The sequence below is a fragment of the Microbacterium sp. GXF0217 genome (assembly GCF_054798195.1).
This window is the reverse complement of the sequence record NZ_JBSJZG010000001.1, coordinates 1-56206: the sequence shown is the minus strand read 5'-3', so window position 1 is coordinate 56206 and position 56206 is coordinate 1. Positions and strand designations below refer to the sequence as shown.

Sequence of the window (56206 nt, the reverse complement as noted above, 5' to 3'; positions counted from 1 at the left end):
TTGACGCCGGAGAAGAACAGACAGGCGAGCAGGACGAGCACGAGCACCATCGCCGTGCCGAGGTCCTCACCGGCCATAACCGATCCGATCACGAGCACCGACACCGGGACCACTGGGATGAACACGTGATGCCACACCGCGAGCCTGGTCTGCTTGCGCAGCAGAACGTACGCGATCCACAGCGCGAGCGCGAGCTTGAGGAACTCCGACGGCTGCAGCGTGAAGCCGGCGATCTTGATCCAGTTGCGGTTACCGCCCGAGTCCACACCCAGCGGAGTGAACACGAGCAGCTGCATGAGGGTCGCTGCGATCAGGGCAGGCCAGGCGAGCTTCTTGATCCAGTCGACCGGCATCCTGCTCACCAGGAACATCATCGGTATGCCGACGAGCGCGAACAGCCCCTGCTTGATGGCGGTGTCCATCGTGCCGCTCTCCGTGGCAGCCGTCGCCGAGACGACCATCACGATTCCGAAGGCGGTCAACAGCAATGCTGCCGAGACGATCAGGACGAACTCGGTCGACGGTGGAGTGAGCAGGCGCCCCAGTGAGACGCGGGCGGCGAGACCGGATCCGGACTCAGTGCGCTTCGGGCGAGCCACCTGCGTCATCGGCGCTCCCCCTGTCGATCCATCCCTGCACTGCTTCGGCGAAGCGGTGGCCGCGATCCGCATAGCTGGAGAATTGATCGAAGGATGCCGCGGCGGGGGCCAGCAGGACCGTACCCTCCCCATCGACGATCCCGGTCGCGATCTCCACGACACGGTTCATGACCTCTCCAGTGTCGCCAGTGACGACCTCGAACACCGGCACCGTCGGCGCGTGTCGTGCGAATGCCGCGACGACCTCGCTCCTGTCGACGCCGATGACCACCGCGGCGCCGGCCGTCGGTCCGACATCCGCGATGAGATCCGCGATGTCCACGCCCTTCAGATCGCCGCCGAGCACCCAGACGGCTCCGGGATAGGCCCGCATCGAGGACGCGGCCGCGTGCGGGTTGGTGGCCTTGGAATCGTCGATCCAGGTGATGCCGCGGTGACGCGCGATGACCTGGATGCGGTGCGCATCCAGGCGGAACGAGCTCAGTGCCCGCGTGATCGCCTCCGGCTCGACGCCGAGCGATCGGGCGAGGGCACTGGCGGCGAGAATGTTCTGCACCACGTGGGGCGCCGAGAGCCCCGCGAGCGCGAGGTCGTCGAGCGTCGTCAGCTCCAGCGCGCTGTTCGCGCGATCGTCGAGGAAGGCACGATCCGCGAGGATCCCGTCGACGACGCCGAAGTCGCTGGGCCCCGGCACGCCGAGATCGAACCCGATCGCGCGGGCGCCCTCCGTGACCTCGGCCTCTTCGACCATGAGGCGCGTCGCGGCATCCGCCTTGTTGTACACGCACGCGATGCGGGTGTTGCGGTAGACGATCGCCTTGGCATCCCGATAGGCCTGAGCGCTGCCGTGCCAGACCAGATGGTCGTCGGCGAGATTGAGGCAGACCGCCGAGTACGGGTGCAGCTCGGCGACCGCCGAGCTCTGCCCCAGATACCAGAGCTGGTGGCTGGAGAGTTCGATGACGAGCACGTCGAAGCCGGCAGGGTCGCGGACCGCATCCAGCACGGGGATGCCGATGTTGCCGCACGGCGCCGCGCGAAGGCCGCCCTCGACGAGGAGCGTCGCGGTCAGCTGCGTCGTAGTCGTCTTGCCGTTCGTTCCTGTGATGAGGACCCAGTCGGCCGGTGAGCCATCGGGGCGGACGACCTTGTCGCGCACGCGCCACGCGAGCTCGACGTCGCCCCAGAGGGCGATGCCGGTCTCCTGCGTCCACCGGATCACGGGGTGGAACGGCGAGAACCCCGGGGAAGCGATGACGACCTCGGGGTCGAACGCACGCAGCGCCTCGGGAACGTCGGAGAGCGGTCCGATCTCCAGCGCTGCACCGATGACCGGCACGAGACGCTCGTACTCCTCGCTCGCGCTCTCGGAGAGCACCAGGACGTCGGCGCCGAGCTCGGTGAGCGTGTCTGCGACGGAGAACCCGGTGACCGACAGCCCGAGCACCGCGACGCGCAGGCCCTTCCAGTCGGCATGCCAGCTGGTCAGCGCGTCCAGGCGGGCGTCAGTCATGGACCTGGCTCAGCCACTCGACGTAGAACAGACCGACGGCCGAGACCGCGAGGAGTCCGGCGATGATCCAGAGCCGCACGACGATCGTGACCTCGGGCCAGCCGCGCATCTCGAGGTGGTGGTGGAACGGGCTCATCAGGAACAGGCGCTTGCCGCGGGTGATCTTGAAGTAGGCGCGCTGCAGGATCACGGACCCGGACGACAGCACGAAGACGCCGGCGATCACGAACAGCAGCAGCTCGGTGCGGCTGAGGATCGCCATGGCGGTGATGACGCCGCCGATGGCCATGGATCCGACGTCGCCCATGAAGACCTTGGCCTTCGGCGCGTTCCACCAGAGGAAGCCGATGAGTCCGGCGGCGAAGGACGCGCCGACGATCGCGAGGCTGAACGGGTCGCGCACCTCGTAGCAGGCGGACACCACGGACGGATCGACACCCTCGCCGCAGACCTGCTTGAACTGCCAGAAGGCGATCAGGCTGTAGGCGCCGACGACGAACACGCCGGCACCGGCGGCGAGGCCGTCCAGTCCGTCGGTGAGGTTGACGCTGTTGGAGGTGGCGACGCCGATCACCGAGATCCAGATCAGGTAGAGCGCCCAGCCGAGGACCAGGCCTCCAGCCATGAGGTTCAGCCACGGGATATCGCGGAACAGGGAGACGTATCCGCTGGCGGGGGTGTTGCCGAGCTCGTTCGGGAAGTTCAGCGCGAGGATGCCGAACGGGATCATCACCAGCAGCTGGCCGACCACCTTGCGCCAGCCGGAGAGGCCGAGGCTGCGCTGAGAGCGCACCTTCATGAAGTCGTCGATGAAGCCGACGGCGCCGAAGCCGACCATGAGCCAGAGCACGAGCATCGCCGAGAGCGTCGGCTCGCTGCCGCCGGCGTAGATGCCGGTGAAATAGCCCACGATCGTGCCGACAATGAAGATCACGCCGCCCATCGTCGGGGTGCCGCGCTTGGCCTCGTGGCTCGGGTTCTCGATCGCGTCGGGGGTGCGGATCACCTGCCCCCAGCCCCACTTGCGGAACAGACGCAGAAAGACCGGAGTCAGAAAGAGTGTGAAGGCGAGCGATATCGCCGCCGCCATAAGCAGGGACCTCACGAGAACAATTCTCCCAGACGATCACCGAGGTGCCGGAGCCCTACGGAATTGGATGACTTCACGAGCACGCGGTCCCCCGTGCGCAACTCGTTCTTCAGGTACTCGAAGGCGGCGTCCTGGTCGGGGAGGTGCACGGCCTCGCTGTCCCAGGACCCCTCGCCGATGGCCGAGATGTAGAGCCGCCGCGCCTCCGGACCCACCACGACGATGCGCTGGATGTTGAGGCGCACGGCGAGCAGCCCGACCCGGTCGTGCTCCTCCCCCGCGTCCTCGCCCAGTTCCGTCATGGCGCCGAGGACGGCGACCGTGCGCTCGTCGGGGCCGGTGATCTGCGCCAGTGTGCGCAGGGCAGCGGCCATCGAGTCCGGGCTGGCGTTGTACGCGTCGTTGATGATGCGGACGTCGTCGTTGCCCATCGGCTGCATGCGCCAGCGCTCCGCGATCTCGAGCGTCTGCAGACGCTCGATCGCGGTTGCGGTCGGCACCCCGAGCGCTCTGGCTGCGGCGATCGCAGCGAGGGCGTTAGAAACGTGATGCGCACCGAGGACCTGAAGAGCCAGCGGGTGGGCCTGCTCGCCGTCGACCTCGATGACGCAGCGTGTGCCGGATGCCGAGACCTCGACGCCACTCGCGCGCACGTCGGCGGAGGGCGACTGCCCGAACCCGATCACGGAGATCCCGCGTTCCTCGGCCGCAGACCGCATGGCCGCGACGCGCGGGTCGTCGAGGTTGAGCACGGTGGTTCCGCCCTGGCGGGTCGCCGTGACGAGCTCTGCCTTGGCCTTGGCCGTCTCTTCGATGCCACCGAAGCCGCCGGCGTGCGCCATGCCGACCATCAGGACGATCGACAGATCGGGCTCGACGAGGCCAGCGAGATGAGCGATGCGGCCGGGTGCGCTGGCACCGAACTCGCTGACGAGGAAGCGGGTCGCGGTCGTGACGCGGAGCATCGTGACGGGGGCGCCGACCTCGTTGTTGTACGAGTTGATCGGCGCAACGGTCTCGCCCTCGGCCTCGAGGATGCGCGCGAGCATGTTCTTCGTCGTGGTCTTGCCGTTGGACCCCGTGATCCCGACGATCCGCAGACCGCCGAGTGCCCGGACCCGTGCGACGACCTCCCGAGCCAGGTCAGCGAGAGCGCCAACGGCGTCCGGCACCACGATCTGGCTGATCGGAGCATCGACGGGATGCTCGACGATCGCCAGGGCGGCGCCGCGGTCGGCCGCTTGACCGACGAAGGCGTGCCCGTCCGTCGTGGCGCCCGGCTTGGCGACGAAGATCGTGCCCGACCCCATCTGACGGGAGTCGGTGTCGACGATGCCGTCCACGACGGTGTCGGCCGTGTGGTCGCCGAACAGGCGCAGCTCCCCCTTCAGGACAGCGGCGATCTCGGTGAGCGACAGGGCGATCATGACTTCTCCACGCGCGGCGGTGAGCCGGCTTAGTTGAACTTGGGGAGAAGCTCGTCCATCGGTTCCGTGGACGGCTTCACCCGGTAGGTCTTGAGCACCTGCGTCATCGCCTTCTGGAAGGCTGTGGCGGTGGCAGCAGACGTCCTCAGCTTAGTCGGCTCGTCCATCGTGACCACGACGACGTACTCAGGGTCCTCGGCCGGCGCGTATCCCACGATGCTCACGTCGTAGAGCCCGCTCTTGTATCCGCCGTGACCGTCCGGGGTCTGCGCGGTACCGGTCTTGGTCGCGATCCGGTAGCCGGGAACCTCGATGCGCTCGGCCAGTCCGCCCTGAACGGCGACGTTCTCCAGCATGCGCTGCACCTGTGCCGCGGTGCTCGCCTCGATGACCTGCTCGTGCTCGGGCGCGTCCGCTTCGACGACGGTGCCGTCGGCCTGCGTGCACGATTCGATGAGCGACAGGTCGATCCGCTCGCCGTCGTTCGCGAAGGTCTGGTATGTGCTCGCGAGCTGCGCCGCGGTGATCGTGAAGTGCTGGCCGAATGTCGTCGTGTACAGCGACTGGTTGTCCCATTCGCTCGCGGGGTGGAGGGTACCCGGCTCCTCGCCGTACAGGCCGATGCTCGTCTTCTGCCCCACGCCGAACTTCGCCAGATAGTCGTGCCGCACTTCCGCCGAGACCATCTCGCCGTACTTCGACAGCGCGACGTTCGAGGAGTCGATGAGGGCGCCGGCCAGCGTGTAGTTGTACTTCGGGTGCGAGAACGGATCGTTGATCTCGGCGCCGTTCGGGAAGTACTCACGGCTCTCCGCCGTGACCCCCGTCGACCAGTCCGCCACGCCCTGATCGATGATCGTAGCCGCCGTCACTGCCTTGAACGTGGACCCGGGCTCGAAGGTCTTCGAGAAGATCTGCGACGTCCAGTAGCCGCTGGGAGTGCCGTCGACGTTGTTGGGGTCGACCGACGGCCACTCAGCGGCCGCGCGGATCTTGCCGGTCTTCACCTCGACGACCGTGACGGTCGCGCTCTGAGCACCCTGGCGCTGCGCCTCTTCGGCGACCATCTGCTGCAGATACCAGTTCAGGTCGCTGTTGAGCGTGAGCTGAACCGTTCCGCCGTCGATGGCATCCGTCGTGGTCTCACTGCCGGGGATGACGACGCCGTCCTTGCCCTTGCGGTAGGTCTGCGATCCGTCGGTCGGCGCCAGGCACTCGCCGGCCATCCGCTCGACGCCGTACTGACCTTCGCCGTCGCCGTTGAGGAAGCCGACCATCGTGCCCGCGACCGCGCCGTTCGGGTAGACGCGGACGCTGCGCGGCGCCATGTACAGGTATGTCGACACGCCGATTTCACGCAGCTGAAGGTACTGCTCCGTGTTCAGGCCGCGCTTGAGCTGCGCATAGCGGCTCTCCGGATCCTTCGCCAGAGCATCCGAGACCAGCGCGCGCACGTCATCGACGTTCTGCCCGGTGATCGCGGCGATCTTCTCGGATGCTTCGGCCCACGGGACCTCCGGCGGGTTCTTCTCGTCGTTCTCGAGCTTGTCGATGAGGAAGGGATCTAGCTGGGCGTCGTACACGAGCGTGCTCGCGGCGAGGACGGTGCCGTCCGCATCGACGATGCTGCCGCGATTGCCCGCGATGGCGGTCGTTGAGCCGAGGTTTCCGACTTCGAGCGAATCCGAGACGTGATCATCGGCCGAGACCACCTGGATGTCGACCAGGCGGATGACGAACGCGGTGAGGACGATGAGGACCACGGCGAGTGCGACGACGGTACGTCGCCGGGGACCACGGGTTGCGCGCGTCGTCATCATGTCTCCGGTCTCAGTGTGTGCTCGGTGTCGGCAGCCCGTCGGTCAGGGCGGGCGGCGTGTCGGATTCCGCCTCGACGACGGCGTTCTCCGTGGGGGCCGTCTCGGCAGTCTCGGCCGCCTCCTCGGATGCGGCGGCTGTCGCTGCGACGGCGGCGCGCTCCTCGAGCAGCGAGTTGGCGACGGAGCCCGATCCGTTCGGATTGACGGTCGACGACCAGTCCGCCGCGGATCCGGCGCCGACGACCATGCCGTCGCTGAGGCGCAGGTACGACGCGGTCCCGGCGACGACCATGCCCAGCTCACTCGCCTTGCTTGCGAGCGCCTGCGGCGAGTTCGATCCGGCGAGCTGCTCCTCGAGCGCCTGGGTCTCGAGGCCGAGCGCGCGCTGCTGGCTCTTCAGATCGGCCACGACGAACGAGTCATGCGTCGTCGCCAGCGTGAGGCCCATCTGCGCGGCGCCGATCACGAGCGCGCCGGCCAGCGCCGTCAGGGCGTACACGAGCTTCGGACGGCGACGCGGCACCGCGTGTTCGACGGGGCGGAGGCTGCGTCCTCGCTCCTCACGCACCGGAGCCTGCGGAGTCGGCCGCAGGCGGGCGGTTGCTTCGGCACTCATGACCGCTCCCTCAGCTTCTCGGCGGCGCGCAGCCGCACCGGGATCGCACGCGGATTGCGCGCTCGTTCTTCGTCTCCCGCGAGCTCGGCGCCCTTGGTGAGCATCCGGAAGCGCGGGGCGTGCTCCGGAAGCTCGACCGGCAGACCGGCCGGGGCCGTCGATGCGGATGCCGCGGCGAACGCCTGCTTGATCAGGCGGTCCTCCAGCGACTGGTACGACATGACGACGATGCGTCCGCCGATGTTCAGCGCGTCCATGGCCGAAGGAATCGCGTCGGCGAGGACGCTGAGCTCGGAGTTGACCTCGATCCGCAGTGCCTGGAAGACCCGCTTGGCCGGGTGGCCGGCGCGCTGCGCGGCGGCCGGGGTGGCCTCGATGAGCAGATCGACGAGTTGACCGGACCGCTCGAGCGGCGTCTGCTGACGCGCCTGAACGATGAAACGGGCGTAGCGGCCGGCCAGTTTCTCCTCCCCGTAGCGTTCGAAGATGCGCCGCAGGTTCCCTTCGCTGTAGGTCGCCAGGACGTCTGCCGCCGTGGTGCCCTTGGTCTGGTCCATCCGCATGTCCAGCGGAGCGTCCTTGGAGTAGGCGAAGCCGCGCTCCGCCTCGTCGAGCTGGAGCGAGGAGACACCGAGATCGAACAGGATGCCGTCAGCACCCTGCGCGTGCAGTCCGATCTCGTCGTACACCGAGTGCACGAACGTGACGCGTCCGCCGAAGCGGGCGAGCCGCTCCGAAGCGATGCGCAGCGCATCGGTGTCGCGGTCGAGGCCGATCAGGCGGATGTTCTCGAACCGCTCGAGGAAGGCCTCGGCGTGCCCGCCCATGCCGAGGGTGGCGTCCACCAGGACGGCGCCGTCGTGCTGCAGCGCCGGAGCGAGCAACTCGATGCAGCGCTCGAGGAGGACCGGGGTGTGAATGTCTCGGATGCTCATGATGTCTTCGGGAGACCTGCGACCCTGATCCCCCTCCGCTTCACGACCCGGCACCGGGGAAGTGTGTCGGGGCGGGAGCGGCGGGGCATCACAGTCGAGGTCAGAACAATCCCGGAATCACCTCCTGTTCCAGTTCTGCGTACGATTCCTCGTTTCCTTCGAGGTAGGTGTTCCAGGCCGCGGCATCCCAGATCTCGGCATGTGCGCCGACACCCGTCACGACGAGCTCCTTCTCGAGCCCTGCGTACTGACGCAGGTGCGCCGGGATGGTGATGCGGTTCTGGCTGTCCGGCATCTCCGCGCTCGCTCCGGACAGGAACATGCGCAGGAAGTCGCGGGCCTGCTTGTTGCTGAGCGGTGCCTGACGGATCCGCTCGTGCAGCTCCTCGAACTCGGCCGTGCTGAAGACGTAGAGGCAGCGCTCCTGCCCGCGGGTGACGACGATGCCGCCGGCGAGATCCTCGCGGAACTTGGCGGGCAGGATGACTCGGCCCTTGTCGTCGAGCTTCGGTGAGTGCGTCCCCAGCAACATCGGCCTTCACCCCCCTCTTCGCCCGGCCAACTCGAGGTATACCCCACTTTACTCCACTTTGCTCCACTTTCCTACGATGAATCCCGTCGATAAGGGCATGGCGAGGCCCATTGCCCCAGCGAACGCCGAAGAGATCCGCGGAAAGACGCGGGTCTCAGTGCGTGGAGTGAAGTGGAGCGTCAGTGGAGGGCAAGTGGGGCCACGGGGAGGCCGCCCACCCGGAAACGAGAAGAACCCGGATGCTCAGGGCATCCGGGTTCTCGAAGTGGAGAGAAGTGGGGTCAGCGGGTCAGCGACCTTCTTGGCGGCGATCCCATCGATCGTTCATGCGGTCCATGAAACCCGCCGACGACGTGGGCGCACCCTTGTCGCGGGGGGGCTTGGGAAGGGAGCCGCCGGCGCGGCGGATCGGAGTCACGGCGAGCATCACCCCGCCGAGCATCGCGATGAAGCCCACCACGCCGATGGCGATCGCGAACCCGCCGAGGTCGCTGGCGAGAGCCACGCCGACCACGAGTGCGCCGATGCCCACGAGCAGTAGAACCGCCCCGTAGACGAGGTTCCGATAGCTCAGAACGCGATCGCCCGATGGCGCGCTGACGACATCGGCGTCGTTCTGGAGGAGATGGCGTTCCATCTCGTCGAGCAGACGCTGCTCCTGTTCGGACAGTGGCATTCCGTCCCCCTCGGGTTTCGTGTGCTTCAGTCTACTCGTGCACGGGCCTCCGAGGCTAGATATCGGCTGAGAGGAGTCGCGTCTCAGCGCCGTAGGCTGGACCAGTGCCCTCCCCTTCTCCGGTTGCCGACGCCATCGCCAGTGCACTCGACCAGTTCCTGGATCGCATGCGCGCGGAATCCGTTGCCTACGGCCACGACGGACGACGGTTCATCGACGCCGCCGCTGCGACGCTGTCTGGCGGCAAACGCCTCAGAGCACGGTTCTGCCACGCCGGATGGACGGCGGTCGCACGCGCATCGGATCGCACCGCCGCCGAGCCCGAATCGCTGTGGCTGCTGTGCGCCGCGCTCGAGGTGTTCCAGGCCGCGGCGCTCGTCCACGACGATCTGATCGACAACTCGGACACCAGACGCGGGCGCCCTGCCGCCCACCGCTCCCTCGAGGCGGAGCACCGCGGGGCCGGCTGGAGCGGGGACGCCGAGGGCTTCGGACGCTCCGGCGCCGTGCTGCTGGGCGACCTGCTGGTCGCGTGGAGCGACGATCTGCTCGAGGACGCCCTGCGGGACCTGCCGAACGCGCCGGCCGTCCGGGCCGAGTACGCGCGCATGCGCCGCGACGTGACGACCGGCCAGTTCCTCGACATCGCCGAGGAGTCGGCCTGGAGCGTCAACCCGCTCGAGGAGCATGCGGAGCGCGCGCTCCGGGTCATCTCGTTCAAGTCAGCGCGGTACAGCGTCGCGCAGCCGCTGCGACTCGGCGCTCTGCTCGCCGGAGCGGATGCCCAGCAGCTGAATGCCCTGGACGGCTTCGGGATGCCGGTCGGCATGGCTTTCCAGCTGCGCGACGATGTCCTCGGCGTGTTCGGCGACGCAGCCGTGACTGGCAAACCCAGCGGCGATGACCTGCGCGAGGGCAAGCGCACGGTGCTCATCGCGTTCACCCGTGAGCGCCTCGCGGCGCCGGCGCGCACCGTACTGGACGAGATGTTGGGCGACGACGGACTGGACGAGGCGCAGATCGCGGCACTGCAGGCCACCGTGCGTGAGAGCGGAGCGCTCGATCGGGTCGAGGAGCTCATCACGGACTATGCGAAGACCGCCGACCGCGCGCTCACCGGAGCCCGGCTCGACAACGCGGCCGTCGGTCAGCTGCGCGATCTCGCCAGGGCGGCGACGGCACGCGTCGCCTGACCTGCCCGACCGGGCTGGTCAGGCCAGGGTGCGCGCGACGCGCCTGACCTCGCTCTTGTGACCGGCGAGCAGCGCCGCGATCGGCGCGCGGCCCAGCGTGTCATCCTCCGCGAGCATCCAGTCGATGGCCTCGTCGTCCGTGAGCCCAGCATCCTGCAGAGCGATGATGGTGCCGCGCAGCGACGAAAGCGGGTGCCCGTCGACGATGAAGACCGCCGGCACGGCGAGTACGCCGCTGCGCTTCGATGCGATCAGGTAGTGGTCGTCGATCAGGCGGCGCACACGGCTCTGCGATTCGTCGAGCACCTCGACGAGATCGGGCAGGGTCAGCCAGTCGGTGGGGGTCGATGCGGGGACAGTCTCAGACACGTTGTTCACTATCTCACCTCCGGCTGACAGGCGCATGTCGTCACAGCAGTCACATGTGTCCCATTCGTCACTTCTGTTGACTTCCGTATACATCCGTGTCAGCGTGGATGGGCGATCAAAGGGGTCCCACCGTGAGCCAGCAGACCATGCGCCGACGCATCCGCCACCTCCAGGTGGGGATTCCGGCTGCCATTCTCAGCACGTTGTCTGGCGCCTTCGCGGCCGCGCCGGCCTCGGCATCCGACGTCGACACCGGAGCGGTCGAGCGTGTCCACGCGTTCAGCACGCGCACGCTGCCCGCCGCGGCTTCCACGCCCTCGACGCACACTGTGCAGAGCGGCGACACGGTCTGGGCGATCACCCGGACCTACGGGTTGCGCTCCGCCGACCTCGTGGCCTGGAACGGTCTGGGTGCGGACGCGATGATCCGCCCCGGGCAGGTGCTGCGCCTCGTGCCCGCTTCCTCCTCGGCCCGCACCGCACCGGCCGCTCCCACGCCAGCAGCACCTTCTGCGCAGACGCACACTGTGGTCGCGGGCGACACGATCTCGCGCATCGCGGCGAAGTACGGCTCGACGATCGACGCCGTGCTGGCGGCCAACGGACTGTCACGCGCCTCGATCATCTACCCCGGGCAGCAGATCCGGGTCGCCGGCGCTGCCGCATCGACTCCGGCGCCTGCGCCGGCAGCGACTCCTGCGCCGGCATCGAACACCGCCACGACGCACACCGTCGCCGCGGGCGACACCATCACGAGCATCGCGACCACGTACGCGACGACCATCAGCGCGATCTTCGCGGCGAACGGACTCTCAGGGTCGTCGATCATCTACCCCGGTCAGAAGATCGCGATCCCCGGCAAGCAGGAGACCGCGGCCACCGATGTCGGCCCCAAGTCCGCGGTGCTCAACGCTCCGCAGACGGAGAACGCGCTCATGATCATCGGCATCGGGCGCGAGCTCGGCGTCTCGGATCGCGGCATCGCCATCGCCCTCGCGACGAGCATGGTGGAATCCGGCATGCGCAACCTCGACTGGGGCGACCGCGACTCGATCGGCCTTTTCCAGCAGCGGCCGAGCACCGGGTGGGGAACGCCGGAGCAGATCGGCCACCGCGACTATGCGATCCGGGCGTTCTACACCGGGACGACCAATCCGGACGGCACCATGACGCACGGGCTCCTCGACGTCGGCGGGTGGGAATCCATGCGCTTCACGGACGCAGCGCAGACCGTCCAGAAGTCCGCCTTCCCCGAGCGCTACGGCCAGTGGGAGCAGGCGGCTCACGGGTGGCTCGCCCAGCTCGGGTGACGGCGGAATCCCGCGCCGAGATGGTCGCAGGGGTGAGCCGTTGCCGGGGCTTTCAGCCTGTTCTCCGTAGACTTTCTTCGTGACGACGAATCAGCAGGCCGACCCTCTCATCGGGCGGCTTGTCGACGGTCGCTATCGCGTGCGGGCTCGGATCGCCCGCGGCGGCATGGCGACCGTGTACGTCGCTACCGATCTGCGGCTCGAGCGACGCGTCGCGCTCAAGGTCATGCACGCGCACCTCAGCGACGACTCGAACTTCCAGAGCCGTTTCATCCAGGAGGCCAGGTCGGCAGCGCGTCTCGCCGATCCGCACGTGGTCAACGTGTTCGATCAGGGCCAGGACGGCGAACTCGCCTACCTCGTCATGGAGTACCTGCCCGGTATCACGCTGCGCGAGCTCATGCGCGAGCAGAGACGACTGACCATCCCGCAGACGATCACGATCATGGATGCTGTGCTGTCCGGCCTCTCTGCCGCGCACCGCGGCGGAATCGTGCACCGCGACGTGAAACCGGAGAACGTCCTGCTCGCCGAGGACGGCCGGATCAAGATCGGCGACTTCGGACTGGCCCGCGCCACGACGGCGAACACCGCCACGGGTGCGCAGCTGCTGGGAACGATCGCCTACCTCGCCCCCGAACTCGTCACCCGCGGCACGGCCGACGCCCGCAGCGACATCTACGCGCTCGGCATCATGCTCTACGAGATGCTCACGGGAGAGCAGCCGTACAAGGGCGAGCAGCCGATGCAGATCGCGTTCCAGCACGCGACCGAGTCGGTGCCCCGCCCGAGCGTGCGCAACCCTTCTGTCCCCGAGCCCCTCGACGAGCTGGTGCTGTGGGCGACCGAGCGCTCCCCGCAGGAGCGTCCTGACGACGCGCAGGCGATGCTCAACCGCCTCCGCGAGATCGAGAAGCAGCTCGGCATCGCCCCTCAGGTGGCAGCCGCGACCTCTCCCCCGGCGCGCTCGCAGCTCGAATCCGGCGAGGTCACGAAGGTCCTACCGGGAACGGCCGTGATCGCGGACCCCACCGGCCCGGTAGATCAGCCCGTCGACAATGCGACGCTGCTGCGCCGCCGCACATCGCGCCGCCGTGCGCGCGGCGCGTTCCTGCTCGCCCTCGTGCTCCTGCTCGCGACCGTCGCAGGCGGCGTGGGCTGGTGGTTCGGCTCCGGGCCTGGCTCGCTCGTCGCCGTCCCCGACGTGGCCGAACAGACCTTTGCCGAGGCCCAGGCGACCCTCGCCGAGAACGACCTGATCGCGGTCGAAGCGCACGAGAACGCGATCGACGTCGATGCGGGGCTCGCGATCCGCACGCATCCGACACCGGGCGAGCGGCTGGAGAAGAACGCGGAGGTGACGGTGTACATCTCGGATGGCCCCGCCTCGCACACTCTGGAGCCGCTGAACGGGCGGACGGAGCAGGAGGCCAGGGACTACCTCGCCTCCGTGAACGTCAATGCGCAGGAAGAGACACTCGAGCTGTACTCGTCCGCCGACGCCGAGGTCGTCATCAACGCGTACGTCACGCCGCGCGCCGGAGGTGACACCTATCAGTGCGGCGATGGCTGCGAGATCCTCGAGGACGACACCGTCGAGCTCTACGTGTCTTTGGGGGCGCTTCCGGACGTCGTGGGCATGTCCGCGGACGATGCCGTCGCCGCTCTCGATGAGAAGGGGATCTCGGTCACCGAGCAGACCGAGGAGTACAGCGAGACCGTCGAGGCGGGCATCGTCCTGTCGATGGCCGAACGCGATCCCAGCGGCAACTGGCGCCCTGGGGATTCCACGTCGCTCGTGGTCTCCAAGGGGCCGCAGCTGTTCGAGGTGCCGGATGTCGTCGGCATGACCCGCGACGAGGCATCGCAGACGCTCCAGGATGCCGGGTTCGACGTCGCCGGAATCGTCTTCCCCTGGAACATCGCGCAGGACGGTCTCACCGAGGTGCAGACGCAGGACCCCGAGGCGGGTTCCATGGAGCGCTCCGGTACGACGGTGACGATCTCGATCGACGTCCGCCAGTGAGCGCGGAGCGCGCCCGCCGCGCGTTCCCTCGCTCTTCCGCCGCCTCGCGCGCACGCTACGCGAAGCGACGAAAAGGACGTCTCGCCCGCGTGGACAACGATCTGACCGCGCAGCAGTGGGGCGATCTCCGCGCCGCCTGGGGAGGATGCGCCTACTGTCAGGCGACCGGGCTCGCCCTGCAGCGCGACTGCGTTCAGCCCGTCTCGCGCGGCGGTCGCTACACCGTCGAGAACGTCGTCCCCGCGTGCGCCTCCTGCAACGCGAGCAAGCACAACAGCGAGGTCACTGGCTGGCTGCGACGCAAGAAGCTCGACGAGCGCGCGTTCCTGCTCCGGCACGCCACGATCCTCGCGGAGCTGCGCTCCGCGGAGTGAGCCAGGACTCCGGCCCGGCTCAGCGCTTCTCGAGCTCCTCGGCCACGAGGAACGCCAGCTCGAGGCTCTGCATGTGGTTCAGCCGCGGGTCGCACAGCGACTCGTAGCGCGTCGCGAGGTCGGCCTCGTCGATGTGCTCCGACCCGCCGAGGCACTCGGTGACGTCGTCACCGGTCAGCTCGACATGGATGCCGCCGGGGAACGTGCCGACCGCACGATGCGCCTCGAAGAAGCCGCGGACCTCGTCGACGACGTCGTCGAACCGACGCGTCTTGTACCCGGTCGGCGTCGTGATGCCGTTGCCGTGCATGGGGTCGGTGACCCAGAGCGGCGTGGCCCCGGCATCCTTCACGGCCTGCAGCAGCGGCGGAAGCGCGTCGCGGATCTTGCCTGCGCCCATGCGCGTGATGAACGTGAGCCGGCCGGGCTCGCGCTCCGGATCGAGCTTGTCGATCAGCGCAAGCGCTGTCTCCGGCGTCGTGGTCGGGCCGAGCTTCACTCCGATGGGGTTGCGGATCTTCGAGAAGTAGTCGATGTGCGCGCCGTCGAGCTCGCGCGTGCGCTCCCCCACCCAGAGGAAGTGTGCCGAGGTGTTGTACGGGGTGTCGGTACGCGAATCGATCCGGGTCATCGGGCGCTCGTAGTCCATGAGCAGGCCCTCGTGGCCGGTGAAGAACTCGACGCGCTTGAGCTCGTCGAAGTCCGCGCCGGCCGCCTCCATGAACTTGATGGCGCGATCGATCTCGCCCGCCATCCGCTCGTAGCGCTGGTTGGCGGGGTTCTGCGCGAAGCCCTTGTTCCAGGAGTGCACTTCGCGCAGATCGGCGAAACCTCCCTGCGTGAACGCGCGGATGAGATTCAGAGTGGATGCCGCGGTGTGGTACCCCTGCAGCAGACGACCGGGGTCGGCCGTTCGGGATGCCTCGGTGAAGTCGTACCCGTTGACGATGTCGCCCCGGTACGCGGGAAGCGTGACGTCGCCGCGGGTCTCGGAGTCGCTGGAGCGCGGCTTGGCGAACTGCCCAGCCATGCGGCCCATCTTCACGACCGGCATGGAGGCGCCGTAGGTGAGCACGACTGCCATCTGCAGCACCGTCTTGATGCGATTGCGGATCTGCTCGGCCGTCGCTCCGGCGAACGTCTCGGCGCAGTCGCCGCCCTGCAGCAGGAAGGCCTGCCCTGAGGCCGCGCGTGCCAGCCGATCACGCAGGTTGTCCACCTCGCCGGCGAAGACCAGCGGCGGAAGCGCCGCGATCTGGCGGGAGACCTCGGCCACCCGGTCGGCATCCGGCCACTGCGGCTGCTGCTTGATCGGGAGTGCTCGCCAGGCGTCGAGTGCGGCGTCATGCGGGTTCGACATGGCTCCCAGCTTACTGGGGCGCGAACACCCTGAGATGCCTCAGGAGCGCCGTGTGACGCCGGGCGGCATCCGGTCCTTGACGGTGGACGCGTACACGTCGTCGTAGTGCTGTTCGCCGAGGCGCTGCAGCGCGATCATGATCTCGTCCGTGACGGAGCGCAGGATGTAGCGATCGTTCTCCATGCCCGCATATCGGGAGAAATCCAGAGGTTCGCCGATGACGATCCCGATGCGCACGATGTTCGGCAGCCGCTGCCCGATCGGCATCGCCGTGTCGGTGTCGACCATGACCACCGGGATCACCGGGACCTTGGCCTCCAGCGCCATGCGCGCGATGCCCGTGCGTCCGCGATAGAGCGTGCCATCAGGGCTGCGCGTCCCCTCCGGATAGATGCCGAGCAGGTCGCCGCGCCCGAGGACCTGCAGGCCGGTGTTGAGCGAAGCCTCCGACGCCTTGCCGCCGGAGCGATCGATCGGGATCTGACCCGTGGCCTTCATGAAGAACCGGGTCGACCAGCCCTTGATCCCCCGCCCGGTGAAGTAGTCGCTCTTGGCGAGGAACGACATCTTCCTGTCGATCATCAGCGGCAGAAAGATGGAATCGGCGAACGAGAGATGGTTGCTGGCGAGGATCGCCGCACCCGTCGTCGGCACGTTGCGTCGGCCCACGATCCAGGGGCGGAAGATCGCCTTGACGATGGGGCCGATCGCGACATACTTCATCAGCCAGTAGAACATCGAGGTGAAGTCTAGCGCCCACCGAATCGATGCGACGCAGTACCAGAATCCCTGCGACTGAATCCCATGCCTTAGACTCGTTGCACGCCCGTGCCCGACCGGTACCGAAGGAGCTGCCGTGGTCCAGTTCGATGTTCCCGCAATCGTCCCCGCCGATCCCGATGCCAACATCGCCGACCTGCTCGTCGAGCGGGTGAAGTCGACGCCGAATCTTGCCCTGTTCTCGGTCCCGCAGGGCGACGGATGGCGCGACATCAGTGCCGCGGACTTCCAGACGGCCGTGGTCGCGCTGGCCAAGGGCTTCGCCGCCGGCGGCGTCCAGCCGGGCGACAAGGTGGGCTTCATCGCCCGCACCACGTACGAGTGGACGCTGGTCGATTTCGCGCTTTTCTACGCCGGTGCCGTCATGGTTCCGGTGTACGAGACCAGCTCCCCCGCGCAGATCCAGTGGATCCTCGAAGACTCCGGCGCCGTCGCGCTCATCGTGGAGTCGACGGATCACTTCCAGCGCTTCGACGAGGTTCGCGGCGACCTGCCGCTGATCCGCGATGTCTGGCAGCTGCATCTGGGCGCCATCGACACGCTCACGGCGCAGGGCGCATCGATCGAGGATGCGGAGATCGAGCGCCGTCGCCAGCTCGCCGTCGGCAGCGACATCGCGACCCTCATCTACACATCAGGATCGACCGGCCGCCCGAAGGGATGCGTGCTGACGCACAGCAACTTCGTCGAGCTGACGCGCAACTCGTCCACCTCGCTGGATGCTGTTCTCTCGATGCCCGGTGCCTCGACCGTGCTGTTCATCACGACGGCGCACGTGTTCGCCCGATTCATCTCGATCCTCAACATCCACGCCGGTGTGCGCACCGGTCACCAGCCGGACACGAAGCAGCTGCTGCCGGCGCTGGGCTCCTTCAAACCGACCTTCCTGCTCGCCGTTCCCCGTGTGTTCGAGAAGGTCTACAACTCCGCCGAGCAGAAGGCCGAGGCCGGCGGCAAGGGGAAGATCTTCCACGCCGCAGCGGCAGCCGCGATCGAGCACTCCCGGCTCGTGGAGGAGGGGCGCAAGATCCCACTCGGCCTGAAGATCAAGTTCGCCCTGTTCGACAAGCTCGTCTACTCGAAGCTGCGCGCGGCCATGGGCGGCAACATCGCCTACGCGATCTCCGGCTCCGCGCCCCTCGGCGCGCGCCTCGGACACTTCTTCCACAGCCTCGGCGTCGTGATCCTCGAGGGCTACGGTCTGACCGAGACGACCGCGCCCGCGACCGTCAACCAGGCCGACAAGTCTAAGATCGGCACAGTCGGTCCTGCACTGCCGGGAGTCAGCGTGCGCCTCGCCGAGGACGGCGAGATCGAGGTCAAGGGCGTCAACGTCTTCAAGGAGTACTGGAACAACCCGGAGGCCACCGCCGCCGCGTTCCACGACGGCTGGTTCCGCACCGGCGACATCGGCTCGTTCGACAGCGACGGGTTCCTCACGATCACCGGCCGCAAGAAGGAGATCATCGTCACCGCCGGCGGCAAGAACGTCGCCCCGGCCGCCCTGGAGGACCCGATCCGCGCCAACCCGGTCGTGGGACAGGTCGTCGTGGTCGGCGACCAGAAGCCGTTCATCTCGGCCCTCATCACCCTCGACCCGGAGATGCTGCCCACCTGGCTCGCCAACAACGGCCTGAGCGGATCCATGTCGCTCGCCGAAGCATCCAAGAACGACGCAGTGCGCGCCGAGGTCCAGCGTGCGGTCGACGTGGCGAACGCCAGCGTCTCGCGTGCCGAGTCCATCCGCAAGTTCACGATCCTCGAGTCCGAATGGACCGAGGCATCCGGGCATCTGACGCCCAAGATGTCGATCAAGCGGAACGTGATCATGTCCGACTTCGCCGACGAGATCACGGCGATCTACGACGAGCCGGTGCAGACCACGAACGTCGCCATCGGCGGCTGAGGGCGTGCCCGCTCGCCGAGCGGGCCCCCTCAGAACCAGTCGCTCTCGCGGACCTCGCGCATCGCGATCTTGCGGGTTTCGGGAGCGAGCCTGGACAGGTACACCATGCCGTCGAGATGGTCGGTCTCGTGCTGCAGCGCCTGGGCGAGCAGCCCATCGCCCTCGAGCACGACCGGGTTGCCATCGAGATCGGTGCCCTCGACGCGCGCCCACGGATGCCGCAGCGCATCATGCCAGAGGCCGGGAACGGACAGGCAGCCCTCCCCCGTCGGCACGGGTTCGCCGCGCACCTCGACGAGCACGGGGTTGAGCACGTAGCCGATGTCGCCGTCGATGTTGTAGCTGAACGCGCGAAGCGCGACGCCGATCTGGTTCGCTGCGACGCCGGCCCTGCCCGGCAGCTCGACGGTGTCGACGAGGTCGGCCACCAGCGCGCGGATGCCGTCGTCGACGGCCTCGATCGGAGCGCTCACCGTGCGCAGCACGGGGTCGCCGAACAGACGGATCTCGCGGACGGACATCAGGCGGCGCTCGCCCGCAGATCCTCGACGACGAGGGCGGCGAGCTCTCTGGCCGCCTGTCGCGTCTCGCGCTGCAGCGACGTGTACACGATGGGTCCGCCGCCGGCGATCTGAGGGTCGTACGGCATCCGAACCACGTGACGAGCGCGCGTGCCGAAGTGCGATTCGAGCTCGTTCAGCCGGACCAGCGGGCTGCCGGGGGTGGACTGGTTGAGCACGACGATCGCGTCGCGCGCCTGCGCGGCGTAGCCGTTCGTCTCGAGCCAGGTGAGTGTCTCGGAGGCGAGACGCGCCTCATCGACGCTCAGACCGGACACGATCACGAGCTGGTCGGCGAGTTCGAGAGTCGCCCCCATGACGGAGTGCACGATGCCCGTTCCCGTGTCGGTGAGCACCAGCGAGTAGTAGTGCGCGGCGACGTCGGCGACATCGCGGTAGTCGGCATCGCCGAACGCGTCCGCGATGCGCGGATCGGCGTCGGACGCCAGTACATCGAGGCGTGTGGTGTCACGGGCGACGATCGCCGAGATGTCGTGGTAGCCGCGTACCTCGTCGTGGATGCGCACCAGATCGCGCACGGACTTGGTGTGCGAACGCACGATGCGCTCGGCGAGAGTGCCCCGATCCGGGTTCGCGTCCACGGCGATCACGCGGTCGTCCCTGGCATCGGCGAGAGCCATGCCGAGCAGCGCGGTGATCGTGGTCTTGCCGACGCCGCCCTTGCGCGAGAGCACGGGCACGAAGCGCGCGCCCCCGCTCAGGGGTGCCGCGATCCTCGAGGACAGCGCCTTGCGGGCCTTGGCCTTCTTGCCGTCGCCGATGTTGATGCGTCGACCGGAGACGGTGTACAGGAAGTGGCTCCAGGCGCCCTCAGGCTCGGGCTTGCTGACCTGATGCGGGTCGAGCAGCCGGTCGGCGGTGAGCAGATCGGCCGACTCGCGTGACGCCTGTCCGAGCTGGTCCCCCAGCCGCTTCGAGGTCAGTTCGACCTCGGCCTTCGCCGGAGCCGCAGCGGTGCGCGGCGCGAGCGATGTCTCGGCGGGGGCCTCTCGGGAATCCTTCTCGGTGCTCACGGTCTCGTCCTGTTCCTCGATGGGATCGGATGCGTCACCCGCTGCCGCACGCTCGACCGTGGCGACCCAGGCGGACGTGGAACGCGCGACGGGTGCCGGCGCCGGCGTCGGCGGGGCGGGGTCCTCGGGCGCGACGGGCGCCGGCGCGGGCTGCGCGGACTGCTCGTGCGAGTCGTCCGCCGGTGTCGGCGCCGCCGCGACGGGTGCCGAGTCGGGCTCGATCCGGGGAGCAGCGGGGGCGCTCTTGGCCTTGGCGGTCTTCACCGGCTTCGGCTTCTTGACGGGCTTCGCCGGCACTGCAGGCAAGACCTGCTCCGGCTCCGGCTCCAGCGCGGGGGCTTCTGCGGGTGCTGCGTCCGCAGTCTCCGCGTCGGCCTCCGCCTGAGCCTCTGTCTCCTGGGCGTCGTCGACGTCCTCGGCCGACAGCTCGGCATCCTGCTCGACGAGGACGTCATCCGGGACGGCGGCCGACTCGGCCTCGTGTGCGGCGACCTGGCCCGCCAGCTCGTCTTCGTCGAGCACGACCTCTGCGGTCACGGCATCCTCGTCATCGGCAGCCACGACCGGCGGCAACTCATCGGCCGGGATCTCGATGACGATGTCGATGCCGCCGTCCAAGATGCGTCCGACCGTGTCGGCAGCGGACGCGGGCTCCAGCTCGGGAGCGGGATCGATGATCAGCTCGGAAGCGACCTCGCCGTCGACGACCGCGTCGTCATCGAGAAGGTCGTCGTCGTCGCCCCTCGGGATCGTCAGACTCACCTGTGCGGTGCTGCCACCGAGGATGCCGATACCGGCCGTGTCCAGTGACGCGGCGTCGTCCAGCACCCCGAGCGAATCATCGTCGTCGGGTCGGTCGGTGTTCTTCGCGGTCATGTCTCACTCCCCAGACGTGCAGCATGCACGCCCGGTCAAGGTTACTGGGACGGGCGGATGACGACCAAAAGGTCGCCGGCATCCACCTGCGCGGTCTGGGCGATCGCGAGGCGGTCCACCACCCCGTCGACGGGAGCGGTGATCGCCGCCTCCATCTTCATCGCCTCGATCGAAGCGACCGGTTCACCGGCCCTGACGGTCGCGCCCTGTTCGGTCTTCAGCGTCACGACACCCGAGAACGGAGCCGCCACCTGACCGGGCTTGGACGTATCGGCCTTCTCGACCTCGTGGATCTCGACCGTGATCGACCGATCCCTCACGAACACCGGCCGCAGCTGCCCGTTCAGGGTGGTCATGACGGTCCGCATGCCCCGCTCGTCCGCATCGCCGATCGCTTCGAGGCCCACGTACAGCTGCACGCCCCGATCGATCTCGACGAGGTGCTCCTGCCCCTGCACGAGACCGAACAGGTAGTCGCTGGTGTCCAGCACGGAGACGTCGCCGAACAGTTCGCGCTTCTGGGTGAACTCGCGCGTCGGCGCCGGGAAGAGCAGCTGGTTCAGACGTGCGCGCCGCTGCGCGCGGGAGCCCGCGAGCTCCTGCTCGTCCTCCGGAGTGATCTCGGCGACGGCAGGGCGGACGGTGCGTCCGGCGAGGACCTTGGACCGGAACGGCTCCGGCCAGCCGCCGGGCAGGTCGCCCAGCTCGCCGGCCATGAATCCGACGACCGAGTCCGGAACGTCGTACTTCTCCGGGTGAGCTTCGAAATCGGCAGGGTCGGCCTTCACGGCGGCGAGGTGCAGCGCCAGGTCGCCGACCACCTTCGACGACGGCGTGACCTTCGGCACACGTCCGAGGATGCGGTCGGCGGCGGCGTACATGTCCTCGATGAGTTCGAAGTCATCGGCGAGCCCCAGCGCCTTGGCCTGCTGGCGCAGGTTGGACAGCTGTCCGCCGGGGATCTCGTGGTGGTACACGCGTCCCGTCGGGCCCGGGAGCCCGGACTCGAACGGCGCGTACGTCCGACGGACCGCCTCCCAGTAGGGCTCGAGGTCACTGACGCCGGCGAGATCGATGCCGCTGTCGCGCTCGGTGTGCACGAGCGCGGCCACGAGCGACGACAGCGACGGCTGGCTCGTCGTCCCGGACAGGGGTGCGGATGCCGCATCCACCGCATCCACTCCGGCGGCGCTGGCCGCGAGCAGCGTCGCCAGCTGGCCGCCAGGGGTGTCGTGCGTGTGGAGGTGGACCGGGAGATCGAAGCGCTCACGCAGCGCCGAGACGAGGGTCGCCGCTGCGGCCGGCCGCAGCAGTCCGGCCATGTCCTTGATCGCGAGGATGTGGGCACCGGATTCGACGATCTGCTCGGCGAGGCGCAGGTAGTAGTCGAGCGTGTACAGGTCCTCGGCCGGGTTCAGCAGATCACCGGTGTAGCAGAGCGCGACTTCCGCGACCGTCGTGCCCGTCGCGCGCACGGCGTCGATCGCCGGGCGCATCTGCGCGACGTCGTTGAGCGCATCGAAGATGCGGAAGACGTCGACGCCGCTGGTCGCGGCCTCCTGCACGAAGGCATCCGTGACCGGGGTCGGGTACGGGGTGTAGCCGACAGTGTTGCGCCCGCGCAACAGCATCTGGATCGCGACGTTGGGCAGGGCCTCCCTCAGCTTGTCCAGTCGCTCCCACGGGTCCTCGCCGAGGAAGCGCAGCGCGACGTCGTAGGTCGCTCCACCCCACGCCTCCACCGACAGCAGGCCAGGAGTGAGACGCGCCAGGTAGGGTGCTGCGGCGACGAGATCGCGCGTGCGGACGCGCGTCGCGAGCAGCGACTGATGGGCATCCCGGAACGTCGTGTCGGTGATCGCGAGCGCCTTCTGCTGACGCAGCGCGGCGGCGAAGGCATCCGGACCGAGCTCGAGCAGGCGCTGCCGCGAGCCGGCGACGGGCGTCGTGGAGAGATCCAGCGTCGGAAGCTTGGTCCGCGGGTCCGCCGTGCCGGGGTGCGACCCGTGGGGCTTGTTGACGGTGACGTCGACGAGCCAGTTGAGGATCTTGGTGCCGCGGTCCTTCGAGACGCGTCCCTTGAGCAGCTCGGGGCGCTCGTCGATGAAGGAGGTGCTCACGTCGCCCGCGATGAACGCCTCGTCCTCGAGCAGCGCCTGCAGGAACGGGATATTGGTCGACACTCCGCGGATGCGGAACTCGGCCAACGCGCGGCGCGCACGGGCGACGGCGGCCGGGAAGTCCCGCCCGCGGCAGGTGAGCTTGGACAGCATCGAATCGAAATGCGGGCTGATCTGCGCACCCTGGTGCACCGTGCCGCCGTCCAGGCGGATGCCGGCGCCTCCGGGCGAGCGGTACGTCGTGATCTTGCCGGTGTCAGGGCGGAAGCCCTGCGTGGGGTCCTCGGTCGTGATGCGGCACTGCAGTGCGGCACCGCGCAGCTGGATGCGGTCCTGCACGAGCCCCAGTTGCGCCAGCGTCTGACCGGACGCGATCCGCATCTGCGTCTGCACGAGGTCGACATCCGTGACCTCCTCGGTCACGGTGTGCTCGACCTGGATGCGCGGGTTCATCTCGATGAAGACGACCTCTCCGGTACGCTCTCCCGCCGTCTCCAGCAGGAATTCCACCGTCCCGGCGTTCTCGTAGCCGATCGACCGGGCGAATGCCGTCGCATAGGCGTGCAGGTCCCGCCGGATCGCCTCGTCCAGATTCGGAGCCGGAGCGATCTCGACGACCTTCTGGTGACGACGCTGCACCGAGCAGTCGCGCTCGAACAGGTGCACGGTCTCCCCGGTCTTGTCGGCGAGCACCTGGACCTCGATGTGACGCGGACGCACGACCGCCTGCTCGAGGAACATGCGTGCGTCGCCGAACGCGCTGGCGGCCTCTCTCATCGCCTCCGCGAGAGCGGGCGCCAGTTCTGCCTTGGTCTCGACGCGGCGCATTCCGCGTCCGCCACCGCCGGCGACGGCCTTGGCGAAAAGCGGAAAGCCGATCCCGTCGGCCTGCGCGAGGAGCGCGTCGACGTCGTCGGATGCCTCGGTGGACCGCAGCACCGGAACGCCTGCCTCGACGGCGTGACGCTTGGCCTCGACCTTGTTGCCTGCCATCTCGAGGACCGCAGCCGGCGGCCCGATGAAGACGATGCCGTTCGCCGCCGCCTTCTCTGCCAGCTCGGGGTTCTCGGAGAGGAATCCGTAGCCGGGGTAGATCGCATCGGCGCCGGACTCGCGCGCCACACGGATGATCTCGTCCACGTCGAGGTAGGCGCGGACCGGATGGCCCCGTTCTCCGATCTCGTACGCCTCATCGGCTTTGAGCCGATGCACGGAACCGCGATCCTCGTGCGGGAAGACGGCGACCGTCCTCGCCCCCACTTCGAACGCCGCACGGAAGGCACGGATCGCGATCTCGCCGCGATTGGCCACAAGGATCTTCTGGAACATGCACACCTCTGAGGGCTCGATGCACGCGCGGATCCGCGTGCAAGGGCGGGGCTGAGTGTCCCCCCAGACTAGGGCAAGGTAACGTGGAGTCCGTGCACGTACTCAGCGTCAGCTCTCTCAAGGGAGGCGTCGGCAAGACGACCGTGACCCTCGGCTTGGCCTCAGCGGCCTTCGCCCGTGGTGTCCGGACCCTCGTCGTCGACCTCGACCCGCAATCCGATGTCTCCACGGGGATGGACATCCAGGTGGCCGGACGGCTCAACGTCGCCGATGTCCTGGCGAACCCGAAGGAGAAGGTCGTCCGTCAGGCGATCACCTCCAGCGGCTGGGCGAAGGTGCACCCCGGGACCATCGATGTGCTCATCGGCAGCCCATCCGCCATCAACTTCGACGGTCCGCACCCCAGCGTGCGCGATGTGTGGAAGCTCGAAGAGGCGCTGGCCGCTGTCGAGGCGGACTACGACCTCGTTCTCATCGACTGCGCGCCGTCGCTGAACGCCCTCACCCGCACGGCGTGGGCCGCGAGCGACCGGGTCATGGTCGTCACCGAGCCCGGCCTGTTCTCCGTCGCAGCCGCTGACCGCGCGCTTCGCGCGATCGAGGAGATCCGACGCGGACTCTCCCCCCGTCTGCAGCCGCTCGGCATCGTCGTGAACCGCGTGCGCCCGCAGTCGATCGAGCACCAGTTCCGCATCAAGGAGCTGCGCGACATGTTCGGTCCGCTCGTCCTTTCCCCTCAGCTGCCAGAGCGCACGTCGCTCCAGCAGGCTCAGGGTGCCGCCAAGCCGCTGCACATCTGGCCGGGCGACTCCGCACAGGAGCTGGCCGCCGACTTCGATCTGCTGTTGGATCGCATCGTCCGCACCGGTCGCATCGCCGTCGCAGAGACGGGCCCGAAGGCCTGACGCCGAGACCTCCTCGCAACTGCGAAACCCCGTCGTATCAGCGCAGATACGACGGGGTTTCGCAGTTCACGAAAGGTCTCGCGGTACGAAGTCCGTGCTCTAGGCGGAGCGCTTCGCGCGTCGCGTGGCGAGCTCGTCCACGGGGTCCGGCGCAGTCGGGTCGAACTCGACCAGCGTCGACTCGACCTCGCGGAGGACCTTGCCGACCGCGATGCCGAACACGCCTTGACCGCGGCTGACCAGGTCGATGACCTCGTCGTTCGACGTGCACAGGTACACCGACGCGCCGTCGCTCATCAGCGTGGTTCCGGCGAGATCCCGGATGCCGGCGGCGCGCAGCTGGTCGACGGCCGTGCGGATCTGCTGCAGCGAGATGCCCGTGTCCAGCAGGCGCTTGACGAGCTTGAGCACCAGGATGTCGCGGAAGCCGTAGAGGCGCTGGGAGCCGGAACCATTGGCGCCGCGGACCGTCGGAACGACGAGTTCGGTGCGGGCCCAGTAGTCGAGCTGACGGTACGTGATGCCGGCGGCGCGAGCGGCGACCGCGCCGCGGTAACCCACCTCGTCGTCCATCGCCGGCAGACCGTCCGTGAAGAGGAGTTCGGTCACGAACCGCGGGTCGCCGGTCAGCTCATCCGCATTCATTTGAATTCCTCCCTGGAGCGCTTACCTCCACGCTAGAGCAGTGCTCGGTACCCGGCAATGACATCCCTGCCGTGCCGAAGGTGTGTCGCAATCAGTTCGTTACGTAAGGATGCGGGAGAGCGCGTCCTTCATGAAAAGAGCGCGCACCTCATCGATCTGCGAGGCCAGTTCCGGCCCCAGTTCGTTCGCCTTGCCGCGCGAGGTGGCATCCGTCCGACGCAGCAGTGCGGACATCGCCGACTCGATGAGCGCGACGTCGCGCTCGGCGCTCTGGCGCACCGAGCGCAGATGCCTCGGCTCGATGCCGTGGCGGTCGAGTGCGACCAGACCGCGCATCAGAGTGACCACGTGCTCGGAGTAGGACTCGCCCGCGGCGATGATGCCGGTGCTGATCGCGTCGTTGAGCAGCTGCGGGGCAGCGCCGGCCGCAGACAGCAGTTCATCGCGCCGGTAACGACGCACGGTGGGGGCGATCGACGGCGGCGGGTTCAGCGCTCCGGACAGATCGCCGTTCGCCTCGGCCACGTCGAGCTGCTCGCGGATGACGTTGAGCGGCAGGTAGTGGTCGCGCTGAAGGGTCAGCGCGAGCCGCAGCCGTTCCACGTCACCCGTGGAGAACTTGCGGTAACCGGAGTCGGTGCGCGCTGGCGTGACGATGCCGCGCACCTCGAGGAAGCGCAGCTTGCTGGCCGACACATCGGGGAACTCGGGGGTGAGTCTCGCCAGCACCTGACCGATGCTCAGAAGACCCGGAGACGCGGTGCGTTCCCGGGTGGGGCTGGCAGACGCCATCAGTCGTTCGCCGCCGCGAGGTCGACCGGAGAAGCGAAGAAGTTGAGGCGGAATTTGCCCACGCGCACCTCATAGCCATTGGCGAGGGTGCTGCGATCGGCACGCTCGCCGTTCACGTACGTGCCGTTGAGGGAGCGCTGATCGATGATCTCGAACGTCGTGCCGTTGCGGGTGATCTCGGCGTGCCGACGCGACACGGTGACGTCGTCGAAGAAGATGTCGGCCTCAGGGTGACGGCCGACGGTCGTGACATCGGTGTCGAGCAGGTAGCGGGCACCCGCCAGCGCGCCGGAGCGGACGAGCAGCAGCGCCGATCCTGACGGCAGCGCCGCGATCGCGGTCTGCTCCGCCTCGCTCAGCTCCACGCCGAAAGGCACGAAGGAGAGGTCGGAATCATGTCCGAACGTCTGCGTCACATCGTGCTTCTGCTCACCATCGCGATGGATCGCTGCGTTTCCGATGTGTCGGCTCTCGCTGTCTGTCACGGTGCCCTCCCTAGACGTCCCAGCCTAACTGATCGGATGGGGGCCGCGGGAGGGCGAATCCGCTCCCAGCGGCGGCCCGTAGGGTGGAGACGTGCCCACTGCTGCTCTGAGACGCCCCGCCCTGCCCGCTGCGATCGCCGCAGGGCTGCTCGCAGCTCTGCTCGTTCTGCTCCCCTCGACCCGTGCCGCCGCGCACGACGATCTGGTCTCGTCGGATCCGGCCGCCGGATCCACCGTGCAGATGCTGCCTGCCGAGATGACGCTGACGTTCAGCGCCGCCCTCATCGACTCCGAAGGCGGAACGGCTGTCGTCGTGACGGATGCCGCGGGCAACGACCTCGCGGATGGAGCGCCCATGATCGACGGCGCTGTGCTGATCCAGCCGCTGAAGGCGGACGCCGCGACGGCCGGCGAGTACACCGTGATCTGGCAGGTCGTCTCCAGCGACGGCCACCCCACAGACGGCGAGTTCGCCTTCACCGTGGCCGAAGCCGCACCACCCGCGACGGCGGAGCCGACCGCGACGAGCGAGCCGACGCCATCCGCATCCGCATCCGCATCCGAGACGGTGACGCCCACCGAGGAGACAACCGCGGAAGCCACCGCGACCCCGGCCCCTGACGCAGACGACTCCTCATCGACATCCGCCTGGATCTGGGCCCTCTCGATCGCCGGCATCCTCGCGGTCGTCATCGCCGTGGTCTGGTTCTGGCTCCGCGGACGGCGGACCGCGACCGGCACCGGTTCGGACACCCCCGCAGAGGGATAGGCTGGAGCCATGCCACATTACGATGTCGTCATCCTCGGCGCGGGCCCTGGCGGATACGTCGCCGCCGTCCGCAGCGCTCAACTCGGAAAATCCACCGCGATCATCGAAGAGAAGTACTGGGGCGGTGTATGCCTCAACGTCGGCTGCATCCCCTCCAAGTCGCTGCTCAAGAACGCGGAGATCGCCCACACCTTCACCCACAAGGCCGAGTTCTTCGGCATCTCGGGTGACGTGCACTTCGACTTCGGCGCGGCGTTCGACCGCAGCCGCAAGGTGGCGGAGACCCATGTCAAGGGCATCCACTTCCTGATGAAGAAGAACAAGGTGACCGAGTACGACGGCCGAGGCACCTTCACCGGCCCGAAGGCGATCTCGGTCGCGAAGTCCGACGGCACGACCGAAGAGGTCACGTTCGACAACGCGATCATCGCCACTGGTTCCACCGTGCGACTGCTCCCCGGTGTGCAGCTCAGCGAGAACGTCGTCACCTACGAGGAGCAGATCCTCTCGCGCGAACTGCCCGAGTCGATCGTGATCGTCGGCGCCGGTGCCATCGGCATGGAGTTCGCCTACGTCCTGTCGAACTACGGCGTCAAGGTGACCATCGTCGAGTTCCTCGACCGTGCGCTGCCCAACGAGGACGTCGAGGTCTCCAAGGAGATCACCAAGCAGTACAAGAAGTACGGCATCGACATCCTCACCTCCACCAAGGTGGAGACGATCGTCGACAACGGCTCCTCGGTCACGGTGACCTACACGGGCCAGGACGGCCAGCAGACCTCGATCGACACCGGCAAGGTGCTCATGTCGGTCGGATTCGCGGCGAACGTGAACGGCTACGGCCTGGAGAACACGGGTGTCGCGCTGACCGAGCGCGGTGCGATCGACATTGACGACCGCATGCGCACCAACGTCGAGGGCATCTACGCGATCGGCGACGTCACCGCCAAGCTCCAGCTCGCCCACGTCGCCGAGGCTCAGGCCGTCGTCGCCGCAGAGACCATCGCCGGCGCCGAGACCCAGACGCTGGGCGACTACCGCATGATGCCCCGCGCGACGTTCTGCCAGCCGCAGGTCGCCAGCTTCGGTCTCACCGAGGAGCAGGCGCGTGCCGAGGGACGTGAGATCAAGGTCGCGAAGTTCCCGTTCAGCGCGAACGGCAAGGCGAACGGCCTTGGCGAGCCGATCGGCTTCGTCAAGCTCATCGCGGATGCCGAGCACCTCGAGCTCATCGGCGGCCACCTGATCGGCCCCGACGTCTCCGAGCTGCTCCCCGAGCTGACGCTCGCACAGAAGTGGGACCTCACCGCACTCGAGGCCGCACGCAACGTGCACACGCACCCGACGCTGTCGGAGGCGCTGCAGGAGGCGTTCCACGGTCTCTCCGGACACATGATCAACCTCTGATCGACGTCCTCTCGACGGCCCGGCCCCTGGCGGGGGCCGGGCCGTCGTCGTTCACAGTCCGCTCATCGTCATCATGCCGAGCAACCGTCGTCCGGTTTCGCCGTCCGCGAGCAGCCGTATCGCCGCGTCCCGTGCCGATCTGGGCGCCCCTGGCCAGGGCGCACCCATCGCCATGTTGAACCGCGCGCGTCGCTGGGCGACCGCGGCCGACCGCAGCGAGACCCGCTCGTAGGCGCCAAGCGCGGCATCCCGATCGGAACGCTCCGTCAGCGCGACCGCGAGACGGCAGGCGGCGATCCAGGCGAGGTTCATGCCCTGTCCGCCGATCGGACTGATCTCGTGCGCGGCGTCGCCGAGCAGCACGATCGGACCGTGCACGAGCCGCCCGGCCCTGTGCTGGCCGGCGCGGAACCGCTGCGGCTCTGCTCCGCCGGGGTCGCCGATGTCGAGCCCGGTGCGTTGTACGACCGCGCACGCGAAGGATGCCGCGGTGCCGAGCGCGTGCGTCCGCTCCCGGATCACCCAGCGCCGCGCTCCGCCGGGCAGCGGGAACGACTCGACGACGCCGTCCGGTTCGAGGTGCAGGCGCGCCCTGTCGTCCGGTGGCGCATCGACGACGTCCAGCATCGCGTACTCCGCTGCGCCAGGGATCCGTCGCCAGGGTGTGCGCATCACGCGTCTGATGCCGCTGTGCACTCCGTCCGCGACGACGACGGCTCCTGCGGACACCTCATCCGCACGGTCGCCGATCGTCAGGACCGCCCGCGCCGATGGGCCGTCTGGAATCACCTCGCGCACCAGGACGCCGGTGCGCACCGCATCCGGTGCCAGCTGCGCGAGCCGATCGCGCAGCAGCGCATGCGTCCGCGCCTGCGGCAGGGTGAGCACCTCGCACCCGGGAGCGAAGTCGACCTCGGCCAGCGCGTCTCCGCACGAGGTCACGACGCCGCCGGACAGCGCGAGCGCCTCAGCACGGACGGCCTCCTCCACGCCCGCTCTCCGCAGCGCGGCGACCCCGGGCGGGTGGATGCCGATCGCACGCGATCTGTCCTCGCGTCCTGTCCCCTTCTCGAACACCGTCACGCTCGCCCCCGCCTGCGCGAGAAGACACGCCAGCAGGAGTCCGGCGGGCCCTGCGCCCACGATCGCGACGTCGCAGTCGGTCACCGCGCGCCTCCGCTGATCAGCAGGGCACGGCACGGCGCGGCGGCCGCAGCAGACCAGCCCTGCGGTGCGAGGCGGGCGAGTTCGGTGACCGTGTACGAACGCCGGATGCTGGTCAGCCCGTCGTCGCGGATGAAGGATCCGGCGAGCACGGTGGAGGCGAACGGCCAGGTCAGCGCGTTGAAGAGCGCATAGGCATGCCGACTCCGCGCGATGTCCACGTGCACGGCGATGCCGTCGGTGTCCAACAGGGCATCGGTCTCGGCGAGCAGCCCGGAGACGGTGTCGAGATGATGCAGCAGGTGGTTCGACACCACGACATCGAAGCGTTCACCGGAGGCCACGAGCTCGGAGGCCGTTCCCGTGCGGTATCGGACGTTCGTCGGCCCGCCCTGCTGCGCGGCCCATGCGGTCGCCCGCGGATCGGCGTCGAGTGCGGTGACGACGGCATCCGCCGCATCACGTCGCGCCCATCGGGCGAGCCGGCGCGTGACGTCTCCACCACCGGACCCGATATCCAGAATCCGCACCCCACCGGCCTTCACACGCGGCCGGACCAGACGCCGGTAGATGCTGCGCCACCCGCCGACAACCGGATTGACGAGACGGAATCTCGCATACGTGCGCTCCAGCGCCGCCCGATCGGCGTCTGCCGCATCCATGAGCTCGCGCGCCGAGGTGGCGCGCGTGGCGAGGTCAGGCACCGTCAGCGGCCCCGCCCAGCACGGTCATGACACCGCCCTCCATCGTGAGCCCCGGGCCGAACGCCATCGCGATGAGGCGCTCCCCGGTGCGGGTCGCGTCGTCGAGCAGGATGCGCCGGATGACGAACAGGACCGTCGCGCTCGACATGTTGCCGCACGTGCGCAGCACTTCGCGCGCGGCATCCAGTTGCGCGTCGGCGAGTCCGACCTGGTGCTGCACGCGGTCGAGGATGTCACGGCCACCGGGGTGAACGGCCCAGTGCGCGACCGTGCCGGCGAGATCGTCGCAGTCGCGCGCGTAGGTCAGTTCCTCGTCGGCCGCGCACAGCGCCCCGAGGGCGTCGTCGATGTTCGCCTCGATCACCTTGGGCACGGCCGTCGACAGAATCATCTCGAAGCCGTGATCGCCGATCGTCCACGCCATGTGCTCCACGGAGTCTGGAGCGATCGCCGTGGCGAACGAGTCCAGCTCGGCACCGGGGATGCCGGGGGCCGGCGGCCGCCCGGTCACGAGTGCACCGGCGGCACCGTCCGCGAAGAGCGAGGAGGCGATGATCGTGTCCGGGTCGCTCGAAGACCGAAGATGCAGCGTGCACAGCTCGGCGCTGACCACGAGGACGACGGCCTCGGCATCCGCGCGGCAGAACTGGGCCGCAGCGCGCAGCGCCGGAATCGCGGCGTAGCAGCCCATGAATCCGAAGTGGTACCGCTCGACGCCGGGGCGGAGCCCCAGTTCGGTGACGATCGCGAAATCGGGACCAGGGGCGTGGAACCCCGTGCAGGAGACGGTGATCACGTGCGTGACGTCTTCCGGTGCGATGTCGTCGGCCGCGTCGAGCGCCTGCCGCGCCGCGTCGACGAACATCGGCGTCGCAGCGCGGATGTAGAGGTCGTTGCGCAGTGCCGTCCCCGGGGAGCGCAGCAGGTTCGACGAGCGATCGTAGAACGTCGCGTCCTGCGTGTCCTCCGTGTCCTCCTGGCCCAGTTCAGCGATCGCGGTGTAGCGGGTCTCGATGCCCGATCCCCCGAAAGACGTGTTCACGATGCGGGCGGCCAGCCGGTCGATGTCCGGCTGGCTCGCGAAGACCTCGCGCACCTCGTCCTGATGCAGCGGAGTCGGCGGGAGGACGGTCTGCGGCACTCGGAGATAGGCGCTCATGAGCACACGTTCGCACGTCGTCGCGCGGAGCGCCAGGGGCTTGTCAGTGCGCGCCGGCCCCGATATCCGAGCGGGTCAGAATCCGAGCGCGCGGGCGAGCTTAGATCCGGATGCCGCGTGCCGGCCACCCGCGGCGAAGACCGCCCGTTCCGCAGCAGCGAAGAGCAGATCGCGCTCCGCAGGGTCGGACGGCGCCGCTGGGCCCAGCTCGAACTCCCACTCGCGCCATTCGCGCTGCGTGCCCTGACGGAGATCCGTCGCGCGGACGCGATCGTCGACGAACTCGGCGACGACACCGTCCGGCCCCGTCAGCAGATACGCAGTGCGGTCGTTCTCGATGCGGGCGAGCGGCGTCAGCGGGTCGGTCGTCCAGCGGGCGAGCGTGTCCGCCACGGCATCCGGAACCGCATCGTCGTCACCGAGAGGCCAACCGATCTCGAGCCGACCGTCTCCCTCGCGAGGCCCTTTGACGTGCCAACCGGCATCCGGTCCGCCCGTGCGACGACGCAGCGCGACACCGGAGCGCGACAGCGCGGCGTCCGCCGTGTCGAGGTAGCGCGCGTCGAGCACGCGCAGCTCACCCGTCGTGACGGCGTCGACACCGGGGATGTCCTGCCAGAGCGGCAGAGGCGTATCGCCGGCGACGTCGTACTTGCGCTCGACCTCGACGGTGCGCGACGGCTCGGATCCGCTCGGAGCCTCAGCCATCCTCAGTCGTCCGATGGGGTGAGGTCCTCGAGGGACTCCTCGAACCAGTAGTCGACCTCGGTCGGGCCGTCGCTGTCGCCGGTGTTCTGCGGCTCCCCGCGGCGGAGGTAGACCACCTGGGTCTCGGCGTAGGGAACGATCAGCTTGTCGTCGACGTCCGCCTCGAGCGGAAGGATCTGCCCGTCCAGCGGGCCGCCGTGGAATCGTGCGAGTGCCATGACTTCACCCTAGACCTGTCAGCCCACCACGATGCCCAGGACCGCACCGACGATCATCCACGGGCCGAAGGCGATCCGGGTGCTCCTGTTCGCCCTGCGCATGGCCATCAGCACGAGCGCGTACACGGCGCCGAGCACGAACGCCGCTGCCGCGCCGACGATCAGCACCTGCCAGCCGTGCCAGGCGAGCACGAGGCCGATCACCGCGGCCAGCTTCACGTCTCCGCCGCCGACTCCGCCACCGGCGAGGTTCAGCACGGCGTAGAAGCCGCCGAGGATCAGCCCTCCCGCGACGGCACGGACGAGGGACTCCGGCTCCCCCGCGGCGAGCGCCTCGATGCCGACGAGGGCGAGGAGCACCGCCCCGACGGGCAGCACGATGCGGTTCGGCAGACGGTGCGTTCGCGCGTCGATGATGATCAGCCAGATACCGATGCCGATCAGCACCGCGTGCACGGCGATGACGATCGCGGTGTGCAGCATCTGGGGCATCCCCGCAGGCTAGGCGATCGGCAGTCCTGGTGAGTTGGGCCTGTGGATAACCGCGGCTCGGCGAATGTCCGATGTCCGAATTACGCTCGGAGCACCACTTGATTTATTAGTAGATATCTTCGAGGATGGATGCATGGGCACCGCACTCTCCGCCCCGACCGCTCTCCCCCGCGAGAGCATCGCTTCCCGCGCGCAGGAGCTGCACCGACTGCGCAGCGAGATCTCCCGCATGCAGCGTCGGCGCAGCGACGTGCCCCTCCTGCCGATCGACCCAGCGCTCGAAGGTCTGCTGCCCGATGACGGGCTGCGCACCGGCGCCGCGTACTCCCTCATGCCGTCGCCGAGTCTGCTCGGCGCACTGCTCGCCGCACCGTCGCAGAACGGATCCTGGTGCGCCGTCATCGGCATGCCGACGCTCGGCATCGAGGCGATGGCCGATTTCGGCGTCGATCTGTCGCGCCTCATCCTCGTGCCGGATCCCGGCCCGCGCTGGCTCACCGTCGCCTCCGCACTGTCCGAGGTGATCCCGCTCATCGCCGTGCATCCGCGCAGCCGGGTGTCCGACGCCGACGTCCAGCGCATGAACGCGCGGCTGCGCGATCGGGCGTGCACTCTTCTGGTCACGGCCCGCTGGCAGCAGAGCGAGGCGACGCTGCGCGTGGAGGAGACCGAGTGGCACGGACTCGGCGAGGGCTGGGGGCTGCTCGCCGATCGGACGGTCACGCTCACCTGCTCGTCCCGCCGGCTGGAGACCCAGCGCCGCATCCGGGTGCGCCTGCCCGGTTCTCTGGGGCGTGTGGATGCCGCGCCGGCCCCGTTGCGCCCTGTCGCCCCGCTGCGCCGCACGGCGGACGAGCCCGCCGCTCTTCCCGATCACTGGGCGGTGGCGGGATGATACCGCTTCGCCATCTCGTGCTGTGGCTGCCCGATTGGCCGGTGCGCGCGGCTGTCGGCGCCCCGCCGCCGTACGGTCCGGTGGCGGTCGTGCAGGCGAACACGATCATCGCCTGCTCCGCCGAGGCCAGAGCACAGGGGGTGCGCCGCGGGCAGCGACGACGGCTCGCGCAGTCCCGCTCCCCCGCACTGCAGCTGCTGAACGCCGATCCGCTGCGCGACGAGAGCGCGTTCCTGCCGGTCCTGCGGCTGCTCGAGGATCAGGTGCCAGGCGTCCAGCCGCTGCGCCCCGGTCTCGCCGCGCTGCACGCGCGAGGACCGGCACGCTACTACGGCGGGGAGGCCGAAGCGGCACACGTGCTCATCGACGTGCTCGCGGATCACGGGTATCCGGGCACCAGGGCCGGCGTCGCCGATGGCCTGTTCACCGCTGAGCAGGCCGCACGGCTCGGCGATCCCGCCTTCGTCGTGCCGCAGGGGGGCGCAGCCGACTTCCTCGCCCCGCTGCCCGTCCAGGTGCTCGCGGACGAGGAGATCACCGCGCTGCTCGATCGACTGGGGGTCAGGCGCCTCGCCGACTTCGCCCGACTCGGCGAGAGCATGATCCGCGATCGCTTCGGCGAGCGCGGCGCCCGCCTGCACGCGCTGGCCGCCGGCGCCGACTCCCGCCCGCTGCCGACCGGGACCCCTCCCCCCGAGCTCTCCCGAGAGGTGTCGTTCGAGACTCCGCTCACTCTCGCCGATCAGGTGGCTTTCGCGGTCAGGCAGACGGCGGATGCCGTCTTCGCCGGTCTCGCCGAGGCATCGCTGGTCTGCACCGAGGTCCGCATCGAGTTCACCGACGACGACGGAGCCGTCGGCTCGCGGGTATGGATGCATCCGACCTCCTTCGAAGCGGCGGACCTCGTCGACCGGGTGCGCTGGCAGCTCGAGACGCTGCGCCCCGCCGCGTCGGATGCCTCTGACCGGACGCCAGCGGGAATCGCGACCGTGCGGATCATCCCGACCCGCACGGATGACAGCCGCCATCACCAGCCGGGGCTCTTCGGACAGGGACCGGAGGAACGCCTGCACCATGCCGTCTCCCGTGTGCAGGCGCTGCTCGGTCACCGAGGCGTCGTCACCCCGGTCATCATCGGCGGACGGCGTCTGGCCGACCGGCAGCAGCTCCAGCCCTGGGGCGATCGCGCTCCGACCGAACGCGATCCCGCCCTCCCCTGGCCGGGCAGCCTGCCGACCCCGCACCCCGCAGAGGTCTTCACCCCTCCGCGGCCGATCGCGGTCGTCTCGGCCGATCGGTCAGCCCCCACCGTCGACGCGAGAGGCGCGCTCTCCGCAGCTCCGGCCTTCATCGCGGAGGCGGCGGTGATCTCCTGGGCCGGCCCTTGGCCGTTGCGCGAGCACGGCTGGGATCCGGATGCCGCGCAGAACGCGCACCGTTTCCAGATCGTCGATGCCGCACAGCGGGCATGGCTCGTGCTGTGGGAGCACGAGGCCTGGTGGGCCGAGGGAAGGTACCTCTGATGGGCTGGCAGAACCACCCCGGCATGAGCTGGAGCGAGCTCGAAGAGACTCTGAGCGCCCGAGAACCGGCCGACGGCACCGCCCGACCCGATCCAGGACCGGTCAGCCGGAAGAGGCAGGCCGAGCCGCCAGCCCCCGTCGTCCGTCCGGAGGATGCCGTCCCCTACGCCGAACTGCATGCGCACTCCACGTTCTCGTTCCTGGACGGCGCCTCCGCCCCCGAGGATCTGCTCCTCGAGGCCGAACGGCTCGGGCTCACGGCTCTGGCCATCACCGACCACGACGGCTTCTACGGCGCCGCGCGCTTCGCCGAGACCGCGGATGCCGCAGGGCTCGGCGTGCGGACGATCTTCGGAGCCGAGCTGTCGCTGAATCTCACCGCCCCACGGAAGGGCTCCCCCGACCCACCTGGGGAGCATCTGCTCGTCCTCGCGGGCGGCATCGAGGGCTACCACCGCCTGTCCGGTGCGATCACCCGCGCTCAGCTTCGCGGCGGTGAGAAAGGGCGCCCGCAGTACGACATCGATGAGCTCGCGGCGAGCGCGGACGGCCAGTGGACGATCCTCACGGGCTGCCGCAAGGGCGCGGTGCGGCGTGGACTCGCTGCGGGCGACGCCGCGACGCCGCTGCGCCGTCTGGTCGACCTGTTCGGCCGGGATCAGGTGGCCGTCGAACTCATCGACCACGGCGACCCGCTGGATTCCCGTCGCAACGACGCACTGGCCGACCTCGCGCGTGCCGAACGCCTGCCCGTCGTGGCGACCAACAACGTGCACTACGCGGCCCCGGAGCGCGTCGGGATGGCCGAGGCGGTGGCCGCGGTGCGCGCCACCCGCGGTATGGACGAGCTGGACGGCTGGCTCCCCGTTCACGGCTGGGCGCATCTGCGCAGCGGAGCCGAGATGACCGAGCGGTTCCGCCGCTTCCCCGGTGCGATCAGCCATGGTCTCGCCATCGCCGCCGACAGCGCTTTCGAGCTGCGCCGCGCTCGCCCAGCCCTGCCCCGTATCGAGGTCCCCGACGGGGAGACCCCCATGAGCCACCTGCGCGCGCTGGTCTGGGAAGCGGTCCCCCTGGTCTACCCCCGTCTGGACGGAGACGGTCGCCGCCGCATCGAGCGGGAGCTGGACGTCATCGACGAGAAGGACTTCCCCGGGTACTTCCTCATCGTGCACGGCATCGTGACCGAGGCGCGGCGCCGCGGCATCCTGTGCCAGGGACGCGGGTCGGCTGCGGCGAGCGCGGTCTGCTATCTGCTGGGGATCACCGCGGTCGATCCGATCCTCTACCGGCTCCCCTTCGAACGATTCCTCGCCACCACCCGCGAAGAGGAACCGGACATCGACGTCGACTTCGACTCGGACCGCCGAGAGGAGATCATCCAGTGGGTGTACGAGCAGTACGGTCGCGAGCGGGCAGCACAGGTGGCGAACGTGATCCAGTACCGGCCCAAGAACGCCGTCCGCGACATGGCTCGGGCGCTCGGCCATTCCCCCGGCCAGCAGGATGCCTGGTCCAAGCAGGTCGAGGGGTGGGGCGCCGGTCTGCAGCCTGCCGAAGGACACGACATCCCCGCACAGGTGCTGGCCTATGCCGGCGACCTGCTGAAGGCGCCGCGCCATCTCGGCATCCACTCCGGCGGCATGGTGCTCACGGCGCGGCCCGTCGGCGAGGTCGTCCCCGTGGAGCACGCGAGGATGGCGAACCGCACGGTCATCCAGTGGGACAAGGACGACGCGGCCTGGATGGGGCTGGTGAAGTTCGACCTGCTGGGGCTGGGGATGCTGGCAGCTCTGCAGCACTGCTTCGACCTCATCGCCGGGGCCACGGGAGAGCGCTGGACGCTGCAGTCCCTCCCGAAGGAGGAGCCTGCGGTGTACGACATGCTGTGCCGGGCCGATTCGATCGGGGTGTTCCAGGTCGAGTCCCGTGCGCAGATGGGACTGCTGCCGCGTCTGCAGCCCAGAGAGTTCTACGACCTCGTCATCCAGATCGCTCTCATCCGCCCCGGCCCCATCCAGGGCGGCGCGGTGCATCCGTTCGTGCGCCGCAAGCTCGGGCAGGAGCAGGTCACCTACGCGCATCCGGTGCTGGAGCCGATCCTGAAGCGCACTCTCGGCATCCCGGTGTTCCAGGAGCAGCTCATCCACATGGCGACGGCCCTGGGCGACTGCACGGCCGACGAGGCCGATCTGCTGCGCCGGGCCATGGGCTCCAAGCGCGGGCTGGAGAAGATCGATCGCATCCGCGGGAAGCTCTACGCCGGCATGCAGCGGCACGGCCTGGACGAGGCCACCTCGAACCGGATCTACGCGCAGATCCAGGCATTCTCGAACTTCGGCTTCGCCGAGTCGCATTCGCTGTCGTTCGCCCTGCTCGTCTACGCCAGTTCCTGGGTGAAGCTGCACTATCCGGCCGCGTTCCTCGCCGGGCTCCTGCGCTCTCAGCCGATGGGGTTCTACTCGGCGGCGACGCTCACCGCGGATGCTCGTCGGCACGGAGTGCGCGTGCTCCGGCCCGACCTGCATGCCTCCGAAGCGCAGGCGTCGCTGGAGCCCACCGCGGACGACGGCGTCGCCACGGGGCTGTCGACCTGTCTCGCCGACGGGGATCCGGATGCCGCGGTCCGCTTCGACCGGTCGAAACCGGACGAATCAGCCGCCCACCGCCGAGACGGTTCGTTCGCCGTCCGGCTCGGACTCTCCGACGTCCGCAGCATCGGGCTGCCGTTCGCCGAGCGGATCGTCGCCGAGCGGGACGCGAACGGTCCCTTCCGCGATCTGAACGATCTCGTGCGCCGCACGGATGCCACCGCCGCACAGCTGGAGGCGCTGGCGACGGCCGGGGCATTCGAGAGCATGGGGATGAAACGCCGGGAGGCGGCCTGGCTCGCGGGTGCCGCTGCCGAGGATCGCGCCCGCTATCTGCCCGGCACCGTCCTGGCCGTCCAGCCGCCGCTGTTCCCCGATCAGACCGGATACGAGCAGCTCTCCGCCGACCTCTGGGCGACGGGTGTCGCGACGGATGATCACCCGCTGGCGCATTTCCGCGCGCATCTGGACAAGCGAGGCGTGCTCTCCTCCGCCCGGTTGGCGGACCACGAGGTCGGTCGACGCATCGAGGTCGCCGGTCTCGTGACGCACCGGCAGCGTCCGGCGACGGCATCCGGCATCACGTTCCTCAACCTCGAGGACGAACAGGGTCTCGTCAACGTGGTCTGCTCCCCCGGCGTGTGGAAGCGGTATCAGCGGGTGGCCAGGGATTCGCCGGCACTCATCGTCCGCGGCATCCTCGAACGGTCGACCGAAGGCGTGGTGAATGTGCTTGCCGACGCGTTCGAGGATCTGCGCACAGGCGTCCAGCACCGCTCACGGGATTTCCGCTGAGCCGGCCTGGTGCGTTCACCAGAAGCGGTCGGGCTCCTTCTCGGGGAACGGGTCCGATCCCCACCGATCGGCTTCGCCCTTCGCCGCGTCCACCGCGGCATCCGCACCGCGCAGCGCGATATCGGCGTCGAACGCGGCGGAGCGGACCGCGTCGACCTTCACGGCGGTCCGCGGACCGTCGGCGGTCGCCGTGATCGTCGTGGTGAGCACCCGACCCTGCCAGACCGACAGCTCGCCGGACGGCTCCTCGGCGCGCTGGTAACGCACCCCGCTCTCGAGATCCGTGATCGCGATGACGGCGCTCGTCCCGCTCGCGAGATCGACCTGCTCCGCCACCTCGACGCGATGACCGACCGGGATGGGCGCGGAGGCCGCCAGCACGAGGGTTCTGTCCATGACACCACTCTAGGAACTTCGCCTGAGCGGCGCACTCGGATCCACCGACGTCTTCCGCGCATCCGCCCCCGCGGACGCCCGTGTCAGACGGCGAGAAGCTCCCCGACTCCCGCCAGCCAGGTGTCTGCGACGATGCGATGGCCATCCGGTGTGGGGTGGATGCCGTCGCCGGCGATGCTCGCCGGGCCCTCCGCCTGTGCAGCAGCGTCGGCGAGCACGGCATCCAGCGGAATGAAGGTCGCACCGAACTCGTCGGCGAGCCGTCGTTCGATCTCGATCTTGGGATCGAGATCCTCCCGGAAGCGCAGCTTGTCGGTCACCGGGAGCAGAAACGGCTCGAGGATCACGATGGCAGCGTCCGTGCGATCGCGCAGCTCGGTCAGGATCGTGCGCAGGTTGGCCTCGAACTGCTCGGCGCTGGTGGCGTCATCGTCGTCGTAACGACGCCAGACGTCGTTGATGCCGATCAGGATGCTGACGACATCCGGGCGCTCATCGACGCAGTCCGCATCGAGTCGAGCGATGAGGTCGCCCGTGCGGTTCCCGCCGATCCCCCTGTTCACGACCCGCAGATCGGGACGGCTCTCGGCGAAGCGCTCCGCGATCACGCGGACGAAGCCATCGCCGAGCTGATCGGGGTCTGTGCGTCGTCCGGCATCCGTGATGCTGTCGCCGAAGAAGAGAATGGTGCGTTCGCGAGCGTCGCTGCTCATTCGAGGGATGTCCGTTCTGTGGAGGGCGGGGCTCGTTCGAGCCGCGGCCATCCTATCGATCAGTGACGCATCCTCTGCGCGATCGTTCAGGTTCGCTCCCCTAGCGTGGTGGCATGACGTCGAGCGCCGAGAATCTCAACGCCATCGCCGCCTGGGCGGTCTCCCTCATGGAGACGCTGGGTGGACCGGGAGCCGGTCTCGCGATCGCTCTGGAGAACCTGTTCCCTCCGCTGCCGAGCGAGATCATCCTTCCGCTGGCCGGCTTCACCGCGCACCAGGGCACGCTGAGTCTCGTCTCCGTGCTGATCTGGACCACCGTCGGCTCCATCGTCGGCGCGCTCGCACTGTACGGTCTGGGCGCCTGGCTGGGTCGACGACGGCTGTTCGCGATCGCAGATCGGATGCCGCTGATCAAGATCGAGGACGTCGAACGAGCCGAGTCCTGGTTCCTCCGACACGGGTCGAAGGCGGTGTTCTTCGGACGGATGATCCCGATCTTCCGGAGCCTGATCTCCATTCCTGCCGGTGTCGAGCGGATGCCGCTGCTGCGTTTCACACTGCTGACGGCAGCGGGAAGCGCGATCTGGAACACGATCTTCGTCATGGCGGGATACCTTCTGGGCGCGAACTGGCACATCGTCGAGGACTATGCCGGCATCTTCCAGAAGCTGGTCATCGCGGCTGTCGTGATCGCCGTCGTCGTGTGGATCGTACTGCGGGTGCGTCAGGCTCGCCGCGACCGTGCAGCGGCCTGACCCGAACGATGTGCGACGCCTGTTCGTGATCGGTCGAAGCGAACGCCGCGGTCGACCGGGCAGAATGAGGGCGTGATCCCTCCGACGGCGCGCACCGGACGCGCCTACTTCGCCCTGCAGGCGGTCGCCGGCGCGCTCTGGTGGGTCGCCGTCTGGGCAAGCGCCGACGTCCGATCGGCGACGCTCGGAGCGCTGGATCCGGTACTCGTCGCGATGCTCGACATTCCGCTGTTCGTGCTCGCATCCGCGCTCGTCGCGGGCGGGATGCGTGGGGCGGTCTGGGTCGTTGCGCCCTGGACGATCCTCGTGGCGGTCGTGATGGCCGGGTATGCGACGCTCACCGGGTCCGCCGGCTGGGGCGCGCTGCTGATGATCGCCGCCGCGGTCGGCAGCGGCGGCGCGGGTCTCCTCGTGCTGCGCGGGCGCCTGCCCAGCGAGTGGCTGCTGACCGGGCCGTTCCGCTTCCGCCCGGCGCCGGAGTCGGGTTCGAATCTCGGACGCACGTTCGCGCAGATCGTCGTCTTCTGGGGGCTCTTCCTCGTCGTTCTGCCGGCCGTGATCGTCGCGGTCGAGTACCGCTGGGGGCTGGCGCTGAGCGTCTGGCCCGTCGTGCGGATCGTCGGCGGCGTGCTCCTGGTCGCCATGAGCGCGTTGGGGATCTGGTCGGCGGTGACGATGTCGAGGCTCGGCGACGGCACGCCGCTCCCGTCGGCGATGCCGCATCGGCTCGTGATCTCGGGCCCGTACCGATTCGTGCGCAACCCCATGGCTCTCGCCGGCATCGCGCAGGGCGTCGCCGTCGGGATGCTGCTGGGCTCGTGGCTGGTGGCGCTCTACGCACTCAGCGGTTCGCTGGTGTGGAACTTCCTGATCCGGCCGCACGAGGAGGCGGATCTCGAGCATCGGTTCGGTGCTGCGTACGCGGACTATCGCGATCGGGTGCGGTGCTGGATCCCCTCCCGCCCGACGAGCAGCTCGCCTACTCCGGACCGTCGATGACCTCGTCGACGAGCGCGATGCCGCCTGTGGAGTTCGCCGAGTTCATCAGATCCTGAATCCACCGGGTGTTCAGATCCGTCGGCTCCGGCTGATCGAAGATGAACCGCAGCGGGATGGATGGATGCAGCCAGATCGTCGATCTGCCTCGCGGCTGGTTCTCGGGATGTCGCCAGGACATCGTGAAGCCCTCCTGGCGGCGGAGCTTCGTCGTCACGACGACCTTCAGATGCGCGAGGGTCCGATCGTCCAGGACGATCGGGTGATCCTCACCGTCATAGATGAGCTGGCCCATATGGGCACGCTACGCTCCGAGGTCGCCGTTCGCCAGAGGACGGCGGCTCAGTCGTCCGCAGCGTCGAGGACCTCATCGACCAACGAGATGCCGCCGGTCGAATTGGCCGAGTGGATGAGCGCTTCGATCCACTTGGCGTTCAGCTGCGGCGGCTCTGGCTCTTCGAACGTGAACCTCAGGGGAATCGACGGATGGATCCAGATCGTGGATCGCCCGACAGGGTCGCCCTCGGGATGCCGCCAGGACAGCGTGAACGACTCCTGCCTGCGCAGCTTGGTCGCGATGACGATCTTCAGGTGCGCGAGAGCGCGATCGTCAATGTGGATGGCGTCATCTGACGCGCCATAGTGAAGCGTGCCCATGAGGTGAACGTACCGCATCCGCCGGAGCCGCCGTGACCGCGCATGCTCGTGCTCCATGCGCCGACCGCGGTCCGGGCTGTGCGCACCTCATGGGTGCACGGCTCATCCGACGAGCGGTCCGCCGAGCCTCCAGTACCCGAGAAAGGCGACCTGCTCCTTCGCGAGCCCGAAGTCGGTGGTCAGATGGCGGCGGATGCTGGTCGTGGCCGCGGCTTCGCCGGCGATCCACGCGTATATGCCCGGGTCTCCGCGGAGGGCATCGTGAGCGGTCGTCCATCGATGCACGGCGCTCGCGAGCTGCTCGCCGGCACGGGAGCCCCGATCGACGACCTCGGTGGCCACTCGGGGATGCTCGGGCGCGAGTGCCGAGTCCGCGCGTGAGGCGAGTTCGATGAGCACATCAGCCTGGACGCCGTCCGGCAGCGCATCGATGATGTTGCGGATCGCGGGCAGAGCGGACTCGTCCCCGATCAGCAGCACACGCGACGGCGGGGCATCCGGCACGTAGTGGATGCCGTAGCCGGTGAACCCCACGCGCACGTCCGGGCCGGTGATGACGAGCTCGTCACCGGTCTGACAGCCGATCGCCCAAGCGGATGCCGGACCTGCCGGTTCATGGATGAAGAGGTCGACGTCGATCTCCTCCTGGTCTGGGCGGATGCCGGAGGGAGTGTAGGTGCGCAGCGCATTGCGTTCCGCTTCGGGAAGAGCCTTCCAGCGGGAGTACCAGTCCTTCGGATGCGGGGTGGGATTCGCCAGAAGCCCGAAATCCGGCGCACTGCCGTCCGCCATGGGGAGAATCAGCTTGATGCGCTGGTCGAGACCCCAAGGGGCGAAGTGGCTCAGCGCCCGCCCGGCGAGGGTGACGCGGATGAACCCCGGCGTGAGCTGCTGCTTGCGGGCGACCCGCACCGGGAACGCGCTGTACTCCCACAGGTGGGGCTCCGGGAGTGATGCGTCGCTCATCGTGTGCTCCTGTCGTTCGCGGGAAGAGGGGCGCCGCGGGGAACCACCAGCGGACCGCCGGTGACCGGGTCCTCGATGACCACGTTCGGCAGGTCGTAGATCTCCTCGACGCGGGCGCTCGTGACGACCTCGGCCGGGGCGCCTTCCGCGAGGATGCGACCGTCGCGCATGGCGATGATGTGATCGGCGTACCGGGCGGCGTGGTTGAGGTCGTGCAGCACGGCGACGATCGTGCGGCCCTGGCGATTCAGGTGGGCGAAGAGCTCCATGAGTTCGACCTGGTGCGCGATGTCCAGGAAGGTCGTCGGCTCGTCCAGAAGCAGCAGGTCGGTGTCCTGCGCGAGCACCATCGCCACCCAGACGCGCTGGCGCTGGCCGCCGGAGAGCTCGTCCACTCTGCGCGGTGCGAGTGCGACCGTGCCGGTGGCCTCCAGGGCATAGCGAACCGCCTCCTCGTCCTTCGTCGACCACTGCCGCAGGAATCCCTGGTGCGGGTATCGGCCGCGCCCGACGAGGTCGGCGACGGTGATGCCGTCCGGAGCGATCGCCGTCTGCGGCAGAAGACCCAGCTTCCGCGCGACCTCCTTCGCCGGAAGACTCGTGAGCTCCTTGCCGTCCAGCACCACGTGTCCGGCATCCGGTGCAAGGAGCCGGGACATCCCCCGCAGCAGTGTGGACTTGCCGCAGGCGTTGGGACCGATGATGACGGTGAACGAGCCGTCCGGGACCGCCGTCGTGAGTCCGGAGATGATCGGACGTCCGTCGTAGCCGAGCGCGAGGTCGTCAGCTCGCAGCCGCGACTCCCGGCCGTTCGGCGTGCGGGTCGAGGGATCGAAGTCTTCAGGCACGGCGGCGGATCTCCTGGATGATGGTGATGACGAGGTAGAGGCCTCCCAGCGAGACCGTGACGACGCCGACCGGCAGGGCGACGGGAAGCAGGTGCTGAGCGATAAGGTCGGACACCAGCAGCAGCAGCGCCCCGACGAGCGCGGACAGGGTCAGCGAGAGGTAGGGCGTGCCGGCGATGCGGCGTGCGATCTGCGGAGCGGCGAGAGCGATGAACGCCACGGGGCCGATCACGGCTGTGGCGATCGAGACCAGGCCGACAGCCGCGAGCAGCGCGAGGGCCCGCACGAGTGCCGGCCGCGCGCCGGTCGCGCTCGCGACGTCGTCACCGAGTTCGAGCTGCCGCATCCGAGGCGACAGGACCACGAGCAGTGCGAGCAGCGGTATCGCGCAGGCCACGGCGCCGGCGACGGGTGCGCCGGTGACGCCGTTGAGCGTCCCTGTGCCCCAGGCGGAGGCGAACATCGCCGTCTCCAGTTCGATCTCGAGCAGCATCCACGTGTTCGCCGAAGCGAGCATCGCGGCGACGCCGATGCCGATCACGATGAGACGGAAACCCTGCGTTCCGCCTCGGCGCGCCAGCGCCCAGATGAGGAAGGCGGTGAGGAGGCCGCCGACGACGGCGCCCGCGGTCATCAGCGGCCAGGATGCCGAGAAGAACACGATCGTCAGCAGCATCCCGGTGAATGCGCCGTTGGACAGGCCGAGGATGTCCGGGCTGGCGAGCGGATTGCGCGTCACGGTCTGGAAGAGCGCCCCGGCGATGGCGAGGAACCCGCCGAGCACGATCGCCGCGATGGTCCTGGCCATGCGCCAGTCGAACACGACCGTGCGGTCGAGCGGCTCGCCGCCGCCGAGCAGGACGCGGATGACGGCCTCCGGCGAGAGCGGATAGGTGCCCAGGCCGAGGGCCAGGATGCCGAGCATCACGACGATCACGGCCAGCACGCCCCCGACGGTCAGGCTGCGCACGCGGACCGCGGCCGCGAACGGCCCTGCGCGCAGGATGCGTCGCCGATAGCCGACCTCGAGCGGCTGAGCAATCGACTGAGGGGTCATGACAGGGTGCTCGCCTTCCGCCGGCGTGCCAGGGCGATCAGGACAGGAGCGCCGACGAATGCGGTGACGATTCCGACCGGGATCTCGGCCGGGGCGATCAGCACGCGTCCGAGCACGTCGGAGAACAGCACGATGACCGGAGCGAGGAGGATCGAGATGACGAGGATCGTGCGCTGGTTCACGCCGAACACCCACCGGGCGACGTGCGGGACCATCAGTCCGATGAACCCGATGGGCCCGGCCAGTGCCGTCGCCGCCCCGGCCAGCACCGTCACTGCCACGATGACGCCGATCCGGATGCCACCGACATGCGCCCCCTGCGCCCGTGCGACGTCTTCGCCCAGCGCGAGGGCGTTCAGTCCCGGCGCGAGCAGCACCGCGCCGATCACCGCGATGACGATGAACGGCAGCACGGGAAGGAGGACATCGAACCCGCGGCCGAGGAGCGACCCGGCGTTCCAGGAGCGCATCTGATCGAAGGCGTCCGCGTCGCTGAGCGTCATCCCCGTCGTCATCCCGGAGAAGACCGCGCCGAGGGCCACGCCCGCCAGAGTGAGGCGGATCGGGTCGGCGGCGCCTCGGCCCGATGAGCCGATGATGTACACCGCCACCGTGACGACGAGGGCGCCGAGAAACGCGAGCCACACGAACTGCGAGATGTCGCGCAGTCCGAAGAACGCCACCCCGACCGAGACCGCGAACGCCGCGCCCGCGTTGACGCCGAGGATGCCAGGATCGGCCAGCGGGTTGCGGGTGAAAGCCTGGATGAGCGCTCCAGCGACGCCGAGAGCCACGCCGACGACGAGTCCGGTGACCGTACGCGGAATCCGCAGCTCGGCCACGACGTACCGCGCCTCGTCGGTGCCGCCGCCCTGCAGCACATCGACGACCGTCGATGGCGGAAGGAAGTTCGATCCGACGGTCAGCGACAGCGTCACCGCGACCACGAGAAGGAAGGCCAGGACGACCAGCCCGAGCACGGTCCTGCCGCGCCTCCTCGTGAGCACCGGCTCACGAGGAGGCGCGGAGAGAAGGCTTGTCACTGCTGGGCTTTGAGGAACTGCTCGATGTCGTCGAGCACGAGGTCGCCGCCCATCGGGCCGACGCCGGAGACCCAGTAACTCGTGTCCACGAGGGTGACGATCGGGAAGGCGGCCGCGTTCTGCGTGATCGCCGACGGGATCGTGGATTCGTCCTCGACATCGGCGGTGGTAACGAAGACGTAGTCGGCCTGCGCATCCATGATGTTCTCGGGCGAGAGGTCGGCCTGCAGGCCGTCCCCCCACTCGCGGTCCGGGATCGTCAGACCGGTGCACTCCAGCGCGCCGCCCGCGAAGGAGGTCGGGCCGTAGAGGCTCAGCGTCGTCTCATCGCGCGGCCTGATCAGGTTCGCGGTGACGCCGTCGACGTCGAACTCGTCCTTGATCTCCTCGCAGCGCTCGTTGAAGCCATCCAGCAGAGTCTGCGCCTCGGCCTCCTGCCCGAGCGCCTCGCCGATGAGCAGGACGTTCTCCTGCCAGGGGTCGGCCTGAGTCTCCATGAACACCGTCGGTGCGATCGCTTCCAGCTGGTCATACAGCTGCGAGTGGCGCGATTCGGTGCCGAGGATCAGGTCGGGCGCGAGCGCCGCGATCGCTTCCAGATCGGGCTCGGGAACCGTGCCGACCGGTTCGATCCCCTCGGCGCCGAGATACTCGGGAACCCCCGAGACGTTGCTGGCGACGGCGGCCCCGACCGGCGTCACGCCGAGTGCCACGGCGGTGTCGAGTTCCACCGGCTCCAGCACGACCACGCGCTGCGGTGCATCGGGCACCTCGGTCGTTCCCCGCGCGTGCTCCACGCTGCGGGTGGACGGCGTCTCCGCCGGCGTCGCGTCGCCGGCGTTCGACGGCGACGTGCATCCGGCCAGCAGCAACACGGCGGCGAGGGAGAACGAGGCCAGAGACAGAACCCGCCTGGGCAGGGAAGCACGCATCACGAAGAGACCTTTCGGGAGGGGGCTGCGAGAGAGGCGGACACGCCCCCGATCGCGAGAAGTAAGTACAGCCTTACCTTATCGGACCGCTCGGCGACATTCGTCGCACGCGCACTCCGAGGTTGCCGGACGCCGCACGTGGCCGATGGCTTCAGCCCGGATTCAGCGTCGAACGGCCACACTGGAGGAATGCGGATCCTGGTGGTGGACGACGAGGTGCGTCTGGCCGAGGGCGTGCGCCGCGGTCTCGAGGCCGAGGGGTTCGCCGTCGATGTCGCGCATAACGGCGTCGACGGCCTCTGGCGCGCGAGGGAGACACGCTACGACGCGATCGTGCTCGACCTCATGATGCCGGGCATGAGCGGCTGGAAGGTGTGCGAGACGCTACGCGCCGAGGAGAACTGGACACCGGTCCTGATGCTCACCGCAAAGGACGGCGAGTGGGATCAGGTCGAAGCCCTGGAGACCGGAGCCGACGATTACGTCACGAAACCCTTCTCATTCGCGATCCTGGTCGCCCGCCTGCGCGCGCTCGTCCGGCGCGGCGCTGTTGCACGTCCGACGATCCTGGAAGCGGGCGATCTGCGGCTCGACCCCGCCGCGCACCGCGTCTGGCGCGGCGAGAGCACCATCCCGCTCACCGCGCGCGAGTTTTCCGTGCTCGAGTACCTGATGCGTCATCGCGGTCAGGTGCTGTCGAAGCGCGCCCTCATCGACGGCGTCTGGGACGACGACTTCGACGGCGACCCGAACATCGTCGAGGTCTACATCGGTCATCTGCGCCGCAAGGTCGACAAGCCTTTCAGCCGCGAGGCGATCGAGACCATCCGCGGTGCGGGCTACCGGCTGGCGGCGGACGGTGGCTAGGCGCGGCTGGCGCTCGGTGCGCGCCAGGACGACGCTCGGAGCGACGGCCGTCGTCGCGGTCGCGCTCCTGATCGGCGCCTTCTCGTTCTACGGCGTCCTCAGCGCCAGCATCCATGGCAGCACGGAGCGCGCGGCCGAGCAGCGCCTGGACGAGCTCGCGGAACACCTCGATGGTCCCGGTGGAAACGTGATCGACGATCTCGACGACGAGATCGTGCAGGTCATCGGCCCGGACGGATCGGTCCGCGCGGCCAGCGAGGATTCCAGGGAAGCGCTGGGATCGAACGCGCTCCCCGTCTCTGACGACCCGCAGACCCTGACCGTGGACGAGGAGCAGATGCTCGTCGTCTCGGAAGACCTCGACGGCGACCAGGCTCTCGTGGTCGCCGTCTCGATGGAGGACGACGCGGAGACTCTGGCGACGGTCACGACACTGCTCGCGATCGCCGTCCCGGTGCTCCTGATTCTCGTGACAGCGACCACCTGGCTCGTCGTCGGCCGTGCGCTCCGCCCGGTCGAGCGCATCCGCGAGCGCGTCGACGACATCACCGCTGATCGACTCGACCAGCGCGTGCCGGTACCGGAGACGGCCGATGAGATCGCCGCACTCGCGATCACCATGAACGGCATGCTCGATCGGCTGGATGCCGCCGCCACCGCGCAACGGCGGTTCGTCTCGGACGCGTCGCACGAACTGCGTTCTCCACTCGCCACCATCCGCCAGCACGCAGAGCTCGCCCAGGCGCACCCGGAAGTGACGAGCATCGACGAGCTCGCGGAGGTCGTTTCCGCGGAGGGGCTGCGTCTGCAGGGCATCGTCGAATCGCTGCTGCTGCTCGCCCGGCTCGACGAGGGCGTGGGCACGCACGACGAGGCGATGGACCTCGACGACGTCGCGCTCGGCGAGGTGCGGCGATTGCGTGCAGTGGGGCTCGAGGTCGACGGCTCCGGCATCCACGCCGCGCGGGTGCACGGCGACCCGCGTCTGCTGGGTCAGCTGCTGCGTAACCTCGCCGACAACGCCGCACGCCACGGCCGTGGCCGAGTCGCCATCGGCGTGACACCATCGGATCGGTACGTGTTCGTCACGGTCGAGGACGACGGATCCGGCGTCCCCGCAGAGGAGCGCGAGCGGATCTTCGAACGCTTCGTCCGTCTCGACGAGGCGCGCAGCCGTGACGCCGGCGGCAGCGGACTCGGCCTGGCGATCGCCCGCGGTATCGCGACGTCCGCCCACGGCGCTCTGACGGTCGATGACTCTCGCTGGGGCGGTGCGCGCTTCGTGCTCACTCTCCCCCTCCGGGACTGATCGGCCGAGCCATCCGTTCCTGAAGAGCCGTTCAGGATGCTTCAGGATGGCTTCAGCGCCCCTGCGACACGATCGAGACATGGACGACAAGACGACACCCACTCCCGACCACACGCCTCATCACTCCGCAGATTCCGCGGCCGACGCACCGGAGACTCCCGTGACGCCGATGTCCGGCGAGGCGCCGCATTCGGCGGCCCCCGTAGCGGCTTCTGCTCCCACCGAGACGAAGCGCGGGCGCAAGCGCGCGCTGCTCATCGGCGGTGGTATCGCAGCGGCGGTGCTGCTCGCCGGCGGTGGCATGGCGGTCGGCGCGGCGGTCGGCGACGAGTTCGGAGATGACGACAGTTCATCGGCATCCGACGGGCCCCGCCACGACGACACGTCCCGCGGCGACAGCGACCACGACGACGACCGTGAGGACCGCGACGACCAGGGCGAAGACCGCGGTGCGCCCTCGCACGGCGGCGGCCCGGCCACCGGAATCGGAACGACATCCGCCGACGATCTGATCGCGATCGCGGATGCCGCGCGCGACGCTGCCGAGGGCGATGTCACGTCGATCGATGCGAAACGCAACGGAACCTGGGAAGTGCAGTTGACGAACGCCGCCGGCGATGAGACCGAGATCCGCGTCGACGAGGCGCTCACCGCATCGGTCATCTCGACCGACCCGGCCGACGACGACGATGACGCGACCGCTGGTCCAAGATTGGACGATGAGACGATCCGCGCACTGGTCGCCGCCGCACTCGCGGAAGCCGATGGGATGATCACCGACCTCGACGTCGACCACGATGGTGTGAGCCCGTACGATGCTTCGGTCCTCACGTCGGACAACCGCTCGATCGACATCGACTTCAGCGCCGACTTCACCGTCGTCGGAACCGACATCGACGACTGAACGAGACGCATCCCGCCTGTCGAGCGGGCACGGCACGTAGTGGTGATTACGCGAGCTGCTGATCGGTCCAGATCCGGTGCAGTCCCGCCACAGGCGCTGGATCCTGGCGACCTTGCCGACGTGCGCTTCGACGGCTGTGGCCGGAGGGACGCGCGGGCGTGCGGAATCAGGCCTCGGCGAAGACTCCCAGCCGGTTCCCGCTCGGGTCCGTGAACTCGAACCGTCGTCCACCCGGGAAGTCGTAGGGACCGACCACGATGGTGCCCCCGGCGTCCGTTACGGCCGTGACGGATGCGTCGAGATCGGTCGAGAAGAGGAGCACCAGCGGCCCATCCGCGGCGGGTGCGGCGAATGCGCTCAGGCCGCCGATCTCGCCGTCGCCGTCTGCGGAACGGATTCCCGCGTACTCGGGTCCGTAGTCATTGAATTCCCATCCGAAAGCGGACTCGTAGAAAGCGCGAGCAGCACCGAGATCGCTGACGCCGAACTCGATGTAATTGACGGCGTGATGCATGGGATGGGGCATGCTGACCTCCGGTTCAGGCGTCCGTGCCATCAGGCTAGCAGCGCCACCGGGCCGCGGTCTTTGCCCGCCCCCAACCAGCGCCAGCCTCCTGCGCCGCGTGGCCCCGCTGGAAGCGCTCGGGAACGACAAAGGGACCAGCCTTCGGCCGGTCCCTTTGTCGTTCTGTCGGGCTGACAGGATTTGAACCTGCGACCCCTTGACCCCCAGGTGTCCAGATGGCGACTTCGGACTCGCGACCCGCATGATTGCGGGCCTCTCCTCATGCAGATCATGTCATGGGATGCATGATCTGCATGGTCTTGGTCCCCTTCTGGTCCCCCCGCTGGGAGTCGATTGGCGCGGCGGATGCAACATGAAGAGTTGCCTTCCGCGTCATGCTAATGAAGAAATTCTGAGCGTCATCCTGAGCTCGCGTTGCCGAGTGTATGGATAAACTTGCCGACCGCATCAGGGGCTGGCAGGTCGATTCGGAGTCGGATGCTTCCAGCTTTCGGTCCGGTGCCGTTGACGATTGCCGCTCCGCCGAGTTGGTCGAGAAGCGGGCCCATGGCGTCTGCTGCATCGGCGGGCAGATGTCCGACGCCGCGTCCGTTGGAGGTGACGGCGACCCCGGCGGGGGATCGTCGCGTGCAGGGCTGGGTGCGGAGGATGTAGGTGCGGGGCGCTTGACTGTCGCGTTCGCGATCGTTCACGAGGTAGTGGGTTCGTTCCAGCACGACAGGCCGTGTCGGCAGGTGCCGGAGATCGTGTAGTTCGTGGTGGCGGCTGATGCGACCGGTTGTGATGTGCAGAAGTTGTTCCCACCGTGCGGGCATGAGCGCCCCTTCTCCTCGGATCGGTATGCCATCACCGAGGCGGAGCACTCTTCTACTTTGTCAGCCCGTGCTGTGAATCCTCCGGTCAGCCGCAGGCCCGAACAGATCGCGCAGAGGCAATGTCGTTGATCACCGGTATTCTCGGGCGATTGAGCGTAGCGTAAGGAGCATGTGGACAGTTCTTCTCATCTTGCTTGTGGCTTGGGTGGTGCTGTCGATCGTGGGATTCGTGTTCGAGGGTCTGCTCTGGTTGGCCATCATCGGAATCGTGCTCTTCATCGGCACCCTGATCTTCGGGATACTCCGGCAGCGGGCCAAGCGCGCCAAGGCGTAGTCGCCCCGCGCGGGACGCACGGGGCGCGGTCCACCTTCCTTGCCGTTGCGCCGGGGGCTCTACATACGTGACGACCACTGCCGGGCTGTGGTGCTCTTCTCCACCGAGTTCGTTCGGGCCGGCACGCGTATGTGCAGACCGCCTGGGCGGACGCTGACGCGGACACGGGTGATGTGGCCGAAGCTGTCGCCGTCGAGTTCGATGAGGTGAGGGGCGTCGAACCGGGCTTCGAACCGGGTTCCTTGAACGTATGCGAGTGCGTGGAGGTCGGGCGTCTGCTGGAGGAGCCTGCGGCTGAGCGGGGAGCGGCGGGCGAGGCCTTGCAGGGTGAGGCGGGTTCCGATCCGCGCCCACCCGAAGCGTCCTGTCGGGCGCATCATCACGACGTCCAACAGCCCGTCGTCGATGATCGCAGCGGGGATCAGGAGCATGTTCCCGGTGAGTGTTCCGCAGTTGCCGACGATGACCGTGTGCGCCCGGGTCGACCTCACCCGCCCTCTGTCGATTCGGTAGTCGAGATGGAAGAGCTTGTTCGCGATGACCGAGCGGGCGATCGGTGTGACGTACGCGAACCAGCCGAGATGCTTCTTCGCAATGGTGCTCGTGCTCTCCGCCATCTCCGCATCCAGTCCGATACCCGCCATGACCATGAACGTATGCGAACGCCGGGCGCCGCTCTCGTCCTCGAGCTCAGCCACCCCGACATCCACGGGTCGGTCCTCACCTGCGAACGCAGCGGAGACGCAGGCTGCGATGTCGTTGAGCGGCGCGCCGACATCACGTGCGAGGAGATTGCCGGTGCCCAGGGGAACCAGCGCGACCGGGATGCCCGTCCCTTGCATCACCTCCGCGACGGCTCGGACCGTGCCGTCACCGCCCGCGACAATCACCACCGCCGGATCAGCAGCGAGAGCGTGCTCCGCGGCGGCCCGGCCCGCGTCGTCGCTGCGGGTCTCGTACCAGCGCGTCTGCGCCCACCCGTGCTCGGCCTCACACTCCGCGACCACGGGGTGAAGCCGCTCCAGCGGGGTTTTCACGGGGTTGTAGACGACGGCGGCGTGCCGTCGTCCTGCTGCGGGGTGGTCGCGCGTGCTCACTGCGGGACTGCGGTGATGTAGCGGCGCTGCTCGACCAGGGGGGCAGGTGAACACGTCACGCTCCCCCAGGCCGACGCGGTTGATGTACCGCACGATGATCGCATAGGACGCCAGCAACCCGGTCTGCGCATACGGCACATCACGGCTCCGGCAGTAGGCGGCGATGATGGGCGCTGCCTTGCGCAGGTGAGGACGCGGCATGGACGGGAACAGGTGATGCTCGATCTGATAGTTCAGCCCGCCCATCGCGGTGTCGAGCAGACGACCGCCGCGGACGTTCCGGCTCATCATCACCTGGCGGCGCAGGAAGTCGAAGCTCGCATCACGAGGCACGATCGGCATCCCCTTATGATTCGGGGCGAACGAGACGCCCATGTAGAACCCGAAGAGCCCGAGTTGCACAGCGAGAAACACGAATGCGATGCCCGGCGACAGGACGAGGAAGACGAGCACGGGGAACCCGACCAGGCGGATCAGGAGGAACCCGATCTCGACCCCGCGCCTGCTCAACGGCCCGCGCGTGACCACCCGGCGCACCCCGGACGCATGCAGCGAGACACCCTCCAGGAGCAGGATCGGGAAGAAGATGATCCCCTGATGCGAGCGCAACCACGACAGGACCCGCCCTCTCGGCACGGCACGCTCTGGGGCCACAACGATCACCGGCAACTCAATGTCCGGATCGGACCCCAGCTTGTTCGGATTCGCATGATGGCGGGTGTGCTTGTGCTGCCACCATCCGTAGCTAATCCCCACCAGCAGGTCGCCGAGGACGAGGCTCACCCAGTCATTCCATTTACCCGAGACGAAGATCTGCCGGTGCGCCGAATCATGCCCGAGAAAGGCGATCTGCGTGAACACCACCGCCAGGAACGCCGCCGTGAACAGCTGCCACCAGGTGTCACCGAACCACACGAACACCAGCAGACCACCGGCGAGCACAAGCGGCAGACCGATCAGCTTCGACCAGTAATACCCATACCGGCGACGCAGCAACCCCTGATCCCGGACCGTCTTCGCCAGGGCCGTGAACTCGCTACCGGCCCGACCGCCGTGTCGATCTGCAGAGCGCGGTGTGGTCGAACGGATCCCATCCATGATGCGCCTCGCATCCTAGGGTCACGGACGTCATCAACGCCCGTGACCACCCTCGTCAGTCCAGTCATCGATGCGGGCACGATCGTCGGTCGCCGCGGCACGCCGATCCCGCTCAGACACTCGTGTCCCGGAGGTGCGGAACGTTACTGATTCCGCGAGAGCCGCGACAGAGGCCGCTCTGTCATGCTCGCCCGCGGCCGCCTCGCGGAACCGGAGCGCCGCCGCATCCTGCCTGGCCCGGACACCCTCGCTGATCTCCGCGAGCCGGTCGGCGAGCACCCCACCGAGACCGTCGCGCAACTCCTCGAGATTCGTGTTCGCGATCTCCAAGCGACGATCCGAGATCGCCACCTCTACGGTCGAGTACCCCGCCTTCGCAAGACGTTCCCGCGTCTCGCTCCCCAGGATCTCCGTGATCTCGTCCCGTTCGGGGCGGCGCGTGAACACCGCCTCCACCGTGTAACGATCCGGGGCCTCATCAGTCATCAGCGCCGCAGGCAACGAACCCACCAGCACCGATCCCAGGCCCAGCGTCGCGGTATCTGCACCGCTCGTTCGTGTCTGTGTCTCCATAGCGCGACGTTACGCCCCCAACATGTACGCCTCACAGGTTCAACCAAACCCGCGCGCGCCGCAGAAACTGAACTGAGAAGCTGACATCGTCGATGCTGTGGGCAAGGTGGTCTCCGGCACCCGAAGTACGGGGAAGGCCCCCGCCGATGCCGTTCCACCACCCCGACGGGGGCCGTTCTCGGGCGCCGGTGCCCGGCGTCTACATGATCTCGCTCAGACCTCACGCCCCCGGGCGACGACGTAGCGGTCGATCAGCGCCTTGAATGCCTCGATGTACCGATCATGAGATTCAAGGCTTCACCTCGCGAATCTTGTTCAACATCGCTGTCGCCACAGCCACAACTCGCGGTCAGGTGGGCCCGATGATGCCGTGGTCCCCTTCTGGCCCCCTCCACGCCCCCTGATTCGCCCTGTTCACGCCAGGACCGTATTCGGACGACTTCCGTCAGCGCGCGCTGCGGATGTTGAGCGAGGCTCGCCCCGATCACAAGACCGATCACGCCGCGATCAAGCACGTCGCCGCCAAGCTCGGCGTCAATCCCGAGTCGCTGCGATTGTGGAAGAAGCGCGTCGACGTTGACGAGGGCCGCCAGCCGGGGACCTCGAGCGAGGCGCAGGCGGAG

Annotated in this window: 55 protein-coding genes (1 of these 55 cut by a window edge); 18 read left to right on the top strand and 37 right to left on the bottom strand. The window is 68.5% G+C overall.

What is annotated here, in order from left to right; all coding sequences use genetic code 11:
• From ACWAT3_RS00275 to ACWAT3_RS00235, 9 genes are all read right to left on the bottom strand, one after another.
• Positions 1-608 carry the 5' portion of an FtsW/RodA/SpoVE family cell cycle protein gene (locus tag ACWAT3_RS00275; protein ID WP_460794890.1) on the bottom strand. 592 nt of this gene lie to the left of the window's left edge, so the window shows 608 of its 1200 coding nt (coding positions 1-608); the start codon lies at positions 606-608; the stop codon falls past the left edge of the window.
• Entirely contained in the window at positions 577-2112 is a 1536-nt protein-coding gene (gene murD, locus ACWAT3_RS00270) for a UDP-N-acetylmuramoyl-L-alanine--D-glutamate ligase (RefSeq protein ID WP_460794888.1), read from the bottom strand. The genes ACWAT3_RS00275 and murD overlap by 32 nt, the downstream gene beginning before the upstream one ends.
• Complete coding sequence (gene mraY, locus ACWAT3_RS00265) at positions 2105-3217, bottom strand: phospho-N-acetylmuramoyl-pentapeptide-transferase (RefSeq protein ID WP_460794886.1); 1113 nt, start codon at positions 3215-3217, stop codon at positions 2105-2107. The genes murD and mraY overlap by 8 nt, the downstream gene beginning before the upstream one ends.
• Positions 3214-4629: a UDP-N-acetylmuramoyl-tripeptide--D-alanyl-D-alanine ligase gene (locus ACWAT3_RS00260; RefSeq protein WP_460794884.1), complete on the bottom strand. Its 1416-nt coding sequence runs from the start codon at positions 4627-4629 to the stop codon at positions 3214-3216. The genes mraY and ACWAT3_RS00260 overlap by 4 nt, the downstream gene beginning before the upstream one ends.
• A gap of 29 nt (positions 4630-4658) precedes the next feature.
• Positions 4659-6449, bottom strand: a complete 1791-nt coding sequence (locus tag ACWAT3_RS00255) for a peptidoglycan D,D-transpeptidase FtsI family protein (RefSeq protein WP_460794882.1) — start codon at positions 6447-6449, stop codon at positions 4659-4661.
• A gap of 10 nt (positions 6450-6459) precedes the next feature.
• Positions 6460-7065 carry a hypothetical protein gene (locus ACWAT3_RS00250; protein ID WP_460794880.1) on the bottom strand — a complete coding sequence of 202 codons (606 nt, stop codon included), beginning with the start codon at positions 7063-7065 and terminating at the stop codon, positions 6460-6462.
• A complete protein-coding gene (rsmH, locus tag ACWAT3_RS00245) occupies positions 7062-8000 on the bottom strand; it encodes a 16S rRNA (cytosine(1402)-N(4))-methyltransferase RsmH (RefSeq protein WP_460794878.1) in 939 nt (312 codons plus the stop codon). Before rsmH ends, ACWAT3_RS00250 begins: the two co-directional genes overlap by 4 nt.
• A gap of 100 nt (positions 8001-8100) precedes the next feature.
• Positions 8101-8532, bottom strand: a complete 432-nt coding sequence (gene mraZ / locus ACWAT3_RS00240) for a division/cell wall cluster transcriptional repressor MraZ (RefSeq protein ID WP_460794876.1) — start codon at positions 8530-8532, stop codon at positions 8101-8103.
• A gap of 289 nt (positions 8533-8821) precedes the next feature.
• Positions 8822-9208 carry a DUF3040 domain-containing protein gene (locus tag ACWAT3_RS00235; protein WP_460794874.1) on the bottom strand — a complete coding sequence of 129 codons (387 nt, stop codon included), beginning with the start codon at positions 9206-9208 and terminating at the stop codon, positions 8822-8824.
• Positions 9209-9312: 104 nt separating this feature from the next.
• On the opposite strand from ACWAT3_RS00235, the gene ACWAT3_RS00230 reads away from it, so the two are divergent.
• Positions 9313-10401: a polyprenyl synthetase family protein gene (locus ACWAT3_RS00230; RefSeq protein ID WP_460794873.1), complete on the top strand. Its 1089-nt coding sequence runs from the start codon at positions 9313-9315 to the stop codon at positions 10399-10401.
• Positions 10402-10419: 18 nt separating this feature from the next.
• On the opposite strand, the gene ACWAT3_RS00225 is transcribed toward ACWAT3_RS00230, so the two are convergent.
• The gene (locus ACWAT3_RS00225) at positions 10420-10779 is read right to left on the bottom strand and encodes an Rv2175c family DNA-binding protein (RefSeq protein ID WP_460794872.1); all 360 of its coding nucleotides are present in this window, start codon (positions 10777-10779) and stop codon (positions 10420-10422) included.
• Between the two features lie 122 nt (positions 10780-10901).
• On the opposite strand from ACWAT3_RS00225, the gene ACWAT3_RS00220 reads away from it, so the two are divergent.
• From ACWAT3_RS00220 to ACWAT3_RS00210, 3 genes are all read left to right on the top strand, one after another.
• Complete coding sequence (locus tag ACWAT3_RS00220) at positions 10902-12080, top strand: LysM peptidoglycan-binding domain-containing protein (RefSeq protein WP_460794870.1); 1179 nt, start codon at positions 10902-10904, stop codon at positions 12078-12080.
• A 79-nt stretch (positions 12081-12159) separates the two neighbouring features.
• The gene (pknB, locus tag ACWAT3_RS00215; RefSeq protein ID WP_460794868.1) at positions 12160-14106 is read left to right on the top strand and encodes a Stk1 family PASTA domain-containing Ser/Thr kinase; all 1947 of its coding nucleotides are present in this window, start codon (positions 12160-12162) and stop codon (positions 14104-14106) included.
• 89 nt (positions 14107-14195) lie between these two features.
• Positions 14196-14480 (top strand): HNH endonuclease, encoded by a 285-nt coding sequence (locus tag ACWAT3_RS00210; RefSeq protein ID WP_460794866.1) that lies wholly within the window; start codon positions 14196-14198, stop codon positions 14478-14480.
• A 19-nt stretch (positions 14481-14499) separates the two neighbouring features.
• On the opposite strand, the gene ACWAT3_RS00205 is transcribed toward ACWAT3_RS00210, so the two are convergent.
• Positions 14500-15840 carry a class II 3-deoxy-7-phosphoheptulonate synthase gene (locus ACWAT3_RS00205; RefSeq protein ID WP_460794864.1) on the bottom strand — a complete coding sequence of 447 codons (1341 nt, stop codon included), beginning with the start codon at positions 15838-15840 and terminating at the stop codon, positions 14500-14502.
• Between the two features lie 39 nt (positions 15841-15879).
• Positions 15880-16578 (bottom strand): lysophospholipid acyltransferase family protein, encoded by a 699-nt coding sequence (locus ACWAT3_RS00200; RefSeq protein ID WP_460794862.1) that lies wholly within the window; start codon positions 16576-16578, stop codon positions 15880-15882.
• Between the two features lie 118 nt (positions 16579-16696).
• Between ACWAT3_RS00200 and ACWAT3_RS00195 the strand changes: the two genes are divergently transcribed.
• On the top strand, positions 16697-18526 hold the full coding sequence (locus ACWAT3_RS00195) for an AMP-dependent synthetase/ligase (RefSeq protein ID WP_460794860.1): 1830 nt from the start codon (positions 16697-16699) through the stop codon (positions 18524-18526).
• A 29-nt stretch (positions 18527-18555) separates the two neighbouring features.
• Here the strand turns inward: ACWAT3_RS00195 and def are convergent, their stop codons facing one another.
• The 3 genes from def to ACWAT3_RS00180 are packed head-to-tail and all read right to left on the bottom strand — an operon-like array spanning position 18556 to position 24445.
• Entirely contained in the window at positions 18556-19047 is a 492-nt protein-coding gene (def, locus tag ACWAT3_RS00190; RefSeq protein ID WP_460794858.1) for a peptide deformylase, read from the bottom strand.
• Positions 19047-20996 carry a nucleotide-binding protein gene (locus ACWAT3_RS00185; protein WP_460794856.1) on the bottom strand — a complete coding sequence of 650 codons (1950 nt, stop codon included), beginning with the start codon at positions 20994-20996 and terminating at the stop codon, positions 19047-19049. The genes def and ACWAT3_RS00185 overlap by 1 nt, the downstream gene beginning before the upstream one ends.
• 41 nt (positions 20997-21037) lie before the next feature.
• The gene (locus tag ACWAT3_RS00180) at positions 21038-24445 is read right to left on the bottom strand and encodes a pyruvate carboxylase (protein WP_460794854.1); all 3408 of its coding nucleotides are present in this window, start codon (positions 24443-24445) and stop codon (positions 21038-21040) included.
• 92 nt (positions 24446-24537) lie between these two features.
• Here ACWAT3_RS00180 and ACWAT3_RS00175 point away from each other — a divergent pair, with 92 nt between their 5' ends.
• Positions 24538-25350, top strand: coding sequence for a ParA family protein (locus ACWAT3_RS00175; protein ID WP_460794852.1), 813 nt, complete (start codon positions 24538-24540; stop codon positions 25348-25350).
• A gap of 99 nt (positions 25351-25449) precedes the next feature.
• Here ACWAT3_RS00175 and ACWAT3_RS00170 read toward each other — a convergent pair whose 3' ends face one another.
• The 3 genes from ACWAT3_RS00170 to ACWAT3_RS00160 form a co-directional block, all read right to left on the bottom strand.
• Entirely contained in the window at positions 25450-25995 is a 546-nt protein-coding gene (locus ACWAT3_RS00170; RefSeq protein WP_318841100.1) for a MerR family transcriptional regulator, read from the bottom strand.
• A gap of 99 nt (positions 25996-26094) precedes the next feature.
• Complete coding sequence (ftsR, locus tag ACWAT3_RS00165; protein WP_460794850.1) at positions 26095-26787, bottom strand: transcriptional regulator FtsR; 693 nt, start codon at positions 26785-26787, stop codon at positions 26095-26097.
• Positions 26787-27272 carry an FHA domain-containing protein gene (locus tag ACWAT3_RS00160; protein WP_460794848.1) on the bottom strand — a complete coding sequence of 162 codons (486 nt, stop codon included), beginning with the start codon at positions 27270-27272 and terminating at the stop codon, positions 26787-26789. The genes ftsR and ACWAT3_RS00160 overlap by 1 nt, the downstream gene beginning before the upstream one ends.
• 91 nt (positions 27273-27363) lie before the next feature.
• Between ACWAT3_RS00160 and ACWAT3_RS00155 the strand changes: the two genes are divergently transcribed.
• Positions 27364-28041, top strand: coding sequence for a copper resistance CopC family protein (locus tag ACWAT3_RS00155; protein ID WP_460794846.1), 678 nt, complete (start codon positions 27364-27366; stop codon positions 28039-28041).
• A 9-nt stretch (positions 28042-28050) separates the two neighbouring features.
• A complete protein-coding gene (gene lpdA, locus ACWAT3_RS00150) occupies positions 28051-29448 on the top strand; it encodes a dihydrolipoyl dehydrogenase (RefSeq protein WP_460794844.1) in 1398 nt (465 codons plus the stop codon).
• Between the two features lie 51 nt (positions 29449-29499).
• On the opposite strand, the gene ACWAT3_RS00145 is transcribed toward lpdA, so the two are convergent.
• From ACWAT3_RS00145 to ACWAT3_RS00120, 6 genes are all read right to left on the bottom strand, one after another.
• Entirely contained in the window at positions 29500-30615 is a 1116-nt protein-coding gene (locus tag ACWAT3_RS00145; RefSeq protein WP_460794842.1) for an FAD-dependent oxidoreductase, read from the bottom strand.
• The gene (locus tag ACWAT3_RS00140; protein WP_460794840.1) at positions 30612-31316 is read right to left on the bottom strand and encodes a methyltransferase domain-containing protein; all 705 of its coding nucleotides are present in this window, start codon (positions 31314-31316) and stop codon (positions 30612-30614) included. Before ACWAT3_RS00140 ends, ACWAT3_RS00145 begins: the two co-directional genes overlap by 4 nt.
• Entirely contained in the window at positions 31309-32475 is a 1167-nt protein-coding gene (locus ACWAT3_RS00135) for a type III polyketide synthase (protein ID WP_460794838.1), read from the bottom strand. The genes ACWAT3_RS00140 and ACWAT3_RS00135 overlap by 8 nt, the downstream gene beginning before the upstream one ends.
• 75 nt (positions 32476-32550) lie before the next feature.
• Positions 32551-33183 carry a CYTH domain-containing protein gene (locus ACWAT3_RS00130; protein WP_460794836.1) on the bottom strand — a complete coding sequence of 211 codons (633 nt, stop codon included), beginning with the start codon at positions 33181-33183 and terminating at the stop codon, positions 32551-32553.
• Between the two features lie 2 nt (positions 33184-33185).
• Positions 33186-33401, bottom strand: coding sequence for a response regulator (locus ACWAT3_RS00125; RefSeq protein WP_460794834.1), 216 nt, complete (start codon positions 33399-33401; stop codon positions 33186-33188).
• Between the two features lie 18 nt (positions 33402-33419).
• On the bottom strand, positions 33420-33893 hold the full coding sequence (locus tag ACWAT3_RS00120) for a prepilin peptidase (RefSeq protein WP_460794832.1): 474 nt from the start codon (positions 33891-33893) through the stop codon (positions 33420-33422).
• Positions 33894-34026: 133 nt separating this feature from the next.
• Between ACWAT3_RS00120 and ACWAT3_RS00115 the strand changes: the two genes are divergently transcribed.
• The 3 genes from ACWAT3_RS00115 to ACWAT3_RS00105 are packed head-to-tail and all read left to right on the top strand — an operon-like array spanning position 34027 to position 39697.
• Complete coding sequence (locus tag ACWAT3_RS00115; protein WP_460794830.1) at positions 34027-34788, top strand: hypothetical protein; 762 nt, start codon at positions 34027-34029, stop codon at positions 34786-34788.
• Positions 34785-36311, top strand: coding sequence for a DNA polymerase Y family protein (locus tag ACWAT3_RS00110; protein WP_460794828.1), 1527 nt, complete (start codon positions 34785-34787; stop codon positions 36309-36311). The genes ACWAT3_RS00115 and ACWAT3_RS00110 overlap by 4 nt, the downstream gene beginning before the upstream one ends.
• Positions 36311-39697 (top strand): error-prone DNA polymerase, encoded by a 3387-nt coding sequence (locus ACWAT3_RS00105; protein ID WP_460794827.1) that lies wholly within the window; start codon positions 36311-36313, stop codon positions 39695-39697. The genes ACWAT3_RS00110 and ACWAT3_RS00105 overlap by 1 nt, the downstream gene beginning before the upstream one ends.
• Before the next feature lie 15 nt (positions 39698-39712).
• Here ACWAT3_RS00105 and ACWAT3_RS00100 read toward each other — a convergent pair whose 3' ends face one another.
• Positions 39713-40093: a hypothetical protein gene (locus ACWAT3_RS00100; protein WP_460794825.1), complete on the bottom strand. Its 381-nt coding sequence runs from the start codon at positions 40091-40093 to the stop codon at positions 39713-39715.
• 83 nt (positions 40094-40176) lie between these two features.
• Positions 40177-40806, bottom strand: coding sequence for an SGNH/GDSL hydrolase family protein (locus ACWAT3_RS00095; RefSeq protein ID WP_460794823.1), 630 nt, complete (start codon positions 40804-40806; stop codon positions 40177-40179).
• 113 nt (positions 40807-40919) lie between these two features.
• Between ACWAT3_RS00095 and ACWAT3_RS00090 the strand changes: the two genes are divergently transcribed.
• Positions 40920-41561 carry a DedA family protein gene (locus ACWAT3_RS00090; protein WP_460794821.1) on the top strand — a complete coding sequence of 214 codons (642 nt, stop codon included), beginning with the start codon at positions 40920-40922 and terminating at the stop codon, positions 41559-41561.
• A 72-nt stretch (positions 41562-41633) separates the two neighbouring features.
• Entirely contained in the window at positions 41634-42560 is a 927-nt protein-coding gene (locus tag ACWAT3_RS00085; protein ID WP_460794817.1) for a methyltransferase family protein, read from the top strand.
• Here ACWAT3_RS00085 and ACWAT3_RS00080 read toward each other — a convergent pair.
• The 7 genes from ACWAT3_RS00080 to ACWAT3_RS00050 all read right to left on the bottom strand — a co-directional run bounded on the left by ACWAT3_RS00080 (position 42541) and on the right by ACWAT3_RS00050 (position 48060).
• Positions 42541-42852, bottom strand: coding sequence for a DUF7882 family protein (locus tag ACWAT3_RS00080; protein ID WP_460794815.1), 312 nt, complete (start codon positions 42850-42852; stop codon positions 42541-42543). The genes ACWAT3_RS00085 and ACWAT3_RS00080 overlap by 20 nt on opposite strands.
• Positions 42853-42899: 47 nt before the next feature.
• Positions 42900-43214 carry a DUF7882 family protein gene (locus ACWAT3_RS00075; RefSeq protein WP_460794813.1) on the bottom strand — a complete coding sequence of 105 codons (315 nt, stop codon included), beginning with the start codon at positions 43212-43214 and terminating at the stop codon, positions 42900-42902.
• A gap of 102 nt (positions 43215-43316) precedes the next feature.
• A complete protein-coding gene (locus ACWAT3_RS00070) occupies positions 43317-44180 on the bottom strand; it encodes a siderophore-interacting protein (protein ID WP_460794811.1) in 864 nt (287 codons plus the stop codon).
• Positions 44177-45028, bottom strand: coding sequence for an ABC transporter ATP-binding protein (locus ACWAT3_RS00065; RefSeq protein WP_460794809.1), 852 nt, complete (start codon positions 45026-45028; stop codon positions 44177-44179). Before ACWAT3_RS00065 ends, ACWAT3_RS00070 begins: the two co-directional genes overlap by 4 nt.
• Positions 45021-46085: a FecCD family ABC transporter permease gene (locus ACWAT3_RS00060; RefSeq protein ID WP_460794807.1), complete on the bottom strand. Its 1065-nt coding sequence runs from the start codon at positions 46083-46085 to the stop codon at positions 45021-45023. Before ACWAT3_RS00060 ends, ACWAT3_RS00065 begins: the two co-directional genes overlap by 8 nt.
• Positions 46082-47128 (bottom strand): FecCD family ABC transporter permease, encoded by a 1047-nt coding sequence (locus ACWAT3_RS00055; protein ID WP_460794805.1) that lies wholly within the window; start codon positions 47126-47128, stop codon positions 46082-46084. The genes ACWAT3_RS00060 and ACWAT3_RS00055 overlap by 4 nt, the downstream gene beginning before the upstream one ends.
• The gene (locus ACWAT3_RS00050) at positions 47125-48060 is read right to left on the bottom strand and encodes an ABC transporter substrate-binding protein (RefSeq protein WP_460795843.1); all 936 of its coding nucleotides are present in this window, start codon (positions 48058-48060) and stop codon (positions 47125-47127) included. Before ACWAT3_RS00050 ends, ACWAT3_RS00055 begins: the two co-directional genes overlap by 4 nt.
• Positions 48061-48249: 189 nt before the next feature.
• Here ACWAT3_RS00050 and ACWAT3_RS00045 point away from each other — a divergent pair, with 189 nt between their 5' ends.
• From ACWAT3_RS00045 to ACWAT3_RS00035, 3 genes are all read left to right on the top strand, one after another.
• Positions 48250-48927 (top strand): response regulator transcription factor, encoded by a 678-nt coding sequence (locus tag ACWAT3_RS00045; RefSeq protein WP_460794803.1) that lies wholly within the window; start codon positions 48250-48252, stop codon positions 48925-48927.
• Complete coding sequence (locus ACWAT3_RS00040; RefSeq protein WP_460794801.1) at positions 48920-50236, top strand: sensor histidine kinase; 1317 nt, start codon at positions 48920-48922, stop codon at positions 50234-50236. Before ACWAT3_RS00045 ends, ACWAT3_RS00040 begins: the two co-directional genes overlap by 8 nt.
• A gap of 79 nt (positions 50237-50315) precedes the next feature.
• Complete coding sequence (locus ACWAT3_RS00035; protein ID WP_460794799.1) at positions 50316-51140, top strand: hypothetical protein; 825 nt, start codon at positions 50316-50318, stop codon at positions 51138-51140.
• 166 nt (positions 51141-51306) lie between these two features.
• On the opposite strand, the gene ACWAT3_RS00030 is transcribed toward ACWAT3_RS00035, so the two are convergent.
• Together ACWAT3_RS00030 and ACWAT3_RS00025 are read right to left on the bottom strand one after the other, a co-directional pair.
• Positions 51307-51666 (bottom strand): VOC family protein, encoded by a 360-nt coding sequence (locus ACWAT3_RS00030; protein WP_460794797.1) that lies wholly within the window; start codon positions 51664-51666, stop codon positions 51307-51309.
• A gap of 398 nt (positions 51667-52064) precedes the next feature.
• Complete coding sequence (locus ACWAT3_RS00025; protein WP_460794795.1) at positions 52065-52481, bottom strand: hypothetical protein; 417 nt, start codon at positions 52479-52481, stop codon at positions 52065-52067.
• 169 nt (positions 52482-52650) lie between these two features.
• Between ACWAT3_RS00025 and ACWAT3_RS00020 the strand changes: the two genes are divergently transcribed.
• Positions 52651-52815, top strand: a complete 165-nt coding sequence (locus ACWAT3_RS00020; protein ID WP_187674173.1) for a hypothetical protein — start codon at positions 52651-52653, stop codon at positions 52813-52815.
• Positions 52816-52874: 59 nt separating this feature from the next.
• Here the strand turns inward: ACWAT3_RS00020 and ACWAT3_RS00015 are convergent, their stop codons facing one another.
• Positions 52875-55010 (bottom strand): fatty acid desaturase, encoded by a 2136-nt coding sequence (locus ACWAT3_RS00015; protein ID WP_460794793.1) that lies wholly within the window; start codon positions 55008-55010, stop codon positions 52875-52877.
• A 33-nt stretch (positions 55011-55043) separates the two neighbouring features.
• Positions 55044-55583 carry a hypothetical protein gene (locus ACWAT3_RS00010; protein WP_124895828.1) on the bottom strand — a complete coding sequence of 180 codons (540 nt, stop codon included), beginning with the start codon at positions 55581-55583 and terminating at the stop codon, positions 55044-55046.
• Positions 55584-55993: 410 nt separating this feature from the next.
• Here ACWAT3_RS00010 and ACWAT3_RS00005 point away from each other — a divergent pair.
• Positions 55994-56206, top strand: a 213-nt coding sequence (locus tag ACWAT3_RS00005) for a transposase (protein ID WP_460795841.1), incomplete at its 3' end; no start/stop codon positions are given.

Excerpts from the sequence above, each read along its gene's own strand:
- murD (WP_460794888.1), bottom strand. The coding sequence starts at position 2,112 with ATGACTGACGCCCGCCTGGACGCGCTGACCAGCTGGCATGCCGACTGG.
- ACWAT3_RS00260 (WP_460794884.1), bottom strand. The coding sequence starts at position 4,629 with ATGATCGCCCTGTCGCTCACCGAGATCGCCGCTGTCCTGAAGGGGGAG.
- ACWAT3_RS00255 (WP_460794882.1), bottom strand. The coding sequence starts at position 6,449 with ATGATGACGACGCGCGCAACCCGTGGTCCCCGGCGACGTACCGTCGTC.
- ACWAT3_RS00250 (WP_460794880.1), bottom strand. The coding sequence starts at position 7,065 with ATGAGTGCCGAAGCAACCGCCCGCCTGCGGCCGACTCCGCAGGCTCCG.
- rsmH (WP_460794878.1), bottom strand. The coding sequence starts at position 8,000 with ATGAGCATCCGAGACATTCACACCCCGGTCCTCCTCGAGCGCTGCATC.
- mraZ (WP_460794876.1), bottom strand. The coding sequence starts at position 8,532 with ATGTTGCTGGGGACGCACTCACCGAAGCTCGACGACAAGGGCCGAGTC.
- ACWAT3_RS00235 (WP_460794874.1), bottom strand. The coding sequence starts at position 9,208 with ATGCCACTGTCCGAACAGGAGCAGCGTCTGCTCGACGAGATGGAACGC.
- ACWAT3_RS00205 (WP_460794864.1), bottom strand. The coding sequence starts at position 15,840 with ATGTCGAACCCGCATGACGCCGCACTCGACGCCTGGCGAGCACTCCCG.
- ACWAT3_RS00200 (WP_460794862.1), bottom strand. The coding sequence starts at position 16,578 with ATGTTCTACTGGCTGATGAAGTATGTCGCGATCGGCCCCATCGTCAAG.
- def (WP_460794858.1), bottom strand. The coding sequence starts at position 19,047 with ATGTCCGTCCGCGAGATCCGTCTGTTCGGCGACCCCGTGCTGCGCACG.
- ACWAT3_RS00185 (WP_460794856.1), bottom strand. The coding sequence starts at position 20,996 with ATGACCGCGAAGAACACCGACCGACCCGACGACGATGATTCGCTCGGG.
- ACWAT3_RS00180 (WP_460794854.1), bottom strand. The coding sequence starts at position 24,445 with ATGTTCCAGAAGATCCTTGTGGCCAATCGCGGCGAGATCGCGATCCGT.
- ACWAT3_RS00170 (WP_318841100.1), bottom strand. The coding sequence starts at position 25,995 with ATGAATGCGGATGAGCTGACCGGCGACCCGCGGTTCGTGACCGAACTC.
- ftsR (WP_460794850.1), bottom strand. The coding sequence starts at position 26,787 with ATGGCGTCTGCCAGCCCCACCCGGGAACGCACCGCGTCTCCGGGTCTT.
- lpdA (WP_460794844.1), top strand. The coding sequence starts at position 28,051 with ATGCCACATTACGATGTCGTCATCCTCGGCGCGGGCCCTGGCGGATAC.
- ACWAT3_RS00135 (WP_460794838.1), bottom strand. The coding sequence starts at position 32,475 with ATGAGCGCCTATCTCCGAGTGCCGCAGACCGTCCTCCCGCCGACTCCG.
- ACWAT3_RS00130 (WP_460794836.1), bottom strand. The coding sequence starts at position 33,183 with ATGGCTGAGGCTCCGAGCGGATCCGAGCCGTCGCGCACCGTCGAGGTC.
- ACWAT3_RS00125 (WP_460794834.1), bottom strand. The coding sequence starts at position 33,401 with ATGGCACTCGCACGATTCCACGGCGGCCCGCTGGACGGGCAGATCCTT.
- ACWAT3_RS00120 (WP_460794832.1), bottom strand. The coding sequence starts at position 33,893 with ATGCCCCAGATGCTGCACACCGCGATCGTCATCGCCGTGCACGCGGTG.
- ACWAT3_RS00115 (WP_460794830.1), top strand. The coding sequence starts at position 34,027 with ATGGGCACCGCACTCTCCGCCCCGACCGCTCTCCCCCGCGAGAGCATC.
- ACWAT3_RS00110 (WP_460794828.1), top strand. The coding sequence starts at position 34,785 with ATGATACCGCTTCGCCATCTCGTGCTGTGGCTGCCCGATTGGCCGGTG.
- ACWAT3_RS00105 (WP_460794827.1), top strand. The coding sequence starts at position 36,311 with ATGGGCTGGCAGAACCACCCCGGCATGAGCTGGAGCGAGCTCGAAGAG.
- ACWAT3_RS00100 (WP_460794825.1), bottom strand. The coding sequence starts at position 40,093 with ATGGACAGAACCCTCGTGCTGGCGGCCTCCGCGCCCATCCCGGTCGGT.
- ACWAT3_RS00095 (WP_460794823.1), bottom strand. The coding sequence starts at position 40,806 with ATGAGCAGCGACGCTCGCGAACGCACCATTCTCTTCTTCGGCGACAGC.
- ACWAT3_RS00090 (WP_460794821.1), top strand. The coding sequence starts at position 40,920 with ATGACGTCGAGCGCCGAGAATCTCAACGCCATCGCCGCCTGGGCGGTC.
- ACWAT3_RS00080 (WP_460794815.1), bottom strand. The coding sequence starts at position 42,852 with ATGGGCCAGCTCATCTATGACGGTGAGGATCACCCGATCGTCCTGGAC.
- ACWAT3_RS00075 (WP_460794813.1), bottom strand. The coding sequence starts at position 43,214 with ATGGGCACGCTTCACTATGGCGCGTCAGATGACGCCATCCACATTGAC.
- ACWAT3_RS00070 (WP_460794811.1), bottom strand. The coding sequence starts at position 44,180 with ATGAGCGACGCATCACTCCCGGAGCCCCACCTGTGGGAGTACAGCGCG.
- ACWAT3_RS00060 (WP_460794807.1), bottom strand. The coding sequence starts at position 46,085 with ATGACCCCTCAGTCGATTGCTCAGCCGCTCGAGGTCGGCTATCGGCGA.
- ACWAT3_RS00050 (WP_460795843.1), bottom strand. The coding sequence starts at position 48,060 with ATGCGTGCTTCCCTGCCCAGGCGGGTTCTGTCTCTGGCCTCGTTCTCC.
- ACWAT3_RS00045 (WP_460794803.1), top strand. The coding sequence starts at position 48,250 with ATGCGGATCCTGGTGGTGGACGACGAGGTGCGTCTGGCCGAGGGCGTG.
- ACWAT3_RS00035 (WP_460794799.1), top strand. The coding sequence starts at position 50,316 with ATGGACGACAAGACGACACCCACTCCCGACCACACGCCTCATCACTCC.
- ACWAT3_RS00030 (WP_460794797.1), bottom strand. The coding sequence starts at position 51,666 with ATGCCCCATCCCATGCATCACGCCGTCAATTACATCGAGTTCGGCGTC.
- ACWAT3_RS00025 (WP_460794795.1), bottom strand. The coding sequence starts at position 52,481 with ATGCCCGCACGGTGGGAACAACTTCTGCACATCACAACCGGTCGCATC.
- ACWAT3_RS00020 (WP_187674173.1), top strand. The coding sequence starts at position 52,651 with ATGTGGACAGTTCTTCTCATCTTGCTTGTGGCTTGGGTGGTGCTGTCG.
- ACWAT3_RS00015 (WP_460794793.1), bottom strand. The coding sequence starts at position 55,010 with ATGGATGGGATCCGTTCGACCACACCGCGCTCTGCAGATCGACACGGC.
- ACWAT3_RS00010 (WP_124895828.1), bottom strand. The coding sequence starts at position 55,583 with ATGGAGACACAGACACGAACGAGCGGTGCAGATACCGCGACGCTGGGC.